The sequence below is a fragment of the Longitalea luteola genome (genome assembly GCF_017356035.1).
GTDB lineage: Bacteria > Bacteroidota > Bacteroidia > Chitinophagales > Chitinophagaceae > Niastella > Niastella luteola.
This window is the reverse complement of record NZ_JAFIQX010000002.1, coordinates 403701-461371: the sequence shown is the minus strand read 5'-3', so window position 1 is coordinate 461371 and position 57671 is coordinate 403701. Positions and strand designations below refer to the sequence as shown.

At 45.2% G+C, this 57671-nt stretch carries 56 protein-coding genes (2 of these 56 cut by a window edge); 18 read left to right on the top strand and 38 right to left on the bottom strand.

Annotated features, from left to right (window positions below; genetic code table 11):
* On the bottom strand, positions 1–758 hold the start of the coding sequence (locus tag JUB15_RS06095) for a bifunctional glycoside hydrolase family 9 protein/polysaccharide deacetylase (protein WP_207511443.1). 1738 nt of this gene lie to the left of the window's left edge; 758 of the gene's 2496 nt are visible here — the first part of the coding sequence; the start codon lies at positions 756–758; its stop codon lies off the left edge, out of view.
* A gap of 9 nt (positions 759–767) precedes the next feature.
* Positions 768–2015: a serine hydrolase gene (locus JUB15_RS06090; protein WP_207511442.1), complete on the bottom strand. Its 1248-nt coding sequence runs from the start codon at positions 2013–2015 to the stop codon at positions 768–770.
* Between the two features lie 228 nt (positions 2016–2243).
* Between JUB15_RS06090 and JUB15_RS06085 the strand changes: the two genes are divergently transcribed.
* The 4 genes from JUB15_RS06085 (at position 2244) to JUB15_RS06070 (ending at position 7388) form a co-directional block, all read left to right on the top strand.
* Positions 2244–3254, top strand: coding sequence for a fumarylacetoacetate hydrolase family protein (locus tag JUB15_RS06085; RefSeq protein ID WP_207511441.1), 1011 nt, complete (start codon positions 2244–2246; stop codon positions 3252–3254).
* An 82-nt stretch (positions 3255–3336) separates the two neighbouring features.
* Positions 3337–4218 (top strand): flavin reductase family protein, encoded by an 882-nt coding sequence (locus JUB15_RS06080; RefSeq protein WP_207511440.1) that lies wholly within the window; start codon positions 3337–3339, stop codon positions 4216–4218.
* A gap of 152 nt (positions 4219–4370) precedes the next feature.
* A complete protein-coding gene (gene lysS / locus JUB15_RS06075; protein WP_207511439.1) occupies positions 4371–5897 on the top strand; it encodes a lysine--tRNA ligase in 1527 nt (508 codons plus the stop codon).
* Between the two features lie 231 nt (positions 5898–6128).
* The gene (locus JUB15_RS06070) at positions 6129–7388 is read left to right on the top strand and encodes a T9SS type A sorting domain-containing protein (protein WP_207511438.1); all 1260 of its coding nucleotides are present in this window, start codon (positions 6129–6131) and stop codon (positions 7386–7388) included.
* Positions 7389–7454: 66 nt separating this feature from the next.
* On the opposite strand, the gene JUB15_RS06065 is transcribed toward JUB15_RS06070, so the two are convergent.
* Both JUB15_RS06065 and JUB15_RS06060 read right to left on the bottom strand, forming a co-directional pair.
* The gene (locus tag JUB15_RS06065) at positions 7455–8276 is read right to left on the bottom strand and encodes an SDR family oxidoreductase (protein ID WP_207511437.1); all 822 of its coding nucleotides are present in this window, start codon (positions 8274–8276) and stop codon (positions 7455–7457) included.
* Positions 8277–8904: 628 nt separating this feature from the next.
* Positions 8905–10452 (bottom strand): DHA2 family efflux MFS transporter permease subunit, encoded by a 1548-nt coding sequence (locus JUB15_RS06060; RefSeq protein ID WP_207511436.1) that lies wholly within the window; start codon positions 10450–10452, stop codon positions 8905–8907.
* A gap of 85 nt (positions 10453–10537) precedes the next feature.
* On the opposite strand from JUB15_RS06060, the gene JUB15_RS06055 reads away from it, so the two are divergent.
* On the top strand, positions 10538–10708 hold the full coding sequence (locus JUB15_RS06055; protein WP_207511435.1) for a hypothetical protein: 171 nt from the start codon (positions 10538–10540) through the stop codon (positions 10706–10708).
* 5 nt (positions 10709–10713) lie between these two features.
* Here the strand turns inward: JUB15_RS06055 and JUB15_RS06050 are convergent, their stop codons facing one another.
* The 8 genes from JUB15_RS06050 to JUB15_RS06015 all read right to left on the bottom strand — a co-directional run bounded on the left by JUB15_RS06050 (position 10714) and on the right by JUB15_RS06015 (position 18546).
* The gene (locus JUB15_RS06050; RefSeq protein ID WP_207511434.1) at positions 10714–11766 is read right to left on the bottom strand and encodes an HlyD family secretion protein; all 1053 of its coding nucleotides are present in this window, start codon (positions 11764–11766) and stop codon (positions 10714–10716) included.
* Between the two features lie 30 nt (positions 11767–11796).
* The gene (locus JUB15_RS06045) at positions 11797–13128 is read right to left on the bottom strand and encodes a TolC family protein (protein WP_207511433.1); all 1332 of its coding nucleotides are present in this window, start codon (positions 13126–13128) and stop codon (positions 11797–11799) included.
* A 19-nt stretch (positions 13129–13147) separates the two neighbouring features.
* The gene (locus JUB15_RS06040; RefSeq protein ID WP_207511432.1) at positions 13148–13789 is read right to left on the bottom strand and encodes a TetR/AcrR family transcriptional regulator; all 642 of its coding nucleotides are present in this window, start codon (positions 13787–13789) and stop codon (positions 13148–13150) included.
* Between the two features lie 888 nt (positions 13790–14677).
* Entirely contained in the window at positions 14678–14842 is a 165-nt protein-coding gene (locus JUB15_RS06035; protein WP_207511431.1) for a hypothetical protein, read from the bottom strand.
* Positions 14843–15318: 476 nt separating this feature from the next.
* On the bottom strand, positions 15319–16308 hold the full coding sequence (locus JUB15_RS06030; RefSeq protein ID WP_207511430.1) for a potassium channel beta subunit family protein: 990 nt from the start codon (positions 16306–16308) through the stop codon (positions 15319–15321).
* Positions 16309–16388: 80 nt separating this feature from the next.
* Positions 16389–16970 (bottom strand): LPS export ABC transporter periplasmic protein LptC, encoded by a 582-nt coding sequence (gene lptC, locus JUB15_RS06025; protein WP_207511429.1) that lies wholly within the window; start codon positions 16968–16970, stop codon positions 16389–16391.
* A gap of 26 nt (positions 16971–16996) precedes the next feature.
* Positions 16997–17725, bottom strand: coding sequence for a type III pantothenate kinase (locus tag JUB15_RS06020; RefSeq protein ID WP_207511428.1), 729 nt, complete (start codon positions 17723–17725; stop codon positions 16997–16999).
* A gap of 173 nt (positions 17726–17898) precedes the next feature.
* Positions 17899–18546, bottom strand: coding sequence for an LON peptidase substrate-binding domain-containing protein (locus JUB15_RS06015; protein WP_207511427.1), 648 nt, complete (start codon positions 18544–18546; stop codon positions 17899–17901).
* 121 nt (positions 18547–18667) lie between these two features.
* Here JUB15_RS06015 and JUB15_RS06010 point away from each other — a divergent pair, with 121 nt between their 5' ends.
* The 5 genes from JUB15_RS06010 to JUB15_RS05990 are packed head-to-tail and all read left to right on the top strand — an operon-like array spanning position 18668 to position 23004.
* Entirely contained in the window at positions 18668–19543 is an 876-nt protein-coding gene (locus JUB15_RS06010; RefSeq protein WP_207511426.1) for a glycosyltransferase family protein, read from the top strand.
* A 41-nt stretch (positions 19544–19584) separates the two neighbouring features.
* Entirely contained in the window at positions 19585–20343 is a 759-nt protein-coding gene (locus JUB15_RS06005) for a glycosyltransferase family 2 protein (protein WP_207511425.1), read from the top strand.
* A gap of 33 nt (positions 20344–20376) precedes the next feature.
* Complete coding sequence (locus JUB15_RS06000) at positions 20377–21180, top strand: glycosyltransferase family 2 protein (protein ID WP_207511424.1); 804 nt, start codon at positions 20377–20379, stop codon at positions 21178–21180.
* Positions 21181–21192: 12 nt separating this feature from the next.
* Positions 21193–22107: a methylmalonyl Co-A mutase-associated GTPase MeaB gene (meaB, locus tag JUB15_RS05995; protein WP_207511423.1), complete on the top strand. Its 915-nt coding sequence runs from the start codon at positions 21193–21195 to the stop codon at positions 22105–22107.
* A gap of 18 nt (positions 22108–22125) precedes the next feature.
* Positions 22126–23004 (top strand): hypothetical protein, encoded by an 879-nt coding sequence (locus JUB15_RS05990; protein WP_207511422.1) that lies wholly within the window; start codon positions 22126–22128, stop codon positions 23002–23004.
* A 67-nt stretch (positions 23005–23071) separates the two neighbouring features.
* Here JUB15_RS05990 and JUB15_RS05985 read toward each other — a convergent pair whose 3' ends face one another.
* The 5 genes from JUB15_RS05985 to JUB15_RS05965 form a co-directional block, all read right to left on the bottom strand.
* Positions 23072–23287 carry a hypothetical protein gene (locus JUB15_RS05985; RefSeq protein ID WP_207511421.1) on the bottom strand — a complete coding sequence of 72 codons (216 nt, stop codon included), beginning with the start codon at positions 23285–23287 and terminating at the stop codon, positions 23072–23074.
* Positions 23288–23477: 190 nt separating this feature from the next.
* The gene (locus JUB15_RS05980; RefSeq protein WP_207511420.1) at positions 23478–24338 is read right to left on the bottom strand and encodes an RDD family protein; all 861 of its coding nucleotides are present in this window, start codon (positions 24336–24338) and stop codon (positions 23478–23480) included.
* 109 nt (positions 24339–24447) lie between these two features.
* On the bottom strand, positions 24448–26256 hold the full coding sequence (typA, locus tag JUB15_RS05975) for a translational GTPase TypA (protein WP_207511419.1): 1809 nt from the start codon (positions 26254–26256) through the stop codon (positions 24448–24450).
* A 543-nt stretch (positions 26257–26799) separates the two neighbouring features.
* Positions 26800–27147, bottom strand: a complete 348-nt coding sequence (locus tag JUB15_RS05970) for a hypothetical protein (protein WP_207511418.1) — start codon at positions 27145–27147, stop codon at positions 26800–26802.
* 171 nt (positions 27148–27318) lie between these two features.
* Positions 27319–27543 carry a DUF2905 domain-containing protein gene (locus JUB15_RS05965; protein ID WP_207511417.1) on the bottom strand — a complete coding sequence of 75 codons (225 nt, stop codon included), beginning with the start codon at positions 27541–27543 and terminating at the stop codon, positions 27319–27321.
* A gap of 77 nt (positions 27544–27620) precedes the next feature.
* Here JUB15_RS05965 and JUB15_RS05960 point away from each other — a divergent pair, with 77 nt between their 5' ends.
* The gene (locus JUB15_RS05960; protein ID WP_207511416.1) at positions 27621–28616 is read left to right on the top strand and encodes an alpha/beta hydrolase; all 996 of its coding nucleotides are present in this window, start codon (positions 27621–27623) and stop codon (positions 28614–28616) included.
* Between the two features lie 152 nt (positions 28617–28768).
* On the opposite strand, the gene JUB15_RS05955 is transcribed toward JUB15_RS05960, so the two are convergent.
* The 3 genes from JUB15_RS05955 to JUB15_RS05945 all read right to left on the bottom strand — a co-directional run bounded on the left by JUB15_RS05955 (position 28769) and on the right by JUB15_RS05945 (position 30513).
* Positions 28769–29203, bottom strand: a complete 435-nt coding sequence (locus tag JUB15_RS05955) for a DUF8447 domain-containing protein (RefSeq protein ID WP_207511415.1) — start codon at positions 29201–29203, stop codon at positions 28769–28771.
* 237 nt (positions 29204–29440) lie between these two features.
* On the bottom strand, positions 29441–29866 hold the full coding sequence (locus JUB15_RS05950; protein WP_207511414.1) for a DUF8447 domain-containing protein: 426 nt from the start codon (positions 29864–29866) through the stop codon (positions 29441–29443).
* 128 nt (positions 29867–29994) lie between these two features.
* The gene (locus JUB15_RS05945) at positions 29995–30513 is read right to left on the bottom strand and encodes a hypothetical protein (protein ID WP_207511413.1); all 519 of its coding nucleotides are present in this window, start codon (positions 30511–30513) and stop codon (positions 29995–29997) included.
* 506 nt (positions 30514–31019) lie between these two features.
* On the opposite strand from JUB15_RS05945, the gene JUB15_RS05940 reads away from it, so the two are divergent.
* Entirely contained in the window at positions 31020–31529 is a 510-nt protein-coding gene (locus JUB15_RS05940; RefSeq protein WP_207511412.1) for a hypothetical protein, read from the top strand.
* A gap of 151 nt (positions 31530–31680) precedes the next feature.
* Here the strand turns inward: JUB15_RS05940 and JUB15_RS05935 are convergent, their stop codons facing one another.
* A complete protein-coding gene (locus tag JUB15_RS05935; protein ID WP_207511411.1) occupies positions 31681–32190 on the bottom strand; it encodes a hypothetical protein in 510 nt (169 codons plus the stop codon).
* A 298-nt stretch (positions 32191–32488) separates the two neighbouring features.
* Here JUB15_RS05935 and JUB15_RS05930 point away from each other — a divergent pair, with 298 nt between their 5' ends.
* Positions 32489–33394: a diacylglycerol/lipid kinase family protein gene (locus tag JUB15_RS05930; RefSeq protein ID WP_207511410.1), complete on the top strand. Its 906-nt coding sequence runs from the start codon at positions 32489–32491 to the stop codon at positions 33392–33394.
* Here JUB15_RS05930 and JUB15_RS05925 read toward each other — a convergent pair.
* From JUB15_RS05925 to JUB15_RS05880, 10 genes are all read right to left on the bottom strand, one after another.
* Entirely contained in the window at positions 33381–35627 is a 2247-nt protein-coding gene (locus tag JUB15_RS05925; protein ID WP_207511409.1) for a patatin-like phospholipase family protein, read from the bottom strand. The genes JUB15_RS05930 and JUB15_RS05925 overlap by 14 nt on opposite strands.
* 93 nt (positions 35628–35720) lie before the next feature.
* Positions 35721–36806 (bottom strand): COX15/CtaA family protein, encoded by a 1086-nt coding sequence (locus JUB15_RS05920; RefSeq protein WP_207511408.1) that lies wholly within the window; start codon positions 36804–36806, stop codon positions 35721–35723.
* 166 nt (positions 36807–36972) lie between these two features.
* Positions 36973–37413 carry a DsrE family protein gene (locus JUB15_RS05915; protein ID WP_207511407.1) on the bottom strand — a complete coding sequence of 147 codons (441 nt, stop codon included), beginning with the start codon at positions 37411–37413 and terminating at the stop codon, positions 36973–36975.
* Between the two features lie 39 nt (positions 37414–37452).
* Entirely contained in the window at positions 37453–38442 is a 990-nt protein-coding gene (locus JUB15_RS05910; protein ID WP_207511406.1) for a c-type cytochrome, read from the bottom strand.
* A 170-nt stretch (positions 38443–38612) separates the two neighbouring features.
* Positions 38613–39305 carry a twin-arginine translocation signal domain-containing protein gene (locus tag JUB15_RS05905; RefSeq protein ID WP_207511405.1) on the bottom strand — a complete coding sequence of 231 codons (693 nt, stop codon included), beginning with the start codon at positions 39303–39305 and terminating at the stop codon, positions 38613–38615.
* Between the two features lie 404 nt (positions 39306–39709).
* On the bottom strand, positions 39710–40237 hold the full coding sequence (locus JUB15_RS05900) for a DUF6691 family protein (protein WP_207511404.1): 528 nt from the start codon (positions 40235–40237) through the stop codon (positions 39710–39712).
* A gap of 10 nt (positions 40238–40247) precedes the next feature.
* Positions 40248–40817, bottom strand: a complete 570-nt coding sequence (locus tag JUB15_RS05895; protein ID WP_207511403.1) for a YeeE/YedE family protein — start codon at positions 40815–40817, stop codon at positions 40248–40250.
* A gap of 101 nt (positions 40818–40918) precedes the next feature.
* Positions 40919–42337: an MBL fold metallo-hydrolase gene (locus tag JUB15_RS05890; protein ID WP_207511402.1), complete on the bottom strand. Its 1419-nt coding sequence runs from the start codon at positions 42335–42337 to the stop codon at positions 40919–40921.
* A gap of 95 nt (positions 42338–42432) precedes the next feature.
* Entirely contained in the window at positions 42433–43224 is a 792-nt protein-coding gene (locus tag JUB15_RS05885; RefSeq protein WP_207511401.1) for a sulfite exporter TauE/SafE family protein, read from the bottom strand.
* Between the two features lie 273 nt (positions 43225–43497).
* Positions 43498–44130, bottom strand: coding sequence for a Crp/Fnr family transcriptional regulator (locus JUB15_RS05880; protein ID WP_207511400.1), 633 nt, complete (start codon positions 44128–44130; stop codon positions 43498–43500).
* Positions 44131–44216: 86 nt separating this feature from the next.
* Between JUB15_RS05880 and rnhB the strand changes: the two genes are divergently transcribed.
* The gene (gene rnhB / locus JUB15_RS05875) at positions 44217–44816 is read left to right on the top strand and encodes a ribonuclease HII (protein WP_207511399.1); all 600 of its coding nucleotides are present in this window, start codon (positions 44217–44219) and stop codon (positions 44814–44816) included.
* Between the two features lie 492 nt (positions 44817–45308).
* Here rnhB and JUB15_RS05870 read toward each other — a convergent pair whose 3' ends face one another.
* Both JUB15_RS05870 and JUB15_RS05865 read right to left on the bottom strand, forming a co-directional pair.
* A complete protein-coding gene (locus tag JUB15_RS05870; RefSeq protein WP_207511398.1) occupies positions 45309–45920 on the bottom strand; it encodes a GNAT family N-acetyltransferase in 612 nt (203 codons plus the stop codon).
* Between the two features lie 169 nt (positions 45921–46089).
* Positions 46090–46713: an L-threonylcarbamoyladenylate synthase gene (locus JUB15_RS05865; RefSeq protein ID WP_207511397.1), complete on the bottom strand. Its 624-nt coding sequence runs from the start codon at positions 46711–46713 to the stop codon at positions 46090–46092.
* 166 nt (positions 46714–46879) lie between these two features.
* Between JUB15_RS05865 and JUB15_RS05860 the strand changes: the two genes are divergently transcribed.
* Positions 46880–47767 (top strand): cupin-like domain-containing protein, encoded by an 888-nt coding sequence (locus JUB15_RS05860; protein WP_207511396.1) that lies wholly within the window; start codon positions 46880–46882, stop codon positions 47765–47767.
* A 740-nt stretch (positions 47768–48507) separates the two neighbouring features.
* Here the strand turns inward: JUB15_RS05860 and JUB15_RS05855 are convergent.
* Both JUB15_RS05855 and JUB15_RS05850 read right to left on the bottom strand, forming a co-directional pair.
* Entirely contained in the window at positions 48508–49575 is a 1068-nt protein-coding gene (locus tag JUB15_RS05855) for an acyltransferase family protein (RefSeq protein ID WP_207511395.1), read from the bottom strand.
* A 112-nt stretch (positions 49576–49687) separates the two neighbouring features.
* A complete protein-coding gene (locus JUB15_RS05850; protein ID WP_207511394.1) occupies positions 49688–50713 on the bottom strand; it encodes a 2-oxoacid:ferredoxin oxidoreductase subunit beta in 1026 nt (341 codons plus the stop codon).
* A 166-nt stretch (positions 50714–50879) separates the two neighbouring features.
* Here JUB15_RS05850 and JUB15_RS05845 point away from each other — a divergent pair, with 166 nt between their 5' ends.
* The gene (locus tag JUB15_RS05845) at positions 50880–53030 is read left to right on the top strand and encodes a S9 family peptidase (RefSeq protein WP_207511393.1); all 2151 of its coding nucleotides are present in this window, start codon (positions 50880–50882) and stop codon (positions 53028–53030) included.
* Positions 53031–53102: 72 nt separating this feature from the next.
* Entirely contained in the window at positions 53103–54614 is a 1512-nt protein-coding gene (locus tag JUB15_RS05840) for a hypothetical protein (RefSeq protein WP_207511392.1), read from the top strand.
* A 52-nt stretch (positions 54615–54666) separates the two neighbouring features.
* Here JUB15_RS05840 and JUB15_RS05835 read toward each other — a convergent pair whose 3' ends face one another.
* The 3 genes from JUB15_RS05835 to JUB15_RS05825 form a co-directional block, all read right to left on the bottom strand.
* On the bottom strand, positions 54667–55230 hold the full coding sequence (locus JUB15_RS05835; RefSeq protein WP_207511391.1) for a porin family protein: 564 nt from the start codon (positions 55228–55230) through the stop codon (positions 54667–54669).
* A gap of 113 nt (positions 55231–55343) precedes the next feature.
* Positions 55344–56618 carry a M23 family metallopeptidase gene (locus JUB15_RS05830; protein WP_207511390.1) on the bottom strand — a complete coding sequence of 425 codons (1275 nt, stop codon included), beginning with the start codon at positions 56616–56618 and terminating at the stop codon, positions 55344–55346.
* Between the two features lie 285 nt (positions 56619–56903).
* Positions 56904–57272 (bottom strand): YccF domain-containing protein, encoded by a 369-nt coding sequence (locus tag JUB15_RS05825; protein WP_207511389.1) that lies wholly within the window; start codon positions 57270–57272, stop codon positions 56904–56906.
* A 252-nt stretch (positions 57273–57524) separates the two neighbouring features.
* Between JUB15_RS05825 and JUB15_RS05820 the strand changes: the two genes are divergently transcribed.
* Positions 57525–57671, top strand: partial view of a DUF72 domain-containing protein gene (locus JUB15_RS05820; RefSeq protein WP_207511388.1) — the 5' portion only. 585 nt of this gene lie beyond the right edge of the window; 147 of the gene's 732 nt are visible here — the first part of the coding sequence; the start codon lies at positions 57525–57527; the stop codon falls past the right edge of the window.

Here is a 57671-nt window from a genome sequence, read left to right as displayed (position 1 = left end):
CCCTGGTGATCGCGGTCATCGGCGATCTGATTAAACAACCAGTCTTTGCGGGGATGCATTTTCAATAACCAGTTCAATCCCCACCGGGCTTCATCCAACACATCGGCTTGCTTATTTTGCCCAGGCAACCCATTGGCGAGGTGGGCATCGCCGAAGACGCCGGGAAAATCGCGGCCGGCGGCCAGCAAATGCCACGTGGCATTGGCGGAAGTTGTTACGTATTGCAGGTAATCGGAGGCATCGTGCCAGCCTCCGCTGGCATCGATACGTGTGCTATCGGGCATGGGACCGTACAGGGTGTAACCGTCATGGGTATGGCAACTGTCTTTCAAAAACGGATTGAATCCGCTGCGCTGCTGGCGCATATACCGCAAACAGAAATCAGCAGTTCCCTTATATACATCAGCGCCAATGGTAAATTCCGGCGAAGAAACGTCACCTGCTTTAATAACATACCGGCCCGGCCGGGTAAAGGCCGTAAAGTTCAACCGGTAAGTTGCTGTAAATGGACCGTATACTCCAAATGGCCTGCCGGCTCTGCCTGTATACACTGTTTTTCCGCTGGTGATGTCAATTACCGAAAAATCGGTTATGGCGTTCTTGTCTTTACTGCACCATACGGCTACCTTAGGACTGCCTGGTTGATAGCCCAGTAAATTAATGCGCACCCAGCTCTTCTGCCCGGTTTGCGCTGCCGTGTAAAATGCAGTTATGTTCAATAGTAAAATAATGATCAACGGAAATGTATTCTTCTTCACGCAACTATTTTAATTCCTGTAATCAAATTGAAAAGCGCTCAGATCAGGCGCCTGTTTTCTTTTCCTGCCGAGCTCATACTGATAAATAATATTACCCACCTCCTTGAAGAAAGGATAGCCGGTTTCTTCATATTCGTATTTGTCGTCGTTCAAAACGCCGTCGCTGTTTACATAGATGTTGCCGCTTAACATGAACTCGACCTTATTCCTGAAGTCAACGATGTAAGCAACATCGGTAAGGAAGCCATAAGACCAGCCGGTTTTGTTGAACACCCTGATGTAAGGAGGGATTTTACTTCGCCACGCTTTGAACATAAAGAACTTGGTGTAGCTGTCGAAGAATTCGGTTGTGTCGTAACGTGGATAGTCGCTTTCCGAAGGTAACTGGCTCATATACCGGTGCAGGAATTTATAATCATCGGGTTGTAGCCGAAAACGTTTTGCTTCCGGCACGGCATCCGGGAACAGGGCCGCCAGCAGTACCTGCTGCATATCTTCCAGTGGAAAATTGTTATGCGTGGTAAAATCAAAAGGAGCATTTATTAAACTGTCCTGCCGGTTATAATGCGCCCTGCCGATCATTATTTTCTTCTTAAAGTTGAAGGGCACGGGGCTGAATGCAGGCAGTTGTGCATACACCAAACTATCGCCCTGCATAAAGCGGATGGGGTTGGTATGGCGGTTCTCATCTTCGTTCATAGCCACAAACCGGCGGGTGATGCGTGTATCGCGATAGCCCATCTCCCACAACCGTTCATTCAATCGTTGCTGGCCTACAAACTCGTATAAGCGGTTATAGGCATCGTTATCACTCACCAGGAAGATCTTTTTCACATAATGCGCTACCGATGGCAGGTAGTTTTGGGCCGTGCTGTCGTACCGCACTTTGGTTTGCCGGCGGTAAGCGCTGTCGGTAAACATAGCCGTATATTTATTCAACCCCGGAATACCTAAGGTATTTATTTTTTCCAGGGCCAATAAGGCGGTCGGCAATTTGACCATCGAAGCCGGGTTAAAGTATTCATGGCGGTTTACCCGGAAATAATAATTGGTAAAATGGGGCCTGTTCTTTTTATCGCGGTCGATCTTAGTATAGATAAGCTGGTAATGAAAGGTATCCGGCTGGTTCAGGATATCCTTTAAGAAGGGCGAGGCGTGCTGCCGGATCAACTGTTCGAGCCATTTATCCGTTTTGCTTTGTGCCAATGCTACACAGATGCTTGTCAACAATACCGTTAATAACACAGCTTGTTTCATGGGCAAAAGTTACAAACAAATAACACGGAACAGTAATTTTTTATACCGCAAAAAACGGCAATTCGCAATGGGCGCTGGGCAGTTGGCGCCACCCCAATTTCCAGCTGTCTTCCTGCGTTCTATTTCTCGCTTTATCCACTTATGACCTATCAACCTTATCAACTTTGTCATCCTTGTTAACTCTATCAACTTTTCAATTACATTGCATGCTCTAAAATACTGCCATACATGAAACTTGTTTCTTATCTCAGCGAAAGCCAGGACCGCGTAGCCATACTGGTAGACGGATTATTATACGATGCCGAAGTTCTACATCCCGATCTGCCCCAGAATATGAGTATGTTTTTAAATTACTGGGAAGATGCGTATTCGATGGCGCTGGGTGGAGAAATGATGATCAGGGAAGGCAAAATTCCTAAGAGCAAGGGCTTTGCGTACGACAGCGCTACGATCCTTGCCCCGGTTCCTTTCCCCAGCTCCTGCCGCGATGGCTATGCATTCAGGCAACATGTGGAAGCGGCCCGTCGCAACCGGAAAGCACCCATGATCCCGGAATTTGATCAATACCCCATATTTTATTTTACCAATCACCATAGCATCCAGGGACCGGGCAACGTACAATGTATGCCGGATCATTTTGAAAAGCTCGATTTTGAGCTGGAAGTGGCCATTGTGGTTTGCAAACATGGCCGCAACATCAGGGCCGAAGATGCCGATGAATATATCGGCGGACTGATGATCATGAACGACCTGAGCGCACGCCGCCTGCAAATGGAAGAAATGCTGCTGAACCTGGGGCCTGCCAAGGGAAAAGATTTTTCTACCGTTATAGGTCCGTGGCTGGTAACCTTAGATGAATTAAAACAGTTTGAAGTGCCCGCGCAGGAAGGCCACACCGGTAAAAATTTTAATCTGCGGATGCAATGCCGGGTGAATGGTAAACAGGTGAGCGATGGTAATATGAAAGATATGAACTGGACCTTTGCCGAGATCATTGAAAGGGCATCGTATGGCGTTGACCTTTATCCCGGCGATGTAATAGGCAGCGGCACTGTAGGAACCGGTTGCTTCCTCGAATTGAACGGTACCGGTAAACTGAATGATCCCAATTACCAGGAACAATGGCTGCAGCCTGGCGATGTAGTAGAATTGGAAATTGACGGATTGGGCATCTTAAGCAATACGATCGTTGCCGAGGAAGACGATTTTTCCATCCTGGCCAGGAAGAAATCGGTGTAGGTGGAAATGATTGTTTTCCATTAGCACAACCTGTCCCGCTTTGCGGGATCAGCACATTAGCAAATTAGCAGATTAGTATTCCATGATCATCGATTTAAAAGATATAACAACGGTTCAGCGTCAGAACTACCTGCAGCATGCCATTGCACCGCGGCCCATTTGTTTTGCCAGCACCATTGACAAAGCGGGTGCGGTGAACCTGAGCCCATTCAGTTTTTTTAATCTTTTTTCCTCCAACCCGCCCATCGTTATTTTTTCACCTGCACGCAGGGTACGTGATAATACCACCAAACATACATTACAAAATGTGATAGAAGTGCCGGAGGTGGTGATCAATATTGTGGACTACGATATGGTGTACCAGGCCAGCCTCTCGAGCTGTGAGTTCCCCAAAGAAGTGAATGAATTTGTAAAGGCCGGGTTCACCGCCGAACCAGCCACCCTCGTACAACCGCCAATGGTAAAAGAGAGCAAGGTGAAGATGGAGTGCCGCGTGCTTGAAATAAAAACCCTGGGCACAGAAGGTGGCGCAGGCAACCTGGTCATTTGTGAAGTATTGCGTATGCATATCGCCGATGAGATCCTGAACGAAAACAGGCTCATCGATCAGCGCAAACTGCACCACGTCGCCCGCCTGGGTGGCGACTGGTATTGCAAGGTGGATGAAAACAATCTTTTCCAGGTTGAAAAACCCAACACTCAGTTGGGAATTGGTATCGACGCCCTTCCGGCGCCCATCAGGAACAGCCGCATACTTACGGGCAATAACCTGGCCCAGCTGGGCAATGTGCATGAAATGCCGGTTATTGATCCGTCTTTCGACGATGCACAGCTAAAGAACATCTTTCAATATTATTCGCTCAACCCGGCCGATATGGAAACCGAATTGCATACGTATGCTCAAAAGCTGTTAAGCGATGGCAAAGTGCGGGAAGCCTGGCAGGTGCTGCTGGCGCTGGACTAATGTTACAGGTTACAGGTTTCAGGTTTCAGGGGCCTCCGCTTTTTCGGCGGGTTGTGCATTTCGGGGAATCTGAAACCGGAAACCTGTAACTTGCCACCCCGGTTGGTTGTGTGCCGGGTAACAAGTACCTTTGCAGCCGCATTTGCAATTATATGAGCACACAACATTTGTCTGAACAGGAAATCATCCGACGCGAAAAATTACAGGAATTACAAAAGCTGGGTATCGATCCTTACCCTGCGCCATTGTATCCCGTTAACATAACTGCAGCCCACATAAAGTCAAATTACAAGGGTGAAGAAAATAAAGCCGATTTTGCCGATGTATGCCTGGCCGGCCGTATCATGAGCATCCGTGACATGGGTAAAGCTTCCTTTGCCAAATTACAGGACAGCACCGGCAGCATTCAGTTATACATAAAACGCGACGATATATGCCCCGGCGAAGACAAAATGCTGTATGACAAAGTTTGGAAACACCTCACCGATATTGGCGACATTATTGGCGTGAAAGGCTATGTTTTCACCACCAAAACCGGTGAAACATCTGTGCATGTAACTGAGCTCACCTTCCTTACCAAATCGTTGAAACCATTACCGATCGTAAAGGAAAAAGAAGGCGAGACCTTCGACGCCGTAACAGATCCCGAATTCCGCTACCGCCAGCGTTATGTTGACCTCATCATCAACCCACAGGTGAAAGATACGTTTACAAAACGCAGCAAGCTGATCAATACTATCCGAGATTTCCTGAATGATCAGGGCGCTCTGGAGGTAGATACACCGGTATTGCAATCCATTCCCGGTGGCGCCGCCGCGCGGCCGTTCGTGACGCATCACAATGCGCTGGATGTACCTTTTTATTTACGTATTGCCAATGAGCTGTACCTGAAGCGCCTGATCGTAGGCGGGTTTGACTGGGTATATGAGTTCAGCCGCAACTTCCGTAATGAAGGTATGGACCGCACGCATAATCCTGAATTTACCGTGCTGGAATGGTACACCGCCTACAAGGATTATTTCTGGATGATGGAGATCACCGAACAATTGTTCGAAAAAATAGCCGTGGCTTTACATGGCACCACAACCGTGCAGGTAGGTGATAAAGAAATTAATTTTAAAGCGCCCTTCAAGCGCATCAGCATCTACGATGCCATTAAAGAACATACAGGCATCGACGTAAGTAACCTGGATGAAGCCGGATTAAGAGATGTATGTAAAAAGCTGCATATCCATACTGAAGCCAGCATGGGTAAAGGAAAACTGATCGATGAGCTGTTCGGTTCAAAATGTGAAGCGCACTATGTGCAACCGACGTTCATCATCGATTATCCCATCGAAATGAGTCCGCTCACCAAAAAGCATCGCAGTAAAGCCGGATTGGTAGAACGTTTTGAATTAATGGTAAACGGAAAAGAGATCGCCAATGCCTATAGTGAATTGAACGACCCCATCGATCAACGCGAGCGTTTTGAAGAACAGGCTGAATTGCTGAAACGCGGTGATGATGAGGCCATGTATATAGATAACGATTTTCTGCGTGCGCTCGAATATGGTATGCCGCCTACATCAGGGATCGGGATCGGTATAGACCGCCTGGTGATGTTGATGACCAATCAACCCAGCATCCAGGATGTATTGCTGTTCCCGCAAATGCGGCCTGAAAAAACAGCTGAGTAAACACTCATTTCTCTTATAATAAGTATTTGAAAAAACCAAAACGATACAGTGATGTATCATTTTGGTTTTTTTTATTTCCCTTCCATGGACAATTCTTTCCCATACCGGGACATACTTACCATACAACTACATTTTTCTTTATAAGTAATACTATTGTTATAGAGCTTATTACATACTTGCACTTAGTTGGCAACTTAATTGTGACCATTTGGCTGTGCAAAAATCCGAAATATGAAAACCTTCTACATCTTATGCACTTGTCTGGTGCTAAGTATGCAACAAACGGTAGCTCAATCCGTCGTACTGGACTGGGCAACCAGCCTCTTAACAGGTTGGCTTAACGGAGGAACCACTGGTACCGCCAATAACATTGGAAGCTCACTGGTTAATGCGCAGATTAATATCAGTAACAGCCGTGCAGGCTCTTATGCCTATTCCTCGCCCAAAGTAAGCAACGAATATGTAAGTGCATTGGGCTCCAATGCTGATAATCTGTTTGTGGGTGTTGACTGGGACAGCGAATCAGACTATGCAGATATAACCATTGCTTTCAATGCACCGGTAACAAATGTTCGGTTTAATGTGGCGGATATTGATATGGACTGGTTGGTTTTTCATCTAAATGTTGATGAGATCGTTGTAACGGGCACCAGTAGTACCAATACTACCGTCAACCCAACTATTACAAAGCTGGTAGCCAGCTCCGATATTGTCAGGATCTCAGGTAACAGGGCCTATGCAGCCACGCTTTTGCAGGGAGGCGGAAACAGCGCTTCCAATGCAGCGGATCAAAATGGAACAGTGGTAGTTGATTTTGGCAATACCCTGTTGAACCAGGTAAGAATCCGTTACCGGAACAACAGTGCTTCCATATCTAACCCCACGGCTCAATACATTGTCCTGGGTAATATTAGTTTTCAACCCGCCATCGTTCTACCACTTACCTTAACTTCATTTAATGGCTCCCTTAACAATAATACAGTAAAGCTTAACTGGTCAACAGCGCAGGAAGAGAACCTCGGGCAATTTGTTGTAGAAAAAAGCGTGAATGGGATCGACTGGTTAACTCTTACTACCGTGCAGGCTGCTGGCAACAGCAACAGCACCAGGGAATACAATGCTGTTGACGACAACGCATTTTCAGTAAATTATTACCGCCTGAAACAAGTGGATATGTCTGGCAATTATTCCTATTCGCAAACCATCCGCATCAGAAGCACCGCAAACGAAAAATCAACCATCAGGGCATATCCAAATCCTGCTGCCAACACAGCTACCATTACCATCAACAGTGAAAACAAACTGGCTGCACATATAAAACTATACAACCAGTTCGGTTTGCAGCTGCAGCATCTCCAGCGGCCGCTGATTGCAGGCTCAAATAATATTCCTGTACCTGGCATACAGGCGCTGCCCTCCGGTACTTATATTATAACCGTAGAAGACGCAACAGGCAAAAAAATTGGAACCACACAACTCATAAAACAGTAAGCTGCTTTTTAGCCATGACTAGTACCTCCGGAACGTCCCGATGTGCCGGGACGTTCTTTTTTGCTTTTACAAAAAGAGATCGGGCATAAGTTTGCCACCGGGGTTCACGGCATAATGATCAAGATCGGTAATACCCTGCTGCACCAGTATATCTTCATCAATAAAGAAATTGCCGGTGCATTCCGAAGCGGGGCGCTGCAGAATATAATAGGCCGCATCAGCTACTATTGCAGGCTTCCGGCTGCGTTGCACCATCACATCGCCTCCTACAATGTTCTGAATGGCAGCAGTGGCAATGGTGGTTTTGGGCCAGAGGGCATTTACGCCTATCCGGTGTGGTTTTAATTCTTCAGCCAGTCCCAGCACGATCATGCTCATGCCGAACTTGCTGATCGTGTAAGCCAGGAAGCGGCCAAACCATTCGGGATTTAAATTCAGCGGTGGCGACAAGTTCAAAATATGGGCATTACCACTTTGTTTTAATGCCGGTAAACATGCTTTGCTCATAAAAAAGGTACCGCGGACATTTATATCATGCATCAGGTCCCAGCGTTTAGGCTCCATTTGTTCTGTGGGCATCAGGTTAATGGCGCTGGCATTATTCACGAGGATATCCAGGCCGCCCAATTGCTCCACGGTTGTTTTTACGATCTGCTCTATACTTTCTTCAAAACGAATATCGCCCTGAATCGGAACCACCCGGGCTGCACCGGCTTTGGTAATTTCTTCCGCTGCTGTATAAATGGTTCCTTCAAGCCTGGGATGAGGTTCAGCCGTTTTGCCAACGATGGCAATTTCAGCGCCATCTGCTGCTAAACGCATAGCAATCGCTTTTCCTATGCCCCGAGAACCACCTGTAATGAGTACTTTCTTTCCCTTGAACTGCATAGTATTTTCGTTTTTTCGAGTGAATCAATTTGTGATGTGACTTACAAGTTATTCTAATTCAGCGTCAAATAGAAACTCAAAGTATAAGCACCTGGAACATTACGTAGTTTTACTATTTCACAGGTAATTTCTGAAATGTATAAATCAAGCGTTTGTTCGCTTGCAATTCAACTATTTTAACAATATGTTTGTAATCGTCAAGTTTGACTGATTCATAAGAACACCAATATCCAAACGAAAACCTGATCCAACAATCCAAGAAAAATCAACCAAGATCCTGAAAGACCAACCCGCTGCAGGCGGGATATCCAAGATCCAAAGAAAGACCAGGTAAAACCAATGTTCCTGAAAACCGTAATCGTTCCTGAATCATTCAATCAAGACAAACAAAAATCCAGATCCGCTTAATCCAGGCATCCTTTGAAAATGATTTAAAATTTGTACCTCCTGATGAACCCTGTTCCTTCTTGGTAAGGTTTAGTACAAACTTTTTAAACAGTCCCGGAATACCTCCGGGATTGTTTCTTTTTATACATGTCTCATCGCCTGGCTTCAAATGGGACTCATCGAAAAAAGAAGGTGAGCCCCGGAACGGAACCCACCTTTATCAACTTGTTAACTGTTAACCTTAATGTGCGTCGGTTACGATCACCGGCTTCTTCTTGAACTTCTGCAAATAGATCACCGGAATAGCTGCCAGTACAAACAGACCGATCAGCATATACATATGATCGTATGTTACCAGCATGGTTTGCCTGATAATATTTCCTTCCATCATCAGGTTGCTTTTCTGCTGGGCCTCCAGGAGGGTAGCGCCCTTACCCATTAACATTTGGACCTGTCCCTCATTACGTTGAACATAGGCAGGGTTATAGGGATTCAAATTTGCCAGCAGCGCAGTGCGTACTTCGGCCGATTTTACGTGTATAAGCGTGGTAAGAATGGCCACGCCGAATGAACCGCCTAACTGCCGCATCATGTTGTTTAAGCCAGTACCCTGACCAATCTGTTTTCCCTGCAGCCCCTGTACCGCCAATGTGGTCAATGGTACAAATAAAATGGCCATACCAATACCGCGAATGATCAGCGGCCAGAAGAAATCGCCGGTGCCTGATTCAAGCGTGCTGTTGGATAACATCCAGCAGAATACAAAGAACAGGATGAATCCGCCGGTTGCCATGTACTGTGCAGGCACTCCTTTCTTCAGCATGGCGCCCACAAACGGCATCATCAGAATGGTTGCCAGGCCGCCAGGCAACAAGATCAACCCGGTTTGCAGGGCGGTAAAATGGAGCAGGTTCTGACAAAATACCGGGAAAATAAATACGGATCCGTATAAAGCAAAGCCAAGCGCAAACGAAGTGATAATACCAATGGCAAAGCTCCGGTCTTTCAAGATCCGAAAATCAACCACCGGATGGTCTATGCTCAGTTCACGCCATATAAACCCGACCACAGCCAATATTGTAGTAAAGGTAAGTACAGTAATGTAAGGAGTCTCGAACCAGTCTTCTGTTTCGCCTTTTTCCAACACCACCTGCAAACTGCCCACGCCTATGGCCAGTAACAGGATCCCCCACCAGTCGATCGGTTTTCCCTTGGCGAACATCGGCGACTCGCGCACAAACATCGACACCAGGAATGCGGCAATTGCGCCTACAGGAATATTTACATAGAAGATATATCTCCAGTTGGTATTGTCAACAATGTAACCGCCGATGGTAGGACCGAGTGTAGGACCAACTACCGCCCCCAAGCCAAACAGGGCCGTAGCCATGCCTATTTCTTCGCGCGGCCAGGTTTCCATTAAAATGGCCTGGGCTGTTGACAACAAACCCCCGCCAGCCAAACCCTGCAATAACCGGTATAGGATCAACTCTGTGAGTGAACTTGCCTGTCCGCATAAATACGAGGCAGCTGTAAAGATGAGAATGGAAGCCAGAAAGTAATTCTTTCTCCCAAACCGATCGCCCAACCAGCCCGACATTGGCAATATGATTACGTTGGCCACCGCATAACCTGTTACCAGCCAGCCCGCATCTTCCAGGGTGGCACCCAGGTTACCCATGATCTCGGGCAGGGCCACGTTCACAATGGTCGTATCGATCAACTCCAGCAAAGAAGCCATGATCACGGTAATGGTAATGATCCATTTCCTAAATCCTTGTTCTGCCATTCTTAAAATTTTTATGCTAAACGCTGAACGCTTGCTTCGTTTAGGCGCTATGCGCCGACTAGCTCGCCGGAATGTTGAACGCCAAATGCTTAACGCAACCTCCAACCCGGCAAACATCTATGGGTTTGAGCCTTCAGCCTTTGGCTTTGAGCCTTCAGCCTTTGGCATTCAGCGCCTGCCTGCCGGCAGGCAGATGCTGCGTTTTGCGGTTCTGCGTTTTGCGTTGAGCGTTCCGCGTTTTGCGTTGAGCGTTTAGCCCTTTTATGATTTTTTGGTATCAACTACCACTTTGGCACTCATACCCGGACGTAACCGGTTTACAAATTCAGTATCTGCTTTATCCAGTTTAATACGAACCGGGATGCGTTGCACTACTTTTACGAAGTTACCGGTAGCGTTATCGGGCGGCAGTAATGAAAATCTGGCGCCGGTAGCACCAGCGAATGATTCTACAGTGCCGTTTATCGGATGGTCGGCAAATGCATCAACATTAATATGTACAGCCTGGCCCACTTTGATATTTTCAATCTGCGTTTCTTTAAAATTGGCGGTCAAATACAATCCATTGTCATTAACAATAGAGAAAAGGGATTGACCCGCCTGAACCAGTTGCCCGGGCTGAATGGTTTTCTTTGAAACAATACCATCTGTAGGAGCAGTGATAACAGTATAGCTTAACTGCAATTTGGCATAATCGATATCTGCCTGGCGCAAGCCGATGTTTGAAGCAGTGGCCTGAACCTGCTGCCGGTTGGTGCTTACTTTCTCGGTTACGACCGGAACCTGCGTTTCAGCAGCACGCAATGCAGCTTCCGCCGCATCTTTCTCTGCCTTGGCCGCATCGAACTGCGCTTTGGTGATGGCGTGATCCTCATACAAAGCTTCATAGCGTTTGAAGTCTTCGGTCGCTTTCCAAACGCGTACTTTGGCAGTTTCAATATTCGCCTGTGCCGTAGCAATACCGGTTCTGGCTTCTGCTACCGCATACTGAGATACATTCACTGATTGTTTCGCAACAGCCAGGGCAGCTTCCGCCTGTTTCAGTTTGATCTGGAAATCGCGGTCATCGAGCACTACCAGCGTATCACCCGCTTTTACAAACTGGTTATCGGAAAATCGGATCTCTTTGATATAGCCGCTTACTCGTGTTACTACCGGACTAATATCGGCATCGATCTGTGCATTGTCTGTTTCTTCATGGCTTTTACCATAAATATATTCTTTGGCAGTGAATGCCAGGGCGCCTATTAATACCAGCCCCAGGATGATCGGGAAAATGATCTTTTTTCCTTTACTCTTTTTTGCTTCGCTCATACAATATCTCTTTAATGCTTTTTTAAATGGTTAGGGTTGAATATGTCCGGTTGTTTTCAAAAGGGTATAATAAGCGGCGGTAGCATCAGCTTTGGCCAGCTCCAGGTTCAACCGAGATTCATACAACAGGGTTTGTGCATCTATCCGGTCAGTAGTTGTAGCCAGGTTGTTCCTGAACTTAGATTCGGTTATCCGTTCATTTTCCGTTGCCTGTACCACCGCATCGTTCAGCACTTTAATTTTTTCCAAAGCCTGCTGATACTGGGTGTAGGTTTTATTTACATCCATTTTCACGCGGTCGGTAAGCAGGTCGCGCGTTGTCGCCACTTCCTGTTTTTGCAAATTTGCTTCTGTTAATTTGTTCCTGTTCTTAAAAAAACCGGTAATGTCCCAGCTTGCGTTTACTCCTACTACAAATGGCGCCAGATAAGTAGCTCCTTTCGGGAAAAGGGCTTTTGTGGGATTGATATAATACAGGTTGCCCCCAACGCCTACTGTAGGTAATTTTTCATCATGCACCTTTTTGATGTTCACATCGGCCAGTTTATCCTGGTAATTCAGCGAACTGAATTCCTTTCTATCTTGCAGGGCCTGCTTCATATACACTTCCGGTCTTTCAGTCATATCCAGCTTATAAACTACGTCCTGTACCTGTACGGTTGTACTGTCTGGCAGACCCAGCAAGATATTCAGGTTATAATTCACCACTTTGCGGTTATTCTCTAATTCAATTTGTTGCAGTTGGATGTTCGAACGCTGCAGCTGAAAGCGCAATACATCGTTCTTTGTTGCCAGTCCCTGGCTTTCAAACTTTTTGATCTCCGTTAATTTCTGATCTACATCCTGCAGGTTCTGCGCTACTATTTTTTGATTCTGTTGAATTTTATAGAAGTTGATGTAAGCATTGATGACATTGTACACAATTTCATCTTTGTTGGCTTCCGCATCGAGCTTGCTGCTTTGGATCAGCAGGTTGGCCGACTCCCTTGCATAGCGGTAGCGGTGGCCTGCAATAATGGGCTGGTTAATGCTCAGGGTAGCCTGGTACAATGTATTATCGAAAGGAAATTTCATGCTCTTCGGATCTGAACCATCCGATGCAGGCAGGGCAAAGCTGCGCTGCAACATCAGGGCATGGCTGTAACCTGCGCTCACTTTCGCAGTGGGCAGCGATTCATCTTTCGCCTGCTCCAGTTGTGATACGGCCTGTTCAATTTTATTCTGTGACAGCTGCAATTGTTTGCTATTCTGTACGCCCAGGCTAACGGCTTCTTCCAGACTGATGGTTCTGGTCTGTGCTTCCGCAGAAAAAATGGTTAGTAATAAGGCTAATCCCGAGATTATTTTCTTTTTCAGGTTCATGCGATCTATATATTAAATGTTATTCTTCATTTTTGATATCCAGGTGCGCCCGCATCATTTGTTTCAAATGTGTTTTTAACCGGGGAGCGATCTTTTTACGAAAAGTAGGTTCATCCGTTTCGTCTACTTTCAGCAGACGGCAATACAAACTTTTTGAATTCACTATCTGGGTAAGCGTGCCAAACATGCTGGCCATGGTAAACTCAATATCCACTTTGCGAAAAACTTTCTTCTTCTGCCCGTCTGTAATGACCTTTTTTATCTGCTCCAGGTTACGCAGCTTGATATTGATGATAAGCTCCTTTATTTCGGTTGACCTGGTTTGATTGTATTGTTGCGACATGATACAATGGAACCGGTAATTGTTCATTATCTTTTCTACGTAAAAGTCAACCACACGGTCTACTTTATCCCAGGGCGTAAGGGTTTGATCCTTGCTTAATTCCTCCAATATACCCAGGGTATAGCCGGCCCTGTCTTCGATCAATGCTTCCAGTAGCTTTTCCTTTGAACCGAAGTAATAAGAGATCATGGCAAGATTAACGTTAGCGAGTTGCGCAATATCCCGCACAGAAGTTCCATCAAATCCATTTTCGGCAAACAGTTGCTCGGCAACTGACAGGATGTGTGTCCTTTTATCAACTTTTTCCGTGAGTGACATATAAGATCTTACTTTTGGAGACCCAAAATTAAACAAACGTTTAAATTAAACAAACGTTTAAGTAATTTGCGGCGAAGCTAAAATATTACAGCGGCAGTAAAACGGTGTGCGATCAGCCAGGTGCTGTTGGTAGGACAAATCACGGTTAGTGAATTGATTTCAAAGCAGATCAGTTGAAAAACAACATGGAAGATCAGTCGATAAAAGCACAGCGAAAGAAAAGGTTCCAATAACAATTAAATAACAAAAAAAAGATCGCCCTCAACCGGTTAACCATTGTTCTGGATAGAAATTTCAAAACATCGGCACGCAGAAAGACGACACTCATCATAGCGAAATTGCCAGTCAGCCCGGCAACGGGAAACTGGTAGCCGGCAGTTGGCAACAGCCTAACTAACAACCGTAAGGTACTCGGTAACATTGCTGAAATGCCCGCCCGGTCGGTGCTGAAACATTATTACCCCTGGTTTTAAAATCCTCAAAAATTTTAATGTAAATCACATAATAAACAATACGTATTATCGTTTCAATGATGTTTATTCAAGTTCCGGTTGACTGCATGCGATTTTCTATAACCTGGTTCCAGGGATCGATATGGAAGAAAGGATGTAAGAAGCTGAACTTAGGTTATAATTTCAGTCACTTAGTTCTCATTTAATAATATCAGGGTATGAACCGGCTTCTCTAAGCCGGTTTTCTTTTTATATTGACCATTCAGCTCATTCAGGGGCGGAAGTCATTCAGCTGCTAACACTCCGGTTTAAAAAATTGCCGCCCTTGAAAAAGGGCGGCCTTTTTGCCCTATGCACTATTTAACCCCTATTAGAGACTTTTGAAAAAATATCTTTATTGACTGCTGAAAACAGCTGGCAAATATTCACTGAGTTATTAAAGTAAATTATACCTGGCAAGAGCAGCCTGTTGTATAACACCGTCTGCTTTTATTTTCTTAATAAATGGGGAATAAATTTTGAAAGTCTCAAGGGCAGAGAGCAAAAAGAAATTGGCCAGGGTATAATCGGGTAACAGGAACAGGTTCGTTGCCGTTTTCATAGTCAAAGGATTTCGTAAGCAGCAGCGATGTGTTAACAATGGCTGCCTTATGTGCTCAAAGATATTTAACCAACCAATACAACACAATAGCATTATTACTTAGGACCATTCGTACGTACATGTCACCGTTAGTTGATGAATTTACCAGTGTGTACAAACACGTGATACAGCCCGAGCTCCGCGGCCATTTGCCTGAATGGCCCATTTAATAAACCTGTAATTGCAATTAGCCCAGGCATTAACGTTGCATATAAAACTTGTATTAAAGAATAATCCCTTTTAACCATAAACATTCCCGTTAAAGATCCCAACGACAATAAGCATAGTATTTAATGATCCACTATATTAAAGGGTCATTAAAAAACCCGTCTGCTCAACAGACGGGTTAATTGTTCGTATAACATATATCGTTGCCATGACGCTTCGCCATGCTGCTGTACTACGATAACAGTTATTAACAAATATTAATAACTGCTCTAGGCAAGGTCCATGTAAGGTTTGTTCTGCAGAATGTTTTCTATCTCCTGCAGTACTTCCGGCGTTAATAAAGGCAGCACAGCAGTTGCTTTCAGGTTTTCGTGCAATTGCCCGGTTTTAGTAGCGCCCAGTATGGCAGTGGTAACATTCGGGTTTTTAATAGTCCATGCAATGGCCAGGGCCGCTAAAGAAACATCTAATTTCCCGGCCAGGGCCGCCAGTTGTTTTACCTTTTTTATTTTTTCTTCCTGGATCCACCTGTCCTTTAACCAGCCGAAACCGGCAATGGCCAAACGCGACTCCTCCGGAATACCCTCGTTGTATTTACCCGTGAGGAAACCGGCCGCCAGCGGGCTCCAGATGGTTGTACCTAACCCTACGTTCTGAAACACGGGCAGGTAATCCATTTCCATCTTGTAGCGCTCGAACATATTGTACTGCGGCTGCTCCATCGTGGGCCCGATGAGGCAATACTGTTGCGCTACCCGGTGCGCTTCCATGATCTCGGCGCCACTCCATTGACTGGTTCCCCAATACAGTATTTTGCCTTGTTGTATAAGATTGTGCATTGTCCAAACCACTTCTTCAATAGGAACGGATGGGTCGGGCCTATGACAGAAATAAAGGTCCAGGTAATCGAGCTGCAGCCGCTCCAGCGCCTCGTGGCAGGCTTCTACCATATGTTTTCTGCTCAGCCCGGTTTGATTGGGCTTGGCAGCCTTGCCGCGCGTACCAAAGAACACTTTCGATGACACGACGTACGAACTGCGGTCCCAGTTCTTTTTCTGTAATACCCGCCCCATCATTTTCTCACTTTCGCCGCCGGCGTAGCCTTCCGCATTATCAAAAAAATTAATACCCGCATCGTAGGATATACCCATCAATGCATCTGCTATACTATCGTCAATTTGTTTGTGAAAGGTTACCCAGCTGCCAAAGGAAAGAACACTCAACTGTAATCCTGATCGTCCAAGTCTTCTATATTCCATATAGTTTTGTTTAGACATCAAATGTAAGGGATGTAGCACAGAAATGGGCAGTGGGCAGTGGGCAATGGGCAGCCGGTACGCTACTGCGGCATACCATTGCTGGGCACCAGCATGGGCCCTGAGCTCTTATAGAAGGTGTATGAGGTAAGATCCTGGGCGGCCCGTAGACCGTCTTTTGCAAATATTATCTTATCGCGCTGGTATACATGGGCCGGTTTATCGGTGTAGAATTCCTTTTTATCCTGGTCCCACCACAGTTCCTGGGTGCGCAGTGTATCCCCATTTTTGAGACTTTGCACCAGCACACTGTCGCGCAGCAGCACCTTGTGATCATACTCCACATACTTCGCATAGCGGGCGTCTACAGTACTTTCTATAACGGTACTGTCATCGTAAAAATCAACATGCAACGTGCGGGGAAATTCAAAATAATTAGAATCAGGCACCAGCACCCTTAGCATATACGGCGAAGTAAGTTTTGCCTTCGTGATGCCCGACTGGCTCAGGTAGCTTTCCACATTTTTAGCTTCTTCTATGGCTTTTTTCTTCTGAAAAAGGGCATCTACTGCCGCCTGATCGTTCTCACAGGAAGTAAGCACAAAAAAACAACCCATCAACAGGGCTACGGCAAAAAAATGATATGTCTTACGGCTTCTTCGCATATATAACCTGCTATCAACTCCTTCTGTCACCCATTATTGTGTTCGCTGATAGCATAGAGACCTTTGAAAATGAGGTCAGGGTCTGCAAATATCCTGTTTTTCAAATGATACACAAAATAGGGCGCATCCCCCCCGGTTAACACCACGTTAAAGTTCCCATACCGTTCTGCATAGGCATCGATCATGCCATCGATCTCTTTGGCCATTCCTAAAATTACACCACTGAGTATATTGGTACGGGTGTCATACCCTATCAGGGGCAGGTTCCAGTCTTTTTCAACCAGCGGCAGTTTGGCTGTAAACATCTTAAGCGATTTGAACCGCATTTCCATGCCCGGGGAAATGCCCCCACCCAGAAATTCTTTGTATTTATTAACGAAGTTATAAGTGATGGCGCTGCCCAGGCCGATGATGAGGTTATTATGATCGGGAAAAAGATCAACGGCGGCCGACATGAGCGCCAGGCGATCGGCGCCGATATCCTGGGGTTTACCCACCGGTGTTGTGATGGGGATCTTTGACTGATGTGATAATTTATGGAATCGCGAAGCTGCAGCCAGCAACTGCTCCAGGTCGGGGTTATGATTTACAACAGAAGAAAGAATTGATTTGGCAGGTTTATATTTTTCTATCAGGTGTTTGATGGTGTCATTGCTATCATTTTCCAGTACCAGCACTTCCTGTAATTCCCTGTTCTTAAAAACGGCGCATTTCAACCGGGTATTGCCGAAATCAAAGCATAGCGTTGTTGCCAAACTGAATGTATTTTAACGTTTTCCTGGATAAAATAGCGGATGAAGAAATGCGATTTTTTTGTTTCTGCCAAAAAAGATTGTAGAAGGACTAATGCGTACCATACTGACCTGCCCGGCCAACGCACCTGCGGCACATCTGGTTCCGCAGCTAAGGGCATCGGTCCACTTGAAAATTACTTGTCAATATCAAAATCGAAGGCTGATAAATTCCTGAAATGCCCGTTCAGTTTTACCTTTTCTTTCAGTTGTTCCATTTCCAGCAACATGGGCAGTACTTTTTGCAAATGCCTTTTCATATATTCCTGCCGTTGCAGCTCTTTCATAAGCCCCAACAGCTCATATTCCTCCTCAAGCGAAAGGCCGGCATGATGCCCAACATCATAGGTCTTCAGTTCTTCGTCGGGTTTCTTAAAATCTTTACTGATATTCAGCAGGCGATGCATTTGTTTTACCCCGCTCACCACTTTTTGCATCAGTTCGCGGTTGCCGGCATCATCGTTCTCGGGATAATTCACAATGGCGCCGCTGTACAATTTATCAGGCACCTGTTTTATCACTTCCAGGATGCGAAAAATGCGCAATCCCCGGGTTTTAATGTCCATTTCGCCATTTTCATACGTTTGAACAATGTCGCTTACCTCCACCAGGGTGCCCAGTTCCTGCAGGCGGTTGTTTACGACAGACGGAATGCCAAAAGACTTTTTGCCTTCGAAACATTCAGTTATCAATTGTTTATAGCGTGGCTCAAAAATGTGGAGATGTACCTTCTCACCCGGGAAAACGACAATGCTCAGGGGGAAAATCGGAATAAAATTAGTCATAGTAAATACACGTTTTGCAATCTAACACAATGTTTTTAAACCTGTAAAATATATTCCACATTCAGCTACATTTGCAGGGCATTATTGCATTACTTAATAACACTGTATCTAAATAAAAGTTATGAAAATTTCGGGATTTATTATTATACGAAATGCTGTAATTAATGATTATCCCGTAACAGAAGCTATACGTTCTGTACTACCACTGGTTGATGAAATGATCGTGAGTATCGGTGACAGTGAAGATGATACCGTGGGATTGATCCGGGCTATTGCTTCTGACAAGATCCGCATCGTACACTCGGTGTGGGACCCTGCCTTACGTAAGGGCGGGCAGGTACTGGCGGTTGAAACCGATAAAGCGTTTGCACATGTTTCGCCCGATGCCGACTGGGCATTTTACATTCAGGCCGATGAGGTTGTGCATGAAAAATATTACCCTGCCATTCTGGAAGCCGCCAGAAAATACAAAGATCAAAAAGAAGTAGAAGGCCTGCTGTTCAAATACACCCATTTTTACGGTACGTATAATTATGTGGGTGATAGCCGCCGCTGGTACAATCGCGAGATCCGCATAATTCGAAACGATAAAACCATTCGTTCCTATAAAGACGCACAGGGCTTTCGTAAAGATGGCCGCAAGCTGAACGTGAAATTGATAGACGCCCACATCTATCATTACGGCTGGGTGAAAAGCCCGAAGCAAATGTTGCAGAAGCAAAAGAACATTGGAAAATTCTGGCGTAGCGACGAAGAATGGGAACAGTTCCTCACCGAATCTGATTTCTGGGATTTCAACAATGAATTCGATTCGCTGGCGAAATTCAACGAAACGCATCCGGCAGTAATGCAGGACAGGATCACTAAACAGAACTGGAAAATAGAGTTGGATATCAGCCGCAAACGCTTCTCCTTTAAGAACCGTATACTGTATTACATAGAAAAAGCAACCGGCAAACGCCTGTTCGATTACAGGAATTACAAAATATTAAGATAATCCCGTACCGGTTGAACCAACGCCACAATAAAAAAAATTCAATGAGTCCGATTACAGCAGTAATCATCACACATAACGAAGCCCGGAATATTCAACGATGCCTGGCATCACTGAAAACAGTAGCCGATGAGATAATCGTGGTTGATTCTTTTTCAACAGATGGTACGGTGGCTATTTGCCAACAGGAAGGCGCTATTGTAAAACAACAGGCCTGGCTCGGCTTCGGCCCACAAAAGAACGCGGGCATTCAATTGGCCAGTCATGAATATATTCTTTCCCTTGATGCCGATGAAGCCCTGGACGATGAGCTGCAGGCTGCTATCCTGGCCGCTAAGAACCAGGGGCTGCGGGGCATGTATGATTTTACCCGCTTGAATTATTATTATGGCAAATTCCTGCGCCATGGCGTTGAATACCCCGATTATAAGATCAGGTTATTCCCTAAAAGCAAAGTGCAGTGGAATGATGAGCTGGTGCATGAGACCCTGCTGCTGCCGCCGGACGTACCCCAAAACCGGTTAAAAGGGCATCTGTTGCACTACACTTATTTCACTATTCAGGAACATGTTGCCAAGGCAAACAAATACACCAGCCTGGGCGCTGAATTAAATTATAAAAAAGGGAAAAAGGCAAGCTGGGGGAAGATCATATTCGGACCACTGGCCACCTTTTTGCAGGCATATATCTTCAAGCTGGGCTTTTTAGATGGCGGACACGGATTTATTGTAGCAGCTTTTCACGCTTATGGCGCTTTTATGAAATACACCAAACTATGGCAGCTGCATAATGAAAAGAAATAACCGCCGCCCAACCCTTAAACAACCGATAAGCAAATGAAACCAACACCATCCAGCACATTACTCATAGCCACTTACAACTGGCCCCAGGCATTGGAGCAAACATTACTGAGCGTACAACGCCAGGTGCTGCTTCCCGATGAAGTAATTATTGCCGACGATGGTTCAAAGGATGAAACACGGGCGCTGATCACCAGGTTCCAGGAAAATTTTCCGGTTCCGTTACATCATGTATGGCAGCCCGATGATGGTTTCAGGCTCGGCCAGATCCGTAATAAAGCCATTGCAAGCGCCACCCGCGATTACCTCATTCAAATCGACGGTGATCTGATCCTGCATCCATCATTTGTGAAAGATCACTTGACAGCTGCACGCCCGGGGCATTTTATTGGTGGCAGCCGTGTGCTGCTCAGTGAGGAACTGTCGAAACAGCTGTTGAAAAGCAATGATCAACAGATCTCATTATTTCATAAAGGCGTACGCAACAAGCTCAATGCCCTGCATGCGCCGGCGCTTGCCCGCTTTATTGAATTGTTCAAAAAAGAAAAGGGATTGTATAATTTACGGGGTTGTAATATGTCGTTCTGGCGGGAAGATCTTATCCTGGTGAATGGCTACAACGAGGAGATCACCGGCTGGGGGCGGGAAGATACCGAACTCGTAATTCGGTTATATAACAGGGGTATAAAACGCGTATATTTTAAATTGCAGGGAATTGTATACCATCTTTATCATAAGGAGTATGACCGCACCAGTGTTTTGAAAAACGATACGGTGGTACAACAGGCCATAGAAAGCAATTCGATCTGGTGTAATACCGGTATCGCTCAATATTTGTAATAGCTATAGAACATGCATATCCAGGCCTCCGTCAACTGGCAGCAGTTGCTGGAACAAATACAAACAGGATCGCAGAAAGCCATTTCCCGGTGTATATCACTGGTAGAAAATGAAGTGCCGGGATTTGACCGTTTCCTGGCCGCCTTGCCCGTTCATCAGCATACGCAGATCATTGGTATTACAGGCCCGCCGGGCGCAGGCAAAAGCACCCTTACCGATGCCCTCATAGGTGAACTGGTAGCAGCACAAAAGAAAGTGGCGGTGCTGTGCGTTGATCCCTCCTCTCCCTTCAATATGGGCGCCCTGCTGGGCGATCGCATCCGAATGAGCGAATGGTACAGTCATCCGAATGTGTTCATCCGCTCGCTGGCTACCAGGGGTTCATTGGGTGGATTGCATCCCAAAATCATTGAGCTCACGGAAGTACTAAAAGCGGCGCCATTTGACCATATAATCATTGAAACCGTTGGGGTTGGACAAAGCGAAGTGGAAATTGCCGGCCTTGCTGATGTTACCGTGGTGGTGCTGGTGCCTGAAGCCGGTGACGAAGTGCAAACCATGAAAGCCGGTCTTATGGAAATTGCCGATATTTTTGTGGTGAATAAAGCCGACCGGCCCGATGCCGATACGTTTTACCGAAACCTGAAATTAATGTTGCAGCCGGCATTTCATGCTGCAGCACTGGACATTCCGGTCATAAAAACCATCGCTTCGCAAAAACAGGGCGTTCATGAGCTTTTTGAAGCAATATTGAACGGATTGAAGCATGTGCAAACAACCGAAAAGAAATTCAGGTTACTGGCCGATAAAGCTTATTATCTGCTGCAGAAACACCGCATGAAGGACATACGTAAAGAGGAGCTGCTGGCGGCTATTCAAAAAGAAAATATCACCAACGTTTATTCGTTTATAACCAGGTTCTATTAAAATCCGTTCGAACAAGTTATGCATATTTTGTATTGCACTTTTGGTAACCGTTTCCAGAATCATTTACAGGCTGCGTTCTCAGCGATGTCGTTTTTACAGCAGCCGAATGAAATAAAATCGATTAACGTTATCACCGATGCGGCGCCCTTCTATAAACATTTGGCGAATCATGTGAACATTATTCCGGTTACACCGGAGAAAATAAAAGAATGGAAAGGACCGCACGATTTCTTCTGGCGGGTTAAGATAAAGGCCATTCAACATATTGCCAGTATGTATGCCGGCGAACCGGTCATGTATTGCGATACAGATACTTTCCTATATAACAATATCACTACTTTAAAAGCCGAACTGCTGGGCGGAAAAGCGTATATGCACGAAGATGAAGGCGCTTTATCAACGCTTACCGATAAAACCAGTAAAAGAACCTGGCGGGCGCTCAAAGGAAAAACGTTCGCCAATATTGTAATGAAGCCCACTGACCATATGTGGAATGCCGGCGTGGTGTCGAGCCCCAATAATAAGGGCGGAAAAGATATTGACCTCGCGTTGCAGATATGCGACGAAATGTGCGCCGGCGGCGTGCCTTTCAGGCTGGTTGAACAATACTCGCTGTCTCTGGCCCTGCACCATACGTATACCCTGGGCGATGCCACGCCCTGGATCGCCCACTACTGGCGGAACAAGGAAGACTGGAACCCCTTCATCCTGGAATGGATTGCCGAACAACAATTCAAAGGCTATAATTTCGACGAAATGCTGTTTAATTTCTCCCAGCTGGATCTGGGACAGGTTCCGGTTATCATTAAAAGAAAATACACCGCTGTAAAATGGCACCGGGCCGTTGACTGGCTGTTTCCGCCTACTAACCATAAATATGTGAAGCGTACTATGTAAGGCCGAAAGGGCTTCTCAAGCCTTCTCAGAAAAGACCATCAAATAATAAAATAGCAAAATACGTGTCTTACTGATTGTTCCTCCACCACCGGTACCCAATATAGCCCATGATCAGGAGCGGAGTGAGGCCGAGGTAAATGATGCCGGCATTCAGGGCTTTGGCAGGCTTTTCACCCAGTTGCTGGGCTGTTTTCGTGCAAATAGAGCACTGCGCCTGCAGATCGGCGGGCAATATACTTAGCAGTATCAAAAACAGGAACAGTATCAGGCATCCTCTTGTCATGGCATTTCAATTACCTGGCAAAAATACGACGAAAACCAATGCCGTGGTTCACTTACAAAACAGCTACCCGGCTTTCTCAACCAACACCCGTCAGCACTGAACAGCGGCAAATTGGTAAAGGCCAGCCGGGGCCAATTCATTCAAATTCTTTAATTATCTGAATGAATTGCCACCGGACATCGTAAAACAATCAGGCAGTCGCTTCTGTCGTTTCCGGATTGTCAAAGGCTTTCTCCCAGCTATCGATGTATACCACGGCCGTGGAAGAAGCCCGGTCGTGCCATTTGGCGCCAAATAAAAAGGAAAGTCCGTCAAAGGGAATGAGGCGGGCCAGTGTGCGCAGGAAAACCCGGCCGGGCGTTAGCGGCACACCGTCACTCACCACACATGACCTGGTGATCATTTTTCCAAAGGTTTGCCCGAAAACGGCTTCCGAGAAAAAGCAATACAACAGATAACTCCCACCGTAAATCAGTTGTATCAGCCACGCATCGTTATGCCCTGAATACATCCATTGGAACACCAACAGTGTTAACGGAAGTAAAAAAAGAGCATCGAGGATATAATGTAAGAACCGGTGGCCTGTAGAGGTGAATGCGACCATATCGTACTCCTGCAAATTCACCCGCTCTACCTGTTTTTGAGGTTTGTTACTGATCAGTAAGATCAGCAGAATGATGCTCAAAATATTAACGAACACAGTAACAAAGCTGTACCAGCTGGCGGTGTACAAATATTTGGCATAAGTGATCCGCGAATAGATCACCAATGGATAGTTGGCCACTGCTCCCGCCACATACATATACCGGAAAAGCGTATATGTTCTATCACGTAATTCCGGGTCTGTGCTGGTGAGGGCCATTAAACCCAAAATGAAAATAGCCAGTTCTATCAAAGCAGCCAGGGCTGTCCTGGTTACATTGAATAGGGTGGCGTAATCGCCGGAAACATCATTCTTTACCAGTAATTTGATGTAAGGGACTGTTTGTATGAAGGTGATCACTATAATGGCAAGGGTAAGCCATATAGTTATGAGGGTAGCTCTTTTCATAAGATCAACGGTTCAGTGGTCTACAAAATAGCAATTTTATTTTCTGTATCAAATAAAAAAGGGACCACCCGGCGGGTGATCCCTGATATATAAGGTCTTGAAAAATCAATTACGCTTCTGCTTTCATCGACTTCGCCTGCTTCTTTCTTTCTTCTTCATTGAGTATGGTCTTACGCATACGAATGAAGTTCGGCGTTACCTCAATACACTCATCCTGCTGAATATATTCCATACATTCTTCGAGGGTGAGCTGGATCTTCGGTGCAATGTTAGTTGCAGCATCGCTGCCACTGGCGCGCATGTTGGTGAGCTTTTTTCCTTCGGTAATTTGCACTACCAGGTCGCCTGGTTTAATGTGCTCACCAATGATCTGTCCGGCATAGATCTCTTCACCTGGATCTATAAAAAATGAACCTCTATCCTGCAGTTTATCGAGTGAGTAACCGGTTGACGTTCCATTCTCTTTAGCCAGCAACACACCGTTGTTACGACCGGGGATAGGGCCTTTCCAGGGTTTATATTCACTGAAGCGGTGGGCCATTACAGCTTCTCCTTGTGTGTTGGTCAACATTTGTGTACGCAAACCAATCAATCCACGTGAAGGAATTTCAAACTCCAGGTGTTGCATGTCACCTTTGGTTTCCATCACCAGCATCTCCCCTTTACGGCGGGTTACCAGGTCAATTACTTTTGAAGCAAATTCCTGAGGCACGTCTACTACCAGTACCTCATATGGTTCACATTTTTTACCATCGATCTCTTTTACGATCACCTGGGGCTGACCTACTGTTAATTCGTACCCTTCCCGACGCATGGTCTCGATCAATACGCCCAGGTGCAGGATACCACGTCCATATACCAGGAAGGCATCGCCGCCTTCGCTATCCACCACTCTCAATGCCAGGTTCTTTTCGGTTTCTTTCATCAGGCGGTCGCGCAGGTGACGGCTGGTAACGAATTTTCCATCTCTACCATAAAAAGGTGAGTTGTTGATGGAGAACGTCATGTTCATGGTAGGTTCGTCAACGCTGATCACCGGTAAGGCTTCGGGATTATCGAAATCGGCAATGGTATCGCCAATGTTAAATCCTTCAATACCTACTACAGCGCACAGGTCACCGGCCACTACTTCCGTTACCTTTTTCTTACCCATACCTTCAAACACATATAATTCCTTTACACGTGTCTTTTTTATGCTTCCATCGCCCTGTACCAATGAAATGGGCTGGTTTTCTTTGATAATGCCGCGTGACACTCTGCCAATGGCAATACGCCCCAGGAAAGAGGAATAATCCAGGGAAGTGATCTGCATTTGCAGGTTACCTTCGCTTGTGGTTGGTGGCGGTACGTGTTTAATGATACCATCCAGCAATGGCGTAATATCTTCGCAGGGAGTTAATGAATCGTTGAACCAGCCGTTCTTACCGCTACCGTAGTAGGTAGGGAAGTTCAGCTGCTCTTCGGTAGCATCGAGGTTGAAGAATAATTCGAATACAGCATCATGCACTTCATCGGGACGGCAGTTGGGTTTGTCAACTTTGTTGATGATCACAATAGGGCGCAGGTTTAACTGCAGCGCCTTCTGTAATACAAAGCGGGTTTGTGGCATAGGCCCTTCAAAGGCGTCAACCAGCAAACACACACCATCCGCCATTTTCAATACACGTTCTACCTCACCACCAAAGTCGGCGTGGCCGGGCGTATCAATTACGTTAATTTTTACGTCTTTGTACGTTACTGCCGCGTTCTTACTGAATATGGTGATACCTCTCTCTCTTTCCAGGTCATTACTGTCCATGATCAACTCACCAGTTTCCTGGTTGTCACGAAACACTTTGGTAGCGTGTAAGATTTTGTCTACCAGGGTAGTTTTTCCGTGGTCTACGTGGGCAATAATGGCGATATTTCTGATATCCATAAATTCCTTTTTCCTGACAGGAAATGTTTTTAAAATTCTTAATAATGAATGCCTTAAAAAGCTCTGTTTAGAGTAATGGCAAACGAGGCGCAAAGGTACGCTAAATCAATGGGCGGGGCAAGCAAAAGGAGAAACTTTATGTATAATTAATTAACGTTTATAATGGTTTATATGGGCTTTATAACACTTATAAACCCTGATGTCTTGAAACTGATGTAAATGACTGAAACCTAACCGAATAGCAGTCACTGAATTATATATTCGAGGTTACAGCCCCCAGGAACCGAAATTCAGGAACCACTAAAGCCAAATCCCAGGGACCAAATTGCAAGAACCAATTTACAAGAACCAAAAAAGCTCCAAAACCCAAAAGACCAATTTCCAAAGCCAAATCCCAGGGACCAAATCCCAGGGACCAAATTGCAAGAACCAATTTGCAAGAACCAAAAAAGCTCAAAAAGCCAAAAGCCCAATTCCAGGGACCAAATTACAAGAACCAAATTACAAGAACCAAAAAAGCTCCAAAAGCCAAAAGCCCAATTCCTAAAGCCAAATTCCAGGAACCAAATTGCAAGAACCAAAAAAGCTCCAAATGCCAAAAGCCCAATTTCCAAAGCAAAATCCCAGGAACCAAATTGCAAGAACCAATTTACAAGAACCAAAAAAGCTCCAAAAATCCAAAAGCCAAATTCCCAAAAGCCCAATTCCGGAACCGAAAAGCGGCCAAACCACAAACAAATTTAATTTTGTGATTTCTTTGGCTCTTACGATTTGTGATTTGGGATTTTCCCCTGGGTCTTGTGATTTTGTGATTTCTTTGAGTCTTGTGATTTGTGATTTGGGATTTTCCCCTGGGTCTTGTGATTTTGTGATTTCTTTGAGTCCTGCCATTTGTGATTTGTGATTTCTTTGGCTCTTGCGATTTGTGATTTGAGATTTCTTTGAGTCTTGTGATTTGTGATTTGGGATTTTCCCCTGGGTCTTGTGATTTGTGATTTTCCCTTGGGTCTTGTGATTTGTGATTTTCCCTTGGGTCTTTGCGATTTGTGATTTGAAATTTCTTTAAAAGAACCGGCGAATGATGCTGAGGATAACCGTTATCAGAACACTAAACACGATCATGGTGGTAATGGGAAAATAAAAGCGGAAATTCTCTTTTTCAATGCGGATATCGCCCGGCAGATGGCCGATCCAATGCAGTTTGTCGTGGAAGAAATAAATGATAAGTCCTATTACCACCACAGCGCCCCCAATGAGCATGATATACTTGCCGGTATCGGAATTCATAAAAAAGTAAATTTAATTACCCCTCAATGCTTTTACAGGTAATAAAAAGCTGTTAATTTCAACACCAAATTTACGGTATGCGTAAGATAAAATGGGCCCTGCTTATTCCGGCAATCTTGATCATTGTCTATTTGCTGGGGCCAAACCCCTCTACTCCCGTTTACTCCAGCGCTATGCCGGCGGTTCCGGCTGAACCGACAGCTCTGGTAAATTACATTCAGCAACAGGAAGCGGCTCACAAAATAAAACCCGATAATGAAGCCCGCATTGTATGGGCCAATGATTCATTAAAGAACAAGACCGAGTTTGCGTTGGTATACCTGCATGGCTTTACAGCTTCGCAGGGTGAAGGCGATCCGGTACACCGCGACCTCGCAAAAAAATTCGGTTGCAACTTATACTTGTCGCGCCTGGCTGAACATGGCATAGATACCACTGAGCCCATGGTTAATTTAACCGCTGATAAATACTGGGAATCGGCCAAGCAGGCTTATGCCATTGGAAAACAGTTAGGCAATAAAGTCATCCTGGTTGGTACTTCTACCGGGGGTACGCTGGCGCTGAAGCTGGCAGCAGAGTATCCTGAAATTCATGCGCTGATCTTAATGTCGCCCAATATTGCCATCAATGATCCTACCGCCTGGGTCTTGAACAACCCCTGGGGATTACAGATAGCGAGACTGGTAACCGGTTCAAAATATCTGGATTCAGAAGATAAACGGGAGGCTTACCGTAAATACTGGACCTATCATTATCGAATAGAGGCGGCCGTTAACCTGCAGGAATTGCTGGAAACCAGCATGCATAAAAAAACATTTGAAAGGGTCAGGCAGCCTACGCTGACCTTATATTACTACAAAGACCAGGTACACCAGGATAGTACGGTAAAAGTGAGCGCTATTAAAGAAATGTTCGCCCAGCTGGGAACGCCGGTTGATAAAAAGCGGGAAGTAGCCATGCCCAATACCGGTGACCACGTTATCGGTTCCTCCATCAGGTCTAATGATATACCGGGTGTTAAAAGGGAAACCGAACGTTTTATGACTGAAGTGCTGGGTTTAAAACCGCTATAGGCAATATGCTAATTTGCTATCCCGCAAAGCGGGACAGGTTGTGCTAATGAAATACCCCGGAAGAAATCGTTTCTCATACGAACAATATTTAAATCAAAATGGCTGGCTACCAATTGGTGACCAGCCATTCCTTTGATCGATTTTATTTCTGTTTACCACCTGTTATCTCTTCCATTGTTGTTCCTGTCGTTGTCGTACAGGTAGCCGCTCCTTTCGTTTCTGTTATTACGGCCATTGCGGTCGAATTTATCAGTTGAAGAAGATTTAACCACTACTTTACCGTTCCGGTTGATATCCACATTGATCAACTGGGCAGGTGAAACATACATGGTACTGTTATACATCACTTCTGTCCTTTTTCTAAAGCCTGATTGCTCTGTTTTATAAATGGTGATGGTGTGGTTACCCGGGCGAATATTGTCCATAACAAACGTATTATCCAGGTTGTACACCGTACCATCGATCTTGATCTGAACCTTCGTAACACGATAATTATTGGAGAAGGTTATTTTAGAGGCCTTGGGACCGGGAGCAGCAAAAGTGGTTATACTAAACAATACAGCGATAAGTGTAAAGATCTTTTTCATATACTGTTTCCTCCATTGTTTTGTTTGTATAATAGATGGTTTTAAATACAGGTTGTTTACTAAGGGAGTGTTAAAGGAACGCGGAGCGCTGAATGCCTAACGCTTAATGCTGAGCGCCGGCTCCAGTATAATGCGCCTGCCGCCATTGGGCAGGCAGGTTCCGCAGCAGTAAAAGGGTAGAAGTCATGGCAAAAAAAATGGCCCCGGGATTGGGGCCATTATTACATGGTATAGTGTTTAGCGTTTGTATCTGCCATCGCGGTCGTAGCCACGGTCATAATCACGGTCGCGTCCATAGTCTCTGTCCCGGCGGTCATTCCGGTCTAAACGCACATCAACATTTACCCTTTCATTGCGGTTGATATTAATATTCACCATTTCCCACGGTTTAACCATCATCGTGTTGCTGTAAACTCTTTGTGGACGTTTCCTGAACATTCCATAGTTATCTACTTTGTATACTTCGATGCGGTGACGGCCAGCGCGGATATTATCCATTACAAAACCATTCCGGTTGATGTTATATTGTTTACCGTCGATGAAGACCTGAATGAACTCATTGCTATTACTGCGAATGGTTACTTTGCTATTATTAGGGTAGGGATCGGCGGCAAAAACTGTTACACTGAACAGGATAGCGGCAAGCGTAAAGATCTTTTTCATATACTGTTTCCTCCATTTGTTTTATACAGTAATAGATAGGAAACAGCTTTCGTCGTTTACAAACGGTATGTTAAAGAACTAACGATCGTTATCCTGCAGCTTAACAACCCCTTCCCGTTTATACTTCATCACTTACTTTTATCGAATTCTTCCACGACCTCCATTTCGCCCTGGAATAGCTTCACTTTCATCCATTTTTTATCATCCTGCAGATTCACGATATACAGGGCGGGCTTGTCTTCTACGAGTATTTCCTGGATAACAAAGATCTTGTAGTCGTAGTAAACACTTTTTACCTGCGCACGAACAGTACGCGGCATCCGGTTCTCCTCATAATACTTCATAATAAAGCTGAGGTCGCCGCGGTTGTTATACACAATGCGATGCTGCACGCTGTCGCGGGTGAACACGGCCACACGGGTATCTTTGTTCTTGTGCCACACAACATCTGGTACATCGCCAAAGCGATTTACAAAATCGCGCATAGCGTTCACGTTAATGTCATTCAAATACTCGCTTTTCGGTTTCGTAGAAGATTTGGCTGGTGTAACATTAGCAGCAACCAGCGCATGGCCTGTTTGTTGGGAGTAGGCACACCCTGATAGTGCCACAAAGGATATACCTGTGGCGATCAATAATTTTTTCATAGCTATACTTTTACATGGGTTAAACAATCCTCCGCAATTTATTTGCTTACAGAGGCATTTATATTAAAATGGTATTGCTGCCTTTCACATGATAAGCTTCGTTTACATGCTTGAATAGTTGAAAGTAGTTCTGCTGCGTTCTTTTGCGGCTGATCCGCTCCTGTACAGCATTTGCAAAATGTTTCGCAACGTTACTTATTTGCGGTTAAGGTTATGTTAATTGGGAACTATGGAAAAGCATTATCGTAGCTGGATAACAAGGCGTACAAAAAACACTTATTGTTTTCGCTGCACAAACGTATAATGATTAATTATATTGGAAGGGCCTGAAAATTTTTTTACTACAAGTGGCTGAACATTGTTCGCCCAAAGCCATCGTGGCTGAAAGCTGCGCTACATCAAGAATTTTCATCGACTCGTCAAACAAATTCCGTGTGCCCGGCTACATTGGTTTGCTTTGTATGAGGAATTAAGTCACCCATTTTTTTAACCTAAAACACATATTTATGCAACGCAGCTTATTTACAACCGCCTGTACAGGGCTACTTACCGGCGCCATGATCCTTTTACAGGCATTCACTGCAAAAGCAGGCGGTGAGGGCTTTCAGATCTATCTTAATAATAAATTGATCCTCGAGCAGTCGGGCAGCCAGTTCACTTTACAAAGTCTGCCTTTGGATAAAGCCAATATAAACGATGAGCTGGTGGTCTATTATTACCACTGCCACGACAAAGGCAAAGCCAGGTCCATTGCCGTTAAGGACACTAAAGGAACCATTATTAAAGAATGGAAATTTGGTGATGCCAGTGGTCCCCGTTCTGGCATGAAGATCCCTGTAAGAGAGTTATTACAGCTTGAAAAAAGCTATGCGCACACCAGCATCAGCCTGGTCTATATTTCGCAACAACTGCCAAAAGGCCGCGCACTATCTGCTTTACAGTTCACCGGTAAAAGCACTACCTGGCGGCATCAACAGGAATCATGGCCGGTTTGGCAGGTAGGATTCGTAAAATAAAAATATCATCAAAGGTTCATTAAAATGCCACAAGCTGCAGACAACAGGCCGCAAGTCGTACAGTAAGTCTGTATTTACCTGAAGCTTATTGCCTGCAGCTTGCAGCTACATGCTGATCGTTATAACCCTAAACCTGTTCTGACAACAGCTCTTAAAACGTCTTTTTATATTCCTTCGTCACTTCCATTTCGCCCTCGCTCACCTGTACATGTTTAAAACTGGTTGCATCTTCCAGGTGCACGATGTACACCAGAGGCTTCAAGGGCTGGTGAACCTCTTCAACCAGCGTAATGGTATAATCATAATACTGGCTTTTTACGATTCCCCTTACCTCGCGCGGTAGATTCCTTTCGGCATACTGCTTTACGGTATAAACATAGCTGCCACGGCTATTGTATACAGTACGGCAAAAATTGTTCTTTTTATCAATATACTTCGCTACAAAGCCGGTCTCAACTTCCATCCAATTGGCATCATTAGCTGATGGGCTTCGCTTCAAAAAATCACGCATTACTTTAATAGGCACCCGGTTGATATTGCGTGCATTCATGTGTAACGAACTCATATTATCCGCTACAATGGGACGGCTGGCCTGTTGGGCAGTGGTGGGCCCGGCTGTTGCTGCAAACGCCAGGCAGGTTGCTATCAGTAACTTTTTCATGGCTGTATTTTTTTAAATATGCAATTGGACTTATAAAGACAAAGCAACTTAATTATTGCTCTGGTGTTTTTTTAAATTAGATAAACCCAGCAGCTTTTCGGCAATCGTTTAAAAAATGGCAATTGTGGCGTTCGGCTTGTAAAATGGTTGTTTGTCGAAATGCGGTGCTATCAGGAAAAGAAAAAACGCCGTGCGTGGGTAACAATAAAAACATAAACCAGGAACTGACTGGTTTTATCATACAAAAACCTTTCATGATCACCGGGGCTATTATCTTTGCCTTTTGTAACCTAGTAACATGCAGCGAAAGATCATATATCTTATTAATCCTATTTCCGGTACCAAAGGAAAATCTTCTTTGAAAGAGTTGATTGCCCGTGAAACCACTAAACGCCAGCTACCCTTTGAGATCCTGCCCACAACCGCTGATGGTAATTACGATTTCGTTAAAGACAAAATAGCAGCAGAACAGGTAACAGATGTGGTGATCTGTGGTGGCGATGGTACCGTAAACCAGGTGGTTCGCGATCTGGCTGCCACAGACGTACAGTTCGGTATAATTCCTATGGGCTCAGGCAATGGACTGGCGCTGGCTGCCGGTATTCCAAAAGCCAGTGCAAAAGCCCTGGAAGTTGTTTTTACCGGGAAGGCCATATTGACCGACGGTTTTATGGTGAATGATGATTTTGCCTGTATGCTGTGCGGACTGGGTTTTGATGCGCAGGTGGCTCATCAATTTGCCGATCAGCCTAAAAGAGGTCTTGGCACCTATGCCTCGCTTACTGCCCGCCATTTTTTTAGCGCCAGGCCCTACCCCTTTCGTATTACTGCCAATAAAATGGAGTTCAGTACAGAAGCTTTTTTCCTCAGCATAGCCAACAGCAACCAGTTCGGCAATAATTTCACTATTGCTCCGCAGGCCATTTTGAGTGATGGCTTGCTGGATGTTGTAATTGTAAAAAAGATCGCCAAACCCCTCTTGCTGTTAACGGTAATGCGCCAGGTACTGGCAGGCCGCATAAGGCGGATAGAGAACTCCATGAATTCGCCCGTCATTTATTTTCAAACCGATGAATTGTTTATCAGCAACCCGGCAGAAGCGCCCATTCATATTGATGGAGAACCCTGGGTGTGCCAACGGCAATTACACATAAAAGTATTACCGCGCTTTTTTAAACTGATACACGCTGCTAACGTATCGTGAGCGGATGTGAATTCCTGATCAGCTGTTTAAAAAACGTAAATGTGCGCTGGTTGCCCGAACTGCCCAGGGCATTGGCGATATCCTTCTTTTCACTTTTGGTCAAATGAAAATTCAAAGCGGCCCGGGCTTCCTGTTTTTCAGGAACGTATTGAAAGCAAAGATTGTAAAAGTAATTGCCCATCATGGAATGAGCCAGCCCCATGAGATCATTCTGATTATACTCCTGCATTTTGTACCAGTTGTATTCAAGTAACAACATGGGTTTGGTGGCAAGCTCGGTAATATTCGTTGACTCATAAGGATGTTCCCAGCCGCCGGTCTTACGGTCACGGATAGTGATCAGCACCACGCCGGCTGTGTTTTCCCGGATCCATTGCTGAAACACCTGTATGAACCGAAGCGCTGTTTCCTGGCCATAGTTATCGCGAATGCCTGCATCCATTACATCTATCACCGGGTCACTGGGTAGCCATACATTGGGCAATACGTAAGGAAAAGTGGCATTCATTCGCAGGGCAGTGAGCATACGAAGGTTCAGCGGATCCTGTTTGGCGAACAGGGCCTGGTAATCCACTGCATCCGGCTCGGCTTCTGTTATATGATTGCTGTCGTAGGCCGGCCGCATTAGAAAGCTCATGGGTTGGGTGCTAACAATCATTTTACGCCCATCGCGGGTAACCACCGAATTAAACAGCATCAGGGGTATGCGTGCATTTTTTTCATCATCATACCAGTCCTTCAATTGTTTGTTCAGCATGCCGCGCGTATTGGCATTCAGCTTCTGCTCAAATGCATAACCGCGGTCTTTTATATATTCGTACGGTCCTACTTTGAACCGCTGTGCCGGCGCCGCCAGGTCGCGGGCTACAAATGAGGTAAACAAGGGGTTGAGCAGATCATTTGAAATATCGTTGAGATACTGTTTATGCTGCACATTGATAGGTTTGCCTGCCGCCCTGGCCCTGCTCAGCTCACGGAAATAGGAAGCCCCCAGCATACCACCCGAAGCCCCGGTAATGAGCACCGTTTTATCCATTAGCTCGCCATTGGTCAAACTGTCGAGGTGTTGCAGCACGTTCATGGTAAAAGTTGCGCTGCGGTTGCCGCCGCCACTGGTAGTTATTACAAACATCAATGGCTTTGCTTCGGTTTGTTTCTTTTTCCAGTTCTCCAGGATGGAGATCATTTGTTGTTTGTCGTGCCGGATGCGTTCAGGCGAACAAAGCGACAACAAGGTTTCTGCGGTATATAATGGGCGTTGCTCTTTGTTCTTATAGTTCAGCCCGTAGGCTTTATTACTGGGATCGATTATTTCATAGCGGTATAACAGGTTCGTTACAAGGAACAATAGAATGAGGAACGGAATGCTCCAGCTTTGCAGAAAGTAAGAAAAGGCGCCGGAAACGGCGATCAGGATGGCAAAAAACAGGGTAATGCCTGCCGCAGCGGGCAGCTGGAACAAGGGATTATCGAGCCAGAAACCCAACAGGATAAGCCCGATAAAGGCAAGAAAAATGGAAACCACCGCAGCAAAGTGATGGCGGCTGAAAATGGTTTCTATGAATTCCCGGCTGTAATGCGATACGTCGCGCACTTTTTTCAGTTTGAACAGGGCGCTCAGATACCATTCTACCTTTATAAGCCGGCTATGATTGAGCCTGGTTTCGTCTTTTTTGAACTGGGCCTTAAACAATTGGGGGTTACTGATCACCGGCGTAAGGCGGCGGATAATATTTTTATCGGCTTTGAAAAAATAGAAGAGGGAAAAGACCACGATGACGATCAATCCGATCACAAACCCCACCACGAGCAGGGCAATTTCACCAAAGGTCATCAGCTCTTTATAACGCTCAAATGCCACTGCCTTTATAAAATAAAATATTAAAAAAACCAGTGGAATGACCCCGTTATTGATGCAGTATTTTAAGAATGGATTGGAAGTTGTGGCCAGGAACCGGAAATGACGGCTGAATAAAATGAAGGTGGTAATGTTCCAGCTCATGATAAAAACGCCGATGGCCATGCCCACAAACAGCGCGGCCAGCATACTCACATTTCCCAGGTATTCGGGGGCAAGGTACAGGGAATCTGCGCCGAACGTCTTCATAAAAGTACCATTCACCGTACTGAATAATACGAACCAGAAGATCAGCAGCACCTGAAATTTCTTAAAGTGCAGCATAACCAGCTGAACAGGAAAAGAACGATATAATCCTATCAAAAAAAGTTTCATACTAACCAGTGCATTAGAATAGTGTTGGACGCAGGAACCGGGTAAACCGGTCTCATCCCCAATTTACTATAAAACGAAAAGACAGTGCCAAGATTATGAAGGTTGCTTAAAAGATGTCTGCCGGGTGAGAAATAACATAGCGACCAGGCTCAGCACCAACAACATTCCGGTGATCTGGTGCAACTGCGCCATCCACTCGAACGTTCCCCAGCGATTGGGAATTATGCCGGTACTGGTTAACACGGAGAATATGCCCAATAAAACCTGTATGATCACCAGGATGAGGGGCCAGCGCCGGGCCTGATGGAACAGGCTGCTAGCAGGTTTGATGCGAAAAACTTTAACAGAATAGATTATTATCAGGATCAATAACGCATATGCGAGTCCCCGGTGAACGAAATGTATAGTGAGCTTATTTTCAAAAAAATTAAGCGTTACGGGCTTTTCTTTGAGTAATCCGTCGGGTATCCAGTGGCTGTTGATCGTTGGCCAGGTGGGCGCTGCCGTGGCAGCTTTATGTCCGGCCATCAGGGCGCCGAAGACCAATTGCACGAATAAAATAATGGTGAGTGCCCATGACCAGCGGTAGATCGACGGATAATTACCTGTTTTTTGAGCAGGGATCTTTATGCGCAGGCCGAGCCAGAAAGCATAGGCGATGAGGGCCAGGGCGAAAACAAAGTGCATGGCAAGGCGGGTGGGACGAACATACACGGCATCGCCAGTAAGGCCGCTGGCTACCATGATCCAGCCGATGGCGCCCTGTAAAGCACCCAGCAGAAAAAGGATCAGCAGCGGGGTCACCATATCCTTTTTAATGTATTTTTTTGCCAGCAGGTATACAAAACCTACTACAAATGCCACGGCGATCAGGCGGGCCCACAGGCGGTGAAACCATTCCCAGAAAAAGATGAATTTAAAATCAGTGAGGGTAAAGTCGGTATTGAGTAAGCGGTATTGAGGTGTTTGCTGGTATTTATTGAATTCTACCTGCCATTGTTGCTCGTTCAGGGGGGGCAATGCGCCGGTAACCACATTCCATTCGGTGATGGAAAGCCCCGAACCGGTGAGGCGGGTCACGCCGCCCAGGACCACCTGCACCAATAACATGATCACCCCTAAAAATATCCAGTTGGAGACTGCCCTGTTGGCACGTTGTTCAAGAGATATGGTATTCATCGCGCCGCAAAGGTAGAACAACAATGTGATAATGTGATAATTCGATAATTTGATAATGAAATGCCGTATTCCATTAGCACATTAGCTAATTAGCACATTGTTTATTGCGCCGAAGGCGCCCTGTATTCCATCATCACATCATCACATTATCAAATCATCACATTACTCATTGCGCCACCTTGATATACCCCCACCCTTCCTGTTGTCTGGAAACAATTTCGTAAATGGCGTCTGGCACAATGTCTACACCGGCAATCAACTGGGTTTTATCTACATTGTTCCGTTTCATGGTGGCCGCACAGACTTTGAAACTGGCTTTTTTATTACTGCTCAGTTCCTGGATGGCATCTGCAATGATCGATTTGTCTTTCAACACCATACCAAGGGCGTCGCTGTAAATAGCTACTTCCAGTTTGGCGTCGGGGCGGGTTTGCGATATACCCTTCAGCTGCCTGATAACTGTTTTGTGGGCAGCCGTGTCGCCGCTGGTGATGTCAAATATCACTTTGTAGGGAGCAGTTTGCGCAGCTTTATTGCCGGTAGTTTGCGCCATAGCCAGCACAGGTGAAAAAGCAATCACAAACAGTATTAAGAGATCCTTGTACATACAGAGAAATTTTTTATTCATTAAGGAAAGAACCGTTTCTTATTTGTTGTTCGTCTTCACAGACCGCTGAATGGGATCAAACGGACCAAACTTATGTTGCTGTTCTGAAAAACTATCAGCATATGGCCCGAAGGGATAATCAATGGGTTTGGTATTCTTCTTTGGCCAGTCCTTTGAAAGGTCTTTATACGGATGTGGTTGCGCATTAATAAATGCCGCCACATCCCAGGCCTGTTCGTCTGTCAATTGCGAATTGCCGTGCGAAACACCGTATGGCATATTGTCCTTTACATAACCGGCCATTCGCGATAACCGGTACAACCCGGCGCCGATATTGTAACTGGCAGGTCCCCACAACGGCGGGTACAGGTAACCGCTGCCAGTAACAGTATCCGGCATACCCGCGCCATTGGCGCCATGACAAAGCTGGCATTTTTCGATAAAAACTATTTTGCCTTTATCAGGATCAGCCGGGCGATCCATATATTTCAAAGCAGCAATACCAGATCCCAGTGGCTTTTTGCCTTTTGGCACGTTGGTGCCTAACCAGTGCATATACGCAACAATGGCCCGCATTTCCCGGCTATTGCTATCCAGCGCCTTGCCATTAAGGCTTCGTTCCAGGCAATCGTTTATCCGTTTTTCAATGGTTTCAATGGTACCGCTGCGGTCGCGGTATTTGGGATAGGTAGAAGATACAGCGCCATAATTATTTCCCCACGCTTTAGTGCCTGCAGCGAGGTGACAGTTCTGGCAATTCATCCCGTTTGAAATGTGTGCTACTTTTCCTTTCGGCCCCAGGTAAAAAGAGGTACGTGCAATAAGATCGCGGCCATAACGTATCTGATCACCCGCAGCCGTATGGGGAATAGCGGCCGTATCGGGCGCCTGCCACGGCATTTCCGGTTCATTTGCCGCCACCAGAGTGGCTTTTTGTTGTATACCACCCGGTTTAGGTTGAAAAACGTTCAGCCAAATGACGACAGGCGCACCAATCGCCAACATACCAATTACCAGTTTACGGTTCATAACAGCAGGCAGTATGCAGGTTAGCGTGCATACCGGATATAATACACCCGGTATGCAACGTGTAACCCGGTAAATAAGGGGTTTAAGAAAGGTAAGGCAGTTGACCTGTAAGGCGGCTCATCTAAGCTTGCACATAGTGAATGTGTTTTAACCTCTCAGGGCAGCCCACACTAACCCGCAAAGCAGTAAGTACAGCCTTTTTCCTGTGCACGGCCTAATGCCCATACACCGGAAGGAACGACCTGGATGTTTGGTAACACCCCGGCCAGCCATTCTTTCTTCACGGTTTCTGCATCCATATTCATTGCTTCTGCCGCCACTGCACTGTAAACGGTTATCGCCATATTGCACACGCAGAACATAACGCCGTTATCCTGCAATTGATTAATAGCAATGGGCACACTTCCAATGCCTGGTATTTTATAATCTTCTTTGGGTTTCCAGAACGGATTCATGGTAGCCGGTTGTTTCGTAACAGGATCATGTGCCTTGAACAACTCACCCATTTTGTATTTCGACCACAGATCGCTCTGCAGTGCATAAGGAATGGCATCGTGCCGAAGCACTACGACCACACTGCAATCCTTTTCAGGCGTTCCGGTGGCGGCATTCGTAAGCAAAAAAACTTTTGGCCATGCAAAGGGCATTAGTTCATGAGGTTGTGTAGCATCGAATACGATGCGATGTTTCCCTTTTATTTTATTGAACCAGGCTTCCACATCTGCAAATTCATTGTCGGGATGTTCAGGCGCTGCCTGCATCTGGAACGGAGTTAAAGAAACTGTACCTAAAGCAGCCGCACCAGCGGCCAGTTTACCTAAAAAGTCGCGGCGCGATTCAGCATTTACATTGTTGGTTTGCATATACAGCCAATTTTAGTGAAAGAAGAAGATGAAATAGTCTCAAATACATATTGAACCCATATCGTAGTTAATAGGGCAGACCGGTATGTACAGGTAAGGAAGTAAGGGCCGGTAACCTACCGGCACAGAACATGGACAACGCATTCATGGAGTAGCCCAATGCATCGCAACATTCCCTTGCGTTGGTACAAATGATAACCTCGATGTAAAAATCCCCGATTATGGTTATTCAGTAGGTAGGAGACGGCTGGGTACTGCAGGGGTTCTTGCAGTTATAATAATTGAGTGGATGAGGTTCACTAATGCAAAGCCGTAAAAGATGGGATCTCCGCTCGCCTGGTCTGTATATTAGAAGTACATTAAATCCTTATTAAAGATACTTATTCTATATATAAGCCACCAAATTAATGTGGCAATTTTTCACGCAGCAGACCATAAACCCAGGTGCCTGCAATGGCGCTTAACAGGGTAACAATGATCACCGTGGCGCCTGTACCTATCAATGCATACAGCGGCCCGGGGCATGCTCCGGTTAACGCCCAACCCGCGCCAAATAACAGTCCGCCATATATTTGTCCCTTATTGAATTGTTTTGGATGCAATTCAATAGGCTCGCCATATATTGTTTTCACTTTGAATTTTTTGATCAGCCATACCGAAATAATGCCTGTTACCACAGCGGTTCCAATGACCCCGTACATGTGAAAATTTTGCAGGCGGAACATTTCCTGGATGCGGAACCAGGACACTACTTCTGCTTTCACCAACAGTATTCCAAACAAGAATCCCGCCACCAGGTATTTTATCGAATGCCACCAGGGATGTTGTATACGCGATTCATTGATACATATTGTATCCAGTGAACGTACTTCAAAATCAGTATTGGTCTCTTTGACTGTTACAGGTTTTGATATGATGTCTCTTGTTTGCATGGGCTCAACTTTACAGGTTTAATACAACAGGAATAACCAGATTGGCAGTAACAAAACCACCGATCATAAAACAACAGGTAGCCACCAAAGATGGCCATTGCAGGTTCGACAGTCCCATGATGGCATGACCAGACGTACAGCCGCCGGCATACCGGGTTCCGAAGCCTACCAGGAAACCGCCTATTACCATCAATATAAAACCGCGTATGGTGAAGAGGGAAGGCCAGTTAAACAGATCGAGCGGCACCAGCGACGAATAGTTTTGAATATTATACTGTTGCAATTCGTCTTTTAGCTGCGGGTTTACGGCAATTGGTTCTCCATTATTTAACAAACCGGCAGCAAGCATGGCGCCCAGTACAATGCCGGCCACAAAAAACAGGTTCCAGCTTTCTTTTCGCCAGTTGTATTTAAAAAAAGGAATATTAGCCGGGATACAGGCTGCACAAAGATGCCGTAATGAAGACGACACCCCAAATGTTTTATTACCCATGATCAACAGAAGCGGAACAACCAGTCCGATCAACGGGCCCGCCACATACCAGGGCCAGGGTTGTTTTATCCATTCCCAAATTTGCATACTGACTAAATTTTGGTAAATATGGTGGTTTCATAAAAAAAGCTGTGCGACATAAATCACACAGCTATAAGTTAATGAAAATTTCCGGTCAGGTTTTTAACCTACAACATCGTGGTAGGACAAACATAGTCGGTTACCGGGAACTTACCTGATTCTTTCATGGCCTTAAATCCGCCTTTTACATCTATGAGATTGTCGAAGCCCCTGGCTTTTAAGATAGACGCAAAGATCATCGACCGGTAACCGCCTGCACAATGCACATACCAGGTCTTATCTTTATCCACCTGTTGCATGCTATCGTTTACAAAATCCAGACTGGCATTTACCGCCCCTTTAATATGCTCTGCATCGTACTCACTGTTTTTACGTACATCCAACACATTTATATCGGGGTTTGCTTCATAAATAGCAGCCAGCTCTTCGGCACTGACCGAAGTAATGGTATCAATTTCCTTACCTGCTTTTTTCCATGCCTCCAGCCCTCCGGCCAGGTAACCAATGGCATTATCATAACCAACGCGGGCCAGGCGGGTAACCACTTCTTCCTCGCGGCCTTCTTCGGCTATGATCAATATCGCTTGTTTGATATCGGGAATAAGCGCTCCTACCCAGGGCGCAAAATTGCCATCGATACCAATATTGATCGAATTGGGAATAAATCCTTTCGCAAACACCTGCGGATCGCGGGTATCCAGCATCAGGGCATTGGTCTCATTGGCAGCCGCTTCAAATGCTTCCACGCCCAGCGGATGCGTACCCTTTCTTATGACTTCCGTAATGCTCTCATAACCCTGTTTGTTCAGTTGTACATTCAGCGGAAAATATTGTGGCGGCGCTGTTAAGCCGGTGGTAACTTCTTTAATGAATTGTTCTTTGGTCATATCAGCGCGCAATGCATAATTGGTCTCTTTCTGATGTCCCAATGTATCGGTAGTTTCCTTACTCATGTTCTTACCGCAGGCGCTGCCGGCGCCATGCGCCGGATAAACGGTGACTGTATCGGGCAGGGGCATGATCTTGCTCCGCAATGAATCGTATAATAAACCAGCCAGGTCTTCCTGTGTAATATGATCGGCTTTTTGCGCCAGATCAGGACGGCCAACATCTCCGATAAACAAGGTATCGCCGCTGAACAGGGCCACTTCTTTGCCCTGCTCGTCTTTCAGCAGGTAACAGCTGCTTTCCATGGTATGGCCAGGGGTATGCAAAACTGTAAATGTCAATCTGCCAACTGTAAAAACTTCACCATCGCGCGCGATATGTGCATTGAACGACGGCGTGGCTGTTGGACCATATACAATGGTTGCCCCTGTAGCTTTTGCCAGATCGAGGTGCCCCGATACAAAATCAGCATGAAAGTGAGTTTCAAAAACATATTTTATAGTCGCGCCATTGCGTGCAGCTTTTTGTATATAGGAATCAATTTCCCGCAAAGGGTCAATCACCACAGCTTCGCCTTCACTTTCTATATAATACGCACCTTGTGCCAGGCAACCCGTATAAATTTGTTCTATCTTCATAACAATGCTGTTTAAATAATCAACGCAATTTCTGTTTTATGGTTTTAATAGAATATGACTTTTATCACAGAGCCTGTTAACAGTAAACAGGATCCTTATGTAAATAATAGTTCATGTACCAATATAAACAATCCTGTCGCCAGCACAAACCAGCCAAATCCTCTCTTCAATTGCTGCCCGGGAATTTTATCACTTAAAGCTGTGCCCATAAAAATGCCCCCTACGGCAATAGCGGTAAAGACCAGTAACTGCCCCCAGTTTATGGTATAATGCGACAGCGTACTGAAAAATCCAAAGAACGAACTGATAGCCATGATCGTCAATGAGGAGCCAACGGCTATTTTCATGGGCAGCCGGCTGATCAGCACCAGGGCCGGAATGATCAAAAATCCGCCACCTGCGCCCAGTAAACCGGTAATAGCGCCAATCAACAATCCCTGCAACAAAAGGCCGCGAGTTCGCTCTTTATACATAGCAGGCGCAGGCGCCGTCTCTGCCGACCTGATCATTGACACCGCAGCAACCAACATGAGCAGGGCGAACAGCACCATTAAAAAAATACCTTTTGTTATCACGAGGTCACCAATAGCAAATAAACGATCGGGGATCGCTGGCAGTATATACCGCCGTACTAAAAATACCGATAACAGGGAGGGAAGACCGAAAGAAACCACAACATGAAAGTCGATCAGTTTTTTGGAATATGCCCGGGCGCCGCCAACAAGGCTGCAGCTTCCTACAACAAATAATGAATAGGTAGTGGCCAACACCGGATGCACATGCAACAGGTATACAAATACCGGTACGGTGAGTATGGAACCCCCTCCACCTATTAAGCCTAACGATGCGCCAATTAATACGGCTGCTAAATAACCGGCTATTTCCATGTAAGTAAAAATTCAATAATGCAAAACACAAAGGTTTTAAATGATCATGCACAGTTAACCGGGTATGGCATCCTGATCATGCATCATTTCATGAAGGTGCGCTAAAATAAAAATGCCATAGGTGACGAAGGTCACAGTAAGGATGATTGTAGTCATAACGGATAGACTAATGGCCTTTGCGAACGGAGAAATATTTTCTAAGTTTTCGTTCTATCGATTAAGGTATGTTAAAATAACCGGGATAAAGATTCAACAGCTTTTAATACATACCGGTTACAATTGAATAATTTCAATGGCATTCCGGTGCAGCTTCACCTTGCCGAATTGTTCCATTTTTTTAAGCAGCCTCGATACTACTTCCCGGGAAGAATTCAATTCATTGGCAATTTCCTGGTGATTGAGGGCGATCAGATTGGTACCCATAGTATCCTGGTGTTTTTTCAGGTAGAACTCCAGCCGCTCATCCATACCGCGGAAGGCGATATGATCGATGGTGCTTAACAGTTCTTCGAACCGTGCGCGATAGGTTCCGATCACAAAATGATTCCAGCTTTTGTATTTACCCATCCACTCTTCCATAAAATGTAATGGAATAGCAATTATTTCAGTTTCCTTTACGGCCTTTGCCATAATGGCACTTCGTTTATGTTCTGCCGCACACACCATGGATAATGCGCATGCCTGACCTGGTTGCAAATAGTACATGAAAAACTCATTGCCATCGTCGTCTTCCCGGTAAATTTTTACCAGTCCGTTCAAGATCAACATGGTTGACCGGAAATATTGCCCGGTACGCATCAGTTGCTCCTCCGTTTTAAAAAAGCGGATCTCGCCCTGCTCCTGGATTTCACGTTGCAGTTCTTTTTCAAAAGCGGGGAATAGCCGGGGTATTGCGCTTATTTCCATATTGGGAATGTGATGTGTAAAAAAACAAAGTTGGTAAATAAAATTTAAATACAGCCATACCTTATTTTTGAGCCAAATAAAACCAATTGCTCAAAGTATTCTACCAAACCGAACTGCTTGAAGCTGGCTGCGATGAGGCTGGCCGCGGCTGTTTGGCTGGTCCGGTATTCGCTGCCGCCGTAATTCTGCCGGAAGGATTTTTTCACGAAAAGCTGAATGATTCCAAACAGGTGAATGAGGAAGACCGGTATGAATTAAGAAGTTTTATTGAAAAAAATGCCGTTTGTTACCAGGTGGCCATGGTAGATCATGAAGAAATTGACCGCATCAATATTCTGAACGCTTCTTTCAAGGCTATGCACCTGGCGATCGCCAAATTGCAAAAGAAAGCCCAGTTCCTCATTATCGACGGCAACAGATTCACCAAGTACAAGCGGGTGCCGCATCAATGTATCGTGCAGGGCGATGGGGAATATGCCTCTATTGCAGCTGCCAGCATACTGGCCAAAACCTATCGCGATGATTTTATGCGGAACCTCCACAGCGAATTCCCGCAATATAAATGGAATACCAACAAGGGCTATGGCACACCCGAGCACCGCAGGGCCATTGATGAGTTTGGCTTAACCCCCTACCACCGCCGTTCATTCCAGTGCACTTCGAACCAATTGCAACTGGATATGTAAGAAGAAATCTCAAATCGCAAGACCCAAGGAAATCTCAAATCTCAAATCACAAGGCCCAAGGGAAAATCTCAAATCACAAATCGCAAGACCCAAGGAAAATCTCAAAACTCAAATCGCAAGACCCAAGGGAAAATCTCAAATCACAAATCGCAAGACCCAAAGAAATCTCAAATCGCAAAGGTCCAAATAAATCACAAAATGAAGCTCCAAGAAAAAAGCCTCAATAATAGAGGTTTTTCGGATTTTGCGTTTTGAAGGTTCTAAATTGAATTTGGTGCTTCTCTGGCTCCTGAGATTTGCATTTTGGCTGCTTCTTTGGCCCTTGAAATTGCGTAATTGGGGCTTTTTTGGTTCTTGTAATTTGGTTCCTGGGGTTTGGCTTTAGGAATTTGGTTCCTGGAATTTCGCTTTCGGAATTGGGCTTTTGGCTTTTGGTGCTTTTTTGGTTCTTGTAATTTGGTTCCTGGGGTTTGGTTCTAGGGGTTTTGTATGTCAAAGCATTTCCGGGAAAAAATGCAATTTCCTTTCTTCCCATTCGCTTTTTAAAATACTGAAATAAATGCTGTCGCGCCGGCGGTTATCATGCATGAGCATATGGCTGCGCAAAACGCCTTCAGGCTTCATGCCTACTTTTAACAAGGCGGCTTTAGCCCGTTCATTCAGGTTATCGGTCTTTATTTCAACCCGCTCCATTTTCATCACTTCAAATGCAAAAGAAAGCAGGGCGAATTTTGCCTCGCGGTTTACGCCGGTGCCCATAAACGAAGTGCCAAGCCAGGTACTTCCTATTTCGAGCCGTTTGTCGTAAAAAGAAATGTTCAGGTAGCTGGTGCAGCCGCATATTTCATTGGAATGTTTGTCGATAACGACAAAAGGCATTCTTACTTCCTGCGCCCGTTCAGCCAGCAGTTTCTGCATCCAGTTGCTCAACTCCTGCTCTTTGCTGAGGTCATTGGTAAAATATTTCCATATCGACTGGTCTTTGGTCAGGGGCAACAGCAGGTCAAAGTCCTGTTGCGTCATCAATCGTAACAACACCCGCGGGGTTTCCAAAGTAAAATGGTCGGGAAAGAATTTCTGGTATTCAGTCTTGGTAGCAGTCATAATATTTGCAAGCGTTTCTTTTTGTATCGTTTAAGTGTATGTACCGGCGCGCTACGGTGTATTCATCAGCACAACCTGTCCCGCTTTGCGGGATTAGCAAATTAGCTAATCAGCACATTCATTTCCGGCGCATTTCATTTGCCCATTTGCTAATTTGCAAATTTGCCAATTAGCTTATTGTCACATTAGTTTCCCACTCCCCTGCTCCCTGGCGTATCAATACAGGTTCATCACCGGTGCAATCGATCACGGTAGAGGGCACCATGCCTCCAATGCCCCCATCAGCCACCACATCAACCAGCTTTTCAAAATTGTCGTGCATCAGTTCGGGATCGGTGTATTCTTCTACCATCGTGCCAGGCAAAGTAGTACTTAATATCGGATGTCCGAGCTCTTTTACAATGGTGCGTGCAATTAAATTATCGGGAATACGCAACCCGATCGTATTTTTTTTGCTTTGCAATATTTTAGGCACTTCCTTACTGGCCGGCAAAATAAACGTATAGGGACCCGGCAAATAATGTTTTAACATACGGTACATGGGCGTGCTGATGCTTTTTGTATAACGGCTCAGGTCACTCAAATCGTAACACACAAACGAAAGCTGCGCTTTTTGCGGATCAATGTTCTTGATGCGACAAATGCGCTCGATGGCCTTATGCTGAAAAATATCGCAGCCCAAACCATAAATGGTATCGGTGGGATATATAATTATTCCGCCTTTCGACAAAACATTTTTGATGGTTAAAATGTTTCGCGGTTGTGGATTTTCCGGATGAAGATGTAACAACATAACGGCAAATTATAGTTTTTAAGGTAAGACTCATAACCATAACGGCAAAATGTGCGCCCCGGTTACACATGTCATTATTTATATAAATGTTAAAGCCGTTTGTGTATTAGGAACTTCTTTATTCAGTGTACATGATTTTAATATTAAATTTGCGCAAACTTATTTCATGCAATTACAACCTGTTGACCGCGTTGACTCTATCAGCGCCGAAGATTTTCAGCAGCGTTACTATCTGCCACTGAAACCAGTTGTTCTTTCCAACCTGGCCAAAGAATGGCCGGCCTATACAAAGTGGAACTGGGCTTATTTTAAAGAAATAGTGGGTAGTAAGAAAGTAGGACTGTACAATAATATCAAAAGCGACGCCTATACGCCCATCAACACCGCCGATGATTACAAAACATTTGGCGAATACGTTGATATGATCAGTAAAGGCCCGGCCGGGTGGCGGATCTTCCTCTTCAATATATTTGACCATGCGCCGCAATTGACGCAGGATTTTACCTGGCCCGATCATTTAATGAAAGGCTTTGTAAAAAAATACCCCATGTTATTTGTGGGCGGCGCTACCAGCATCACCCATATGCACTTCGATATCGACATGTCGCACATCCTGCATACCCAGTTCGTCGGGCGCAAAAAAGTGTTGCTGTTCCCGTTCGAAGAGCAGCATAAATTATACAGAAAGCCATTTGAAGTATTAAGCCTGGCCGACTTTTCTAACTATAACCAGAATGGACGGCCCGATTATACCCAGTTCCCCGCATTGAAACTGGCCAAAGGATTTGAAGTGATCCTAAACCATGGCGATACACTGTTCATGCCTGCCGGTTACTGGCATCACATGGAATACCTGGATAGTGGCTTTGCCATGAGTTTGAGAGCTTTGCAATCCAGCATCGGCGGTAAGCTGAAAGGCGCCTGGAACTTGTTCGGTATGCGGAATATTGATACCCTCATGAAGAAAACCGCGCCCAAATGGTGGTATGAGTATAAAAAGACCAGTCTTTTGAAAGCGGCCGAAAAAGAAATGGAGTCAGCCGACTTCAAATAATGATGATGGATTTTTTAATTACGGTTTGATCCAACTTAAGAAATTCAAGTTGTGGCTCAGACATTAAAAAATTTTAAAAAAATTATTGATTTTTAACAAAACTGTCTTTATTTTTACCGCGCTATGTGCTGAATTAATATTCTCACCGGCACGCACTCTATACGTAATCCAATCTCCCGATTTCCAACCATCCAATTTCCGTTAACCCTCCAATTTCCAAATAAATAATGAAACTATAAATCACGTACGGATATTCATTTGTTCGTACTATATATTGTCCGCCACCCTTTATAATTATCTCTGTTACCGTGTTGCCGACCATTTGTGTTCAGAAACTGCAAAAGAAAAGATTGTACCAATAACTGAAACTAACTGCTCTTACTCCTGTATTAGCAGCCGTTATCACATTCATTATTCCTGGAAGGGGATCATCCTTGGTATGCAAAGGCCATCCGGTCTGCATGCACTGATGCACTGCCTTCTAACCATATAGCAGGTTTGTCCATCATCCATGAACCGTTTTTACTAAGAGTATATATAAAATATATAGAACAACATATTGCTTAACTTCTTTCTTTTTGTGGTTTCAGAGGTAAGCACAGGCCGGCGATATCCATCGCTGGCTCCTTTTTTTTAAGGCGCCACGCTAAATGTGCCACGCCTTAAAAGTGTGGCAGATTTTAGCATAAGGAATACAGTCATCTTTCGATAACAGCCATGCCTTTTTCAGACTGCCGCTTCTAAGATCTTTTTGCAAGAAACTGCTTACTAACTGCCACCAATGGCCTTTCTATATACATATAAACCAGGTAGCCTGCCACCACGGTAACTGAAAACAAAATAACGGCAAACAGGTAGGCATTGGCCGCCAGGTTCAGCCATTTCAGGCAGATGGCCGTTGCGCTTAACGTAAATGGATGGATCAGGTATAAAGAGTAAGACGAATTCCCTACTTCGAGCAATACCGTTTTCAAACGGGCGCTGCTTCCTTTAATAAATCCTTCCAGCTGTAAGAAACCGGTAAATACCATCAGCATGGGAACTCCCCATAACCAGCCCCTGTACTCTTGCTGCCGGGGCAATTCAAAAACCGTTTCTGCCACAAGCACTAGTGCTCCTGATATACACAAGCTTACGCCGAGGGCTGTATTGGGCCTGATGAGCTTTTTATGGAACAAATAAAAGACGCCCATACCATAAATGAACTCGAGGAATAAATTGCTAGTAAAAAATTGAAAGGTAGGACCCGGATAAGAAAACAGCAATCCGGCCATTACCAATACCAATAACAGCACCGAAGACAATTGCATCGCTTTGTAGGTGCCCCTGTATATATACAGGCCAAACAGTATATAGTACAGGAACTCATAGCTGAGTGTCCACCCGTTCGAATTAAGGTATCTTTTACCGTTGGGAACTAATGTGTAGGATGCCCAGATGCTGGTTTCGCCGCCTGAAGTATTAATGATCTCCGGTTTATAAAAAAATATTAGTAATCCGAGGGTGGTAGTAAGCCAGTACAGCGGAATGATCCTTCTTACCCGGTGCAGCATGAACTGCCCAAAATTCAACTGGCGGCCGATGGTTGACACACACATGATGTAACCGGAAATAATAAAGAACAGGTCTACCCCCGCCTCGCCAATGGTGAAACCTTTCAGGGCGTCATTCCCATACTGCGCGCCTTTGATAGCGATATGCAACAATACTACCAGTAACGCGGCAATGCCCCGCAGGATCTGAACAGACTCAATATTAGCATCATTCTTACGGGAACCGGAATGCTGCGGAGCTATTGTTTCTTTCATAGTTGGTTTGTCAGGGTACTGGTATTATTCCGGCGGACAAAAAGAAACCAGCGCGAAAACGATCTTATTCATGCTGAATATAAATGCTCGCGCTGGTATTACAGGTTATTGATTAAGCAATGGTCCAGGTTTCTTTACCCCTTAACAGTTTGTCAAGGTTTCCTTTACCCTTCGCCATCACATCTTCGATTTGCAATTGCATTACATCTTCATAACACGCCCGGTCTGTTTCATAGAACACGCCAAAGGGACGTGGTAAATGTCCTTCAACGCGCGGATCATCGAACATGCGCACCAGGATCTGTGCTTTGTAGAAATCTCTTTCATCATGCACCCACAGGTCTGAAGTGGAAGCACCATCATTCAGATCAACGATCACCGGCTTAAACCCATCGAGCTTGATACCTTTATCCTTGTTGGCGCCGAAGACCAGTGGTTTGCCATGCTCCAGGAAGAGGGTATTATCGGGTTTGCTTGCTTTCTCTGTAAAGATCTCAAAAGCGCCGTCATTAAAGATGTTACAGTTCTGATAGATCTCCAGGAAAGAAGCGCCTTTATGCCTGTGGCTTCTGATCAATGCTTCCTGTAAATGTTTCGGATCACGATCCATCGTACGGGCAATAAAGGTCGCATCTGCCCCCATGGCCAATGCCAATGGGTTGAACGGATGGTCAATGCTGCCGTATGGGGTCGACTTGGTTACTTTATTTTCTTCTGATGTGGGCGAATACTGTCCTTTCGTTAAGCCATAGATCTGGTTATTGAACAACATCACATTCACATCGAAATTGCGGCGCAGCAGGTGAATGGTATGGTTACCACCAATACTCAATCCATCGCCATCGCCGGTAACGATCCAGACACTCAGTTCGGGGCGGGTTGCCTTCAATCCGCTGGCAATCGCTGTTGCGCGGCCATGGATCGAGTGCATACCATAGGTATTCATATAATAAGGGAAGCGGCTGCTGCAGCCGATACCTGAAATGATCACAATATTCTCTTTGGGAATTCCCAAACCCGGCATGATCTTTTGCACCTGTGCCAAAATGGAATAATCCCCACAGCCAGGACACCAACGTACCTCCTGATCGGTGGCAAAATCTTTTGGTGTCAGAGCTGGCGCTGTAATTTCACTCATAGTTATAGAATTAATGCAAAATTATCGGAATAACCAACAAGGAACAAGCTTTATTGATTGCGGGAATTGTTAATATGACAATGGGCTGACCGTTGATCACACAGTAGCCGGTTTACGAGCAGAAATGTTGTTGAATTCGTACATTCAACACTTAAAACCGCCTAACATGCAAAGACTTATGGTTTGTATTTGCCTGTTCATTGCCATCCGGGTAACAGCACAAAACAAACAGCCTGTTACTGTTACAGATATGCTGAAAATAAGATCCATCGGCAATGTTACCCTCTCGCCCGATGGCAGCAAAGCAGCCTTTACAGTTACCACCATTGAAAATGATGGCGAAAGCAAACTGGATTATAAATATGTGACGCAGATCTGGATGGCGCCCACTGATGGCAACACGGCCCCCCGGCAATTGACCACCGCCAAAGAAAATGCTACGCAGCCGGCCTGGAGCCCCGACGGCAAACAGCTGGCCTTTACGCGTATGACAGATGGAAAAAACCAGGTATTCCTGCTTTCACTCGAAGGCGGCGAAGCCATGCAGCTGACCAAATATAAATATGGCGCCACTGCGCCCCGGTGGAGCCCCGATGGGAAACAGATCCTGTTTGCCAGCTATATACCGCTGAATGATCTTTTAAAAGATTCCATACTGAACCCTGCCAAAAAAATCCCCAACTGGCCCATTGAAAAACCAGGCTTCGACAATAATGAACAGTTGAAACCCACAACAGCCAAAGCCAACCCCGACGGCACGCTGGAAGAAGTAAGGGCTTACCTCAACAACAATGTGAATGATAAAAAAGCGCGGGTCATTAACAAGCTCAATTTCCAGGATGAGCTTAACATCAACGGCGATCTTGGCTTTATTCATTTCTTTATTACCGGCATTGGTTCCGGAGATGCGCCCAAACCGCTGACGCCCGGGTTTTATTCTTACGGTTCCGCCGAGTTTACGCCCGATGGCAAACAACTGGTTTTTTCAGCCCATATAGATTCATTGCAGCATCCCAACCGGTCGCAGGAAAATGAAATTTACATAGCCAATGCCGATGGGAGCGGATTGCGTAAGCTGCTGGGCAAAGAAAAAATGGTGTACACTTCACCCAAAGTTTCTCCATCGGGCAAATGGCTGGCCTTCCAGTTCTCCGACGAATCATGGGTAACGGTTCCCAAGCTGGCTATTATGCCACTAAATGGTTCAGAAAAAGATATGATCGTTATTCCCTTCGACCGTTCAAAAGGAAATTTTACCTGGAGTGCTGATGAGAAATACCTGTACTTCATAGCGCCCAGCAATGGCGGCATTCCCCTGTACCAGGTTAACATAAAGACCAAACAGGTTGAACAGTTAACTGATTATAATGCCGGCATCAGCAGCTTTGATGTAGCCAATAATAAACTGGTTTATGTAAAGACCGAAGTGGCCAATCCCTTTGAACTGTACCTGGCCGATGCCAACGCCAGGAATGCACGCCGCATCAGCGACTTCAACCATCACTGGGTGCAAAACAGAACGCTGTCATTTCCCGAAAAGAAAACCTTTACGAACGATAAGGGAATGACGGTGGAGTACTGGGTCATGAAACCTGCCAATTACCAGCCCGGCAAAAAATATCCCTTGTTGCTAGAGATCCATGGCGGACCTTCTGCCATGTGGGGTCCAGGTGAAAGCAGTATGTGGCATGAATACCAGTTCTTCTGTAATAAGGGCTATGGCGTGGTTTACTGCAACCCCCGCGGCAGTGGCGGTTATGGCGAAGCCTTTTTGCGCGCCAATATAAACGACTGGGGCAAAGGCCCCAGCAGCGATGTGTTAACGGCCCTGGACAAAACAGTGGCCGAAGGCTGGGCCGATACATCGAAACTCGCAGTTACCGGTGGCTCTTATGCCGGCTACCTGGTGGCGTGGATCATTGCCCATGACCACCGCTTTAAAGCAGCCTGTTCACAACGCGGGGTATATGATCTCAGTACGTTCTTTGGTGAAGGCAATGCCTGGCGGCTGGTGCCTAACTATTTTGGCGGCTATCCCTGGGAACCAACGGCCAAAGCCAACCTCGAACGGGAATCACCTATTTCTTATGTACACAACATAACCACACCCTATATTATATTCCACGGCGATAATGACCGGCGCACCGGCTTCGTAGAAAGCGAAATGATGTACCGCAGCCTGAAAGTATTAGGCCGCCCGGTGGAATATATACGGCATCCCAATGCTTCACATGAAATAACGCGTAGCGGCGACAACCGGCAACGGATTGATCAAATGTTGCGCACCTGGGAATTTTTTGAAAGGTGGATTAAATAAAACGCCTTATTTTTCAGGGATGTAATGGAAGCCCTCCTTCATGGGGCCATTGCTTAATAAATACATTTCATTGTGAATAATAAGCTAGTACTTTATGGGTTACCGGTATTGGTACTACTGGTAATCTTTTTCCCTTTGTTCCAGGTCAATTATGCTTACCTCGACGATTTTCACCAGTTGTGGTTTAATGAAAAAGGCGCTACCTATAATATCTGGTTCATCCACGGCCGGGTTTTAGGCGGTCTTTTAATGGATAAAGCATTTACCTCCATCAATACCATTGATGCCGTAAAACTTTACCGCATCTTTTCCGTATTGGGATGGGCGCTCGCTATTTGTGTTTATGTAAGCGTGGCCATTCAATGGGCGCGGTATAAGTTAATTGATAGCCGGCTGGTGCTCGTTAGTGCTGTATATCTTGCCTGCAGCCTTTCGGTAGCCATTGCCAACGGATGGGGCGGAACCTGTTTTGAGATCTGTCTGACGTTTATGGCGGGATTGTTGAGCGGACATCTGTTATACGCGCAATTGAAAAAGCACCATCGCTTCCTGGCCATTCCCATTCCCATGCAGTTGCTGGTATTGCTCCTAGGCGTTACCTCCCTGTTTACCTACCAGATAGGCATCGGCATGTTTTTAATTCCTTTCTTTCTTCATTTTAACAGCCGGAGATTTGAACGGCCAGATCATATTCTGCTCACCGGTATAATTAGTTTCCTTACCATCATAGCCATTTATTACCTGCTGTATAAGTTCCATTTAAAAATGGAAGGTATTGAGGAACCCGAGCGGGCAAATTTAACGTTCAACATACTGAAGAAAATTTCATTTTTCGTTGGCGTACCTACTGCCCAGGCCTTCAGCTTTAATTTCCTGTTCAATTTACATAGTATCATTTCACAGCTGTTTTACATCCTGGCCATTGCAGTATGGGTACTGCATGCATTTCTCACGCAACGTAAAAAGCCTGTCATAAACAAGATCATTTATATAGCGGGCACATTTGCCTTACTTATGCTCATCTACCTGCCGGTGATGGCAACCGTTGAAAACTATTCTTCTTACCGTTCTATGCTGGCATTGAACCTCGCCGTGATGTTAATGCTTACCAACATGATCATTGAATGGATCAAAAACAGTTCCGGGAAAAACGGGTTTGCCATTGGCGCCATGATCCTGTTTGCCGGGGTTGGATTTTATAATTTCCGCTATAATTTTTTACAGCCCGTACTCAAGGAATACCAGGTGGTAAGAACCTATATTGAAAAACATTACACCCCGGGAATTGCCAAAGTGTATTTTCTGCGGCCACCTGAAAGATTATACAAAGACCATTACGGCATTCATTATTACCGGGATGAGTTTGGTGTGCCCTTAACTTTCAAGGACTGGGTTCCTGTACCCTTTGTAAAGCAGGTCATCTATGAGATCACGCATGACAAAAGCATTGCGCAAAAAACAGAAGTGGTTATGTTTAACTATGACGATGCAACCTCTTTCAACAAGCAGGTAGCATTAAAAGAAGCCAATACAATGGCCATCGATGTGCCGGCGCTGTTCGAAAGCGAAAGGCAAGTCGACTAGTTGACGGGGTGTGCGACACTTTGAAAGTGTGGCACACCCCGTGCTTAGTATATTATTTAAGAAGAATATAAACACCTAATTGACCAACCCGGTTAAAATAATCGCGGTTATCATTTTTAGTGACATCAGCCAGGCCGGCATTGTAGCGGCCATAAAAGCCAAGCATATTGGTAACGCGGATACCGGCGCCAAATGAAAGACCGGCATCTACCTTTTTATAATGTTCATCCACTTCCGTTTTATCACCATCGTCTTTAACATTCGCTGATAATAAAAAGCCTAAATGCGGGCCAAACTCCAAATAAAAATCTTTTACCGGGTAAAACTGGAACATAATGGGAACCTGGATATAACTAAGCGCAAGGGTGAACTCGTCATTGCCAACCCTGTACTGCTGACCCTGTCCAGTATAAAGTAATTCAGGTTGAATAGCCCACCGGGAATTGAACCTGCTGTTTATAAATAAACCGAAGTGGCCGCTCAATCGATTATCACCATTAAAACCGGAGATATCTGCAATATTCAATCCGCCTTTTATGCCTGGGGTAACCCTTTGTGCCCCGGCGCCGGCGGCCAGGGTACAAAGCAAACCAAGGATCAAAACATACTTTTTCATGTTTGAAGGTATTTATTGCCCTTCCCGTTTTCAAAGCGTATGCCAAGTTACTGCCTGCCCGGAGACAGACCTGTTAATCAATTCAATAAATTACAGAAAAAGAAGTGAACGGATCAGTTCATTGACAGGTTTTGTACAACGCCCATATTCACCGTATTCAGTTGTTGCTGCTGCTTCAATACATACTCATTGAACCTGGGCATTACAGAATCAGGCAATGGTACTGATGGCGGAAACGTTTGTTGCAGCGGATTCACCTGTTTCCCGTTCTTCCAGAAACGATAACATACGTGCGGACCTGTAGCCAATCCTGTACTGCCAACATAGCCAATCACCTGGCCCTGCCGAACGGTTTGTCCTGCCCGCACCGCCTGTTTGCTCATGTGCAGGTATTGGGTCATGTACGTATCGTCGTGTTTGATCTTTACATAATTACCATTGTTATGCGTGAATTCCGACTCAATGACCATTCCATCGCCGGTGGCTATGATGGGTGTTCCTTCCGGTGCGGCATAATCAGTACCCAAATGGGTCTTCCATCTTTTTTGTACCGGATGAAAACGCCTCAATGAATAGCCGGATGTGATATGGCTGAATTTAATAGGCGCTTTTAAAAAAGATTTACGCAAACTTTTTCCCTTTTCATCGTAATAGTCGCCGGCATCTGATGAATCGGGCTTATAATAAAAGGCATAGAACTTCTGGCCGTTGTGTGAGAACACGGCCGATTGAATAGCGCCTGTTTCAACGGGCTCGTCTTTTATATATCGCTGCTCGTAGAGTACTTTGAAATAATCACCGTCGTGAATGCTGTAAAAATCTACAGTATACGCATACATATCTGCCAGCTTCATAGCCAGGGCAGGATCGGTTCCTGATTTTTGAAATGTTTCATACAACGATCCGTTGATGATGCCCGAAGCTGTTTCGAGCCGGGCTGTAACCTGCCTTTTACCGGTAACTACCGATACGGAATCGCGCAGGTCGTACATAACATAGTCAATAGCGTTAGGTTGATACACGAAATAACAAACCTTATGCGAAGTATCTTTTGTAGAGAAAACAGTGTACTGGGCGCCGGCTTTCATTTTACGTACATCATATACGTATTTCGATTTCTCCTGCAGTTTGGCAATAGTCTTGGTATCTATGTTGTATAATTCGAGGATAGAAGCCAGGTATTCATTTTTCTGAATAACACTTTCGGTTACATTAAAAGAATCCAGGGCAAGTCCAAACCGGCGGGGAACTATAACAGCAGAGTCTTTTTTTGCCTGCGGTGCTTTTTCGCCGGGTAAAGAAAGGTTCAAACTGCTCAATACAATTACCGCCACAATCAATATGGCCATAAGTGAAAAAGCAATGCCCCAATCTCTGTGTGTAAACATAGCTGTTTAATGCCGGTTTTGTCAAGCTGCTTTTTAGCGCAAAAACAATGCCCGGCGCTGTTTTAACGTATGACTTTTTTATTTCATTTTACTGTCAGGCAGTTACAATCGCAAATTAAGCGCGATATATGCCTTACCGGTATTTTGGCACGTGACCGGCTACGATCGTAAAAATACGGTTTACGTCCCTGCCTGTTCTCTTACCCAACAATAGCAGGGAACGTATTCAGTTTCTTACTTATTGACCGGTTTACGGTTTTTAAAAATGAATTAACAATGGCACCATTAGATCACATTTCTGCTGAATGGCAACAGGGAAAGTTCCATCAATTTCAAATGTTGACGGGCAAAGGGAATTCCTATGATGGTGATAAAAAAAATAGCCGCAAAGAACAGGTGAACCAGCGACGTATATAATCCACCACATAACAACCACACAAGATTGCAAAAGAACGACAGGCAACCGGTTGCGCCTTCTTTGGGAACAATGCTTTTGCCAAATGGCCATAAGACCACTCCTGCCAGTTTAAAACATTGTAAACCCCAGGGCAAACCGACAATTGTTATACATAAAAAGAACCCCCCTAATACATAACCAAGGGCGGCTGCCAGCCCGCCAAAGACGAGCCAAATGATATTACCCAGTAAATTCATAAGAAGCAGTTATTATGTTGGATGAATGGAATCTATTTTTTGGTAAAATAAGAAAAAAGATCTGTCAAAATCAATGGAGGTAGTACCCCTGAGTGCATTTAACCGGGAAGCATACCCTGAATTTATCCTGCTCATTTGTGTTTACATGGTTTAAAAGGGTTGCCATTATTCGTGCGTTGCTTTATTTTCTTATGGCAGCGGTTAATGCTGTGGTATGAAAATTTTAGTATTACGAAATATAAGATGTAACAGATGCCTGTTCTGCAATGGCATATTGGAAGTTCGGGTTTCCATTACAAAGAATGGAAAGAGGTATTTTATCCCAAAGGAGTACCGCAGCGTTTATGGCTCGATTACTATTGCCAGCATTTTAATACGATCGAGTTGAATGTTACCTTT

What these genes read in the sequence shown, in the direction of transcription:
- JUB15_RS05900 (WP_207511404.1), bottom strand. Translation starts at nt 40,237, where the DNA reads ATGCAAACAAGAGACATCATATCAAAACCTGTAACAGTCAAAGAGACC.
- JUB15_RS05915 (WP_207511407.1), bottom strand. Translation starts at nt 37,413, where the DNA reads ATGTACAAGGATCTCTTAATACTGTTTGTGATTGCTTTTTCACCTGTG.
- JUB15_RS06035 (WP_207511431.1), bottom strand. Translation starts at nt 14,842, where the DNA reads ATGAAAACGGCAACGAACCTGTTCCTGTTACCCGATTATACCCTGGCC.
- JUB15_RS06000 (WP_207511424.1), top strand. Translation starts at nt 20,377, where the DNA reads ATGAAACCAACACCATCCAGCACATTACTCATAGCCACTTACAACTGG.
- JUB15_RS06085 (WP_207511441.1), top strand. Translation starts at nt 2,244, where the DNA reads ATGAAACTTGTTTCTTATCTCAGCGAAAGCCAGGACCGCGTAGCCATA.
- JUB15_RS05860 (WP_207511396.1), top strand. Translation starts at nt 46,880, where the DNA reads ATGCAATTACAACCTGTTGACCGCGTTGACTCTATCAGCGCCGAAGAT.
- JUB15_RS05935 (WP_207511411.1), bottom strand. Translation starts at nt 32,190, where the DNA reads ATGAAAAAGTTACTGATAGCAACCTGCCTGGCGTTTGCAGCAACAGCC.
- meaB (WP_207511423.1), top strand. Translation starts at nt 21,193, where the DNA reads ATGCATATCCAGGCCTCCGTCAACTGGCAGCAGTTGCTGGAACAAATA.
- JUB15_RS05955 (WP_207511415.1), bottom strand. Translation starts at nt 29,203, where the DNA reads ATGAAAAAGATCTTTACACTTATCGCTGTATTGTTTAGTATAACCACT.
- typA (WP_207511419.1), bottom strand. Translation starts at nt 26,256, where the DNA reads ATGGATATCAGAAATATCGCCATTATTGCCCACGTAGACCACGGAAAA.
- JUB15_RS06040 (WP_207511432.1), bottom strand. Translation starts at nt 13,789, where the DNA reads ATGTCACTCACGGAAAAAGTTGATAAAAGGACACACATCCTGTCAGTT.
- JUB15_RS06010 (WP_207511426.1), top strand. Translation starts at nt 18,668, where the DNA reads ATGAAAATTTCGGGATTTATTATTATACGAAATGCTGTAATTAATGAT.
- JUB15_RS05850 (WP_207511394.1), bottom strand. Translation starts at nt 50,713, where the DNA reads ATGAGTGAAATTACAGCGCCAGCTCTGACACCAAAAGATTTTGCCACC.
- JUB15_RS05980 (WP_207511420.1), bottom strand. Translation starts at nt 24,338, where the DNA reads ATGAAAAGAGCTACCCTCATAACTATATGGCTTACCCTTGCCATTATA.
- JUB15_RS05965 (WP_207511417.1), bottom strand. Translation starts at nt 27,543, where the DNA reads ATGAATTCCGATACCGGCAAGTATATCATGCTCATTGGGGGCGCTGTG.
- JUB15_RS05950 (WP_207511414.1), bottom strand. Translation starts at nt 29,866, where the DNA reads ATGAAAAAGATCTTTACGCTTGCCGCTATCCTGTTCAGTGTAACAGTT.
- JUB15_RS06050 (WP_207511434.1), bottom strand. Translation starts at nt 11,766, where the DNA reads ATGAGCGAAGCAAAAAAGAGTAAAGGAAAAAAGATCATTTTCCCGATC.
- JUB15_RS05920 (WP_207511408.1), bottom strand. Translation starts at nt 36,806, where the DNA reads ATGAATACCATATCTCTTGAACAACGTGCCAACAGGGCAGTCTCCAAC.
- JUB15_RS05885 (WP_207511401.1), bottom strand. Translation starts at nt 43,224, where the DNA reads ATGGAAATAGCCGGTTATTTAGCAGCCGTATTAATTGGCGCATCGTTA.
- JUB15_RS05845 (WP_207511393.1), top strand. Translation starts at nt 50,880, where the DNA reads ATGCAAAGACTTATGGTTTGTATTTGCCTGTTCATTGCCATCCGGGTA.
- JUB15_RS06015 (WP_207511427.1), bottom strand. Translation starts at nt 18,546, where the DNA reads ATGACTAATTTTATTCCGATTTTCCCCCTGAGCATTGTCGTTTTCCCG.
- JUB15_RS06005 (WP_207511425.1), top strand. Translation starts at nt 19,585, where the DNA reads ATGAGTCCGATTACAGCAGTAATCATCACACATAACGAAGCCCGGAAT.
- JUB15_RS06090 (WP_207511442.1), bottom strand. Translation starts at nt 2,015, where the DNA reads ATGAAACAAGCTGTGTTATTAACGGTATTGTTGACAAGCATCTGTGTA.
- JUB15_RS05985 (WP_207511421.1), bottom strand. Translation starts at nt 23,287, where the DNA reads ATGACAAGAGGATGCCTGATACTGTTCCTGTTTTTGATACTGCTAAGT.
- JUB15_RS05830 (WP_207511390.1), bottom strand. Translation starts at nt 56,618, where the DNA reads ATGTTTACACACAGAGATTGGGGCATTGCTTTTTCACTTATGGCCATA.
- JUB15_RS06045 (WP_207511433.1), bottom strand. Translation starts at nt 13,128, where the DNA reads ATGAACCTGAAAAAGAAAATAATCTCGGGATTAGCCTTATTACTAACC.
- JUB15_RS05865 (WP_207511397.1), bottom strand. Translation starts at nt 46,713, where the DNA reads ATGTTGTTACATCTTCATCCGGAAAATCCACAACCGCGAAACATTTTA.
- JUB15_RS05825 (WP_207511389.1), bottom strand. Translation starts at nt 57,272, where the DNA reads ATGAATTTACTGGGTAATATCATTTGGCTCGTCTTTGGCGGGCTGGCA.
- JUB15_RS06065 (WP_207511437.1), bottom strand. Translation starts at nt 8,276, where the DNA reads ATGCAGTTCAAGGGAAAGAAAGTACTCATTACAGGTGGTTCTCGGGGC.
- JUB15_RS05925 (WP_207511409.1), bottom strand. Translation starts at nt 35,627, where the DNA reads ATGAAACTTTTTTTGATAGGATTATATCGTTCTTTTCCTGTTCAGCTG.
- JUB15_RS06060 (WP_207511436.1), bottom strand. Translation starts at nt 10,452, where the DNA reads ATGGCAGAACAAGGATTTAGGAAATGGATCATTACCATTACCGTGATC.
- JUB15_RS05895 (WP_207511403.1), bottom strand. Translation starts at nt 40,817, where the DNA reads ATGCAAATTTGGGAATGGATAAAACAACCCTGGCCCTGGTATGTGGCG.
- JUB15_RS06080 (WP_207511440.1), top strand. Translation starts at nt 3,337, where the DNA reads ATGATCATCGATTTAAAAGATATAACAACGGTTCAGCGTCAGAACTAC.
- lysS (WP_207511439.1), top strand. Translation starts at nt 4,371, where the DNA reads ATGAGCACACAACATTTGTCTGAACAGGAAATCATCCGACGCGAAAAA.
- JUB15_RS06030 (WP_207511430.1), bottom strand. Translation starts at nt 16,308, where the DNA reads ATGGAATATAGAAGACTTGGACGATCAGGATTACAGTTGAGTGTTCTT.
- JUB15_RS05990 (WP_207511422.1), top strand. Translation starts at nt 22,126, where the DNA reads ATGCATATTTTGTATTGCACTTTTGGTAACCGTTTCCAGAATCATTTA.
- JUB15_RS05970 (WP_207511418.1), bottom strand. Translation starts at nt 27,147, where the DNA reads ATGGCAGGACTCAAAGAAATCACAAAATCACAAGACCCAGGGGAAAAT.
- JUB15_RS05855 (WP_207511395.1), bottom strand. Translation starts at nt 49,575, where the DNA reads ATGAAAGAAACAATAGCTCCGCAGCATTCCGGTTCCCGTAAGAATGAT.
- JUB15_RS05835 (WP_207511391.1), bottom strand. Translation starts at nt 55,230, where the DNA reads ATGAAAAAGTATGTTTTGATCCTTGGTTTGCTTTGTACCCTGGCCGCC.
- JUB15_RS05905 (WP_207511405.1), bottom strand. Translation starts at nt 39,305, where the DNA reads ATGCAAACCAACAATGTAAATGCTGAATCGCGCCGCGACTTTTTAGGT.
- JUB15_RS05870 (WP_207511398.1), bottom strand. Translation starts at nt 45,920, where the DNA reads ATGACTGCTACCAAGACTGAATACCAGAAATTCTTTCCCGACCATTTT.
- JUB15_RS05880 (WP_207511400.1), bottom strand. Translation starts at nt 44,130, where the DNA reads ATGGAAATAAGCGCAATACCCCGGCTATTCCCCGCTTTTGAAAAAGAA.
- JUB15_RS05945 (WP_207511413.1), bottom strand. Translation starts at nt 30,513, where the DNA reads ATGAAAAAATTATTGATCGCCACAGGTATATCCTTTGTGGCACTATCA.
- JUB15_RS05960 (WP_207511416.1), top strand. Translation starts at nt 27,621, where the DNA reads ATGCGTAAGATAAAATGGGCCCTGCTTATTCCGGCAATCTTGATCATT.
- JUB15_RS05890 (WP_207511402.1), bottom strand. Translation starts at nt 42,337, where the DNA reads ATGAAGATAGAACAAATTTATACGGGTTGCCTGGCACAAGGTGCGTAT.
- JUB15_RS05930 (WP_207511410.1), top strand. Translation starts at nt 32,489, where the DNA reads ATGCAGCGAAAGATCATATATCTTATTAATCCTATTTCCGGTACCAAA.
- JUB15_RS05940 (WP_207511412.1), top strand. Translation starts at nt 31,020, where the DNA reads ATGCAACGCAGCTTATTTACAACCGCCTGTACAGGGCTACTTACCGGC.
- JUB15_RS06070 (WP_207511438.1), top strand. Translation starts at nt 6,129, where the DNA reads ATGAAAACCTTCTACATCTTATGCACTTGTCTGGTGCTAAGTATGCAA.
- lptC (WP_207511429.1), bottom strand. Translation starts at nt 16,970, where the DNA reads ATGCGAAGAAGCCGTAAGACATATCATTTTTTTGCCGTAGCCCTGTTG.
- JUB15_RS05910 (WP_207511406.1), bottom strand. Translation starts at nt 38,442, where the DNA reads ATGAACCGTAAACTGGTAATTGGTATGTTGGCGATTGGTGCGCCTGTC.
- JUB15_RS06055 (WP_207511435.1), top strand. Translation starts at nt 10,538, where the DNA reads ATGCTTAACGCAACCTCCAACCCGGCAAACATCTATGGGTTTGAGCCT.